Annotated in this window: 50 protein-coding genes and 1 tRNA gene (2 of these 51 cut by a window edge); 35 read left to right on the forward strand and 16 right to left on the reverse strand. The window is 64.4% G+C overall.

From position 1 onward, the window contains the following. A protein-coding gene (locus IAG25_RS24560; RefSeq protein ID WP_187607186.1) for a pirin family protein crosses the window boundary here: on the reverse strand, nucleotides 1–590 show its 5' portion. Its footprint begins 109 nt before the window's first position; the window shows 590 of its 699 coding nt (coding positions 1–590); the start codon lies at nucleotides 588–590; its stop codon lies off the left edge, out of view. Nucleotides 591–1,044: 454 nt separating this feature from the next. On the opposite strand from IAG25_RS24560, the gene IAG25_RS24565 reads away from it, so the two are divergent. The 5 genes from IAG25_RS24565 to IAG25_RS24585 all read left to right on the forward strand — a co-directional run bounded on the left by IAG25_RS24565 (nucleotide 1,045) and on the right by IAG25_RS24585 (nucleotide 6,522). Then, nucleotides 1,045–1,731 carry an ABC transporter permease gene (locus IAG25_RS24565; protein ID WP_187607187.1) on the forward strand — a complete coding sequence of 229 codons (687 nt, stop codon included), beginning with the start codon at nucleotides 1,045–1,047 and terminating at the stop codon, nucleotides 1,729–1,731. Between the two features lie 27 nt (nucleotides 1,732–1,758). After that, a complete protein-coding gene (locus tag IAG25_RS24570; RefSeq protein WP_187607188.1) occupies nucleotides 1,759–2,472 on the forward strand; it encodes an ABC transporter permease in 714 nt (237 codons plus the stop codon). 27 nt (nucleotides 2,473–2,499) lie between these two features. After that, nucleotides 2,500–3,279 carry an ABC transporter ATP-binding protein gene (locus IAG25_RS24575; RefSeq protein ID WP_187607189.1) on the forward strand — a complete coding sequence of 260 codons (780 nt, stop codon included), beginning with the start codon at nucleotides 2,500–2,502 and terminating at the stop codon, nucleotides 3,277–3,279. 556 nt (nucleotides 3,280–3,835) lie between these two features. Then, nucleotides 3,836–4,984 carry a porin gene (locus IAG25_RS24580; protein WP_187607379.1) on the forward strand — a complete coding sequence of 383 codons (1,149 nt, stop codon included), beginning with the start codon at nucleotides 3,836–3,838 and terminating at the stop codon, nucleotides 4,982–4,984. 410 nt (nucleotides 4,985–5,394) lie between these two features. Then, complete coding sequence (locus IAG25_RS24585; protein ID WP_187607380.1) at nucleotides 5,395–6,522, forward strand: porin; 1,128 nt, start codon at nucleotides 5,395–5,397, stop codon at nucleotides 6,520–6,522. Between the two features lie 95 nt (nucleotides 6,523–6,617). On the opposite strand, the gene IAG25_RS24590 is transcribed toward IAG25_RS24585, so the two are convergent. The 3 genes from IAG25_RS24590 to zwf form a co-directional block, all read right to left on the reverse strand. Beyond that, on the reverse strand, nucleotides 6,618–8,528 hold the full coding sequence (locus IAG25_RS24590) for a bifunctional transcriptional regulator/glucokinase (protein WP_035506193.1): 1,911 nt from the start codon (nucleotides 8,526–8,528) through the stop codon (nucleotides 6,618–6,620). Further along, entirely contained in the window at nucleotides 8,509–9,219 is a 711-nt protein-coding gene (gene pgl, locus IAG25_RS24595; RefSeq protein ID WP_187607190.1) for a 6-phosphogluconolactonase, read from the reverse strand. The genes IAG25_RS24590 and pgl overlap by 20 nt, the downstream gene beginning before the upstream one ends. A 129-nt stretch (nucleotides 9,220–9,348) precedes the next feature. Beyond that, nucleotides 9,349–10,809: a glucose-6-phosphate dehydrogenase gene (gene zwf / locus IAG25_RS24600; protein WP_187607191.1), complete on the reverse strand. Its 1,461-nt coding sequence runs from the start codon at nucleotides 10,807–10,809 to the stop codon at nucleotides 9,349–9,351. Between the two features lie 585 nt (nucleotides 10,810–11,394). Here zwf and IAG25_RS24605 point away from each other — a divergent pair. The 6 genes from IAG25_RS24605 to IAG25_RS24630 all read left to right on the forward strand — a co-directional run bounded on the left by IAG25_RS24605 (nucleotide 11,395) and on the right by IAG25_RS24630 (nucleotide 19,947). Next, nucleotides 11,395–12,648, forward strand: a complete 1,254-nt coding sequence (locus IAG25_RS24605) for an ABC transporter substrate-binding protein (protein ID WP_187607192.1) — start codon at nucleotides 11,395–11,397, stop codon at nucleotides 12,646–12,648. A gap of 181 nt (nucleotides 12,649–12,829) precedes the next feature. After that, the gene (locus IAG25_RS24610; protein ID WP_035506189.1) at nucleotides 12,830–13,768 is read left to right on the forward strand and encodes a carbohydrate ABC transporter permease; all 939 of its coding nucleotides are present in this window, start codon (nucleotides 12,830–12,832) and stop codon (nucleotides 13,766–13,768) included. Beyond that, nucleotides 13,758–14,615, forward strand: coding sequence for a carbohydrate ABC transporter permease (locus tag IAG25_RS24615; RefSeq protein WP_035506188.1), 858 nt, complete (start codon nucleotides 13,758–13,760; stop codon nucleotides 14,613–14,615). Before IAG25_RS24610 ends, IAG25_RS24615 begins: the two co-directional genes overlap by 11 nt. Before the next feature lie 34 nt (nucleotides 14,616–14,649). Continuing rightward, entirely contained in the window at nucleotides 14,650–15,768 is a 1,119-nt protein-coding gene (locus IAG25_RS24620) for an ABC transporter ATP-binding protein (protein ID WP_035506187.1), read from the forward strand. 700 nt (nucleotides 15,769–16,468) lie between these two features. Further along, nucleotides 16,469–17,614 carry an IS481 family transposase gene (locus tag IAG25_RS24625; RefSeq protein WP_187607193.1) on the forward strand — a complete coding sequence of 382 codons (1,146 nt, stop codon included), beginning with the start codon at nucleotides 16,469–16,471 and terminating at the stop codon, nucleotides 17,612–17,614. A 221-nt stretch (nucleotides 17,615–17,835) separates the two neighbouring features. Further along, nucleotides 17,836–19,947: a prolyl oligopeptidase family serine peptidase gene (locus IAG25_RS24630; protein WP_187607194.1), complete on the forward strand. Its 2,112-nt coding sequence runs from the start codon at nucleotides 17,836–17,838 to the stop codon at nucleotides 19,945–19,947. 1 nt (nucleotide 19,948) lies between these two features. Here the strand turns inward: IAG25_RS24630 and IAG25_RS24635 are convergent, their stop codons facing one another. After that, entirely contained in the window at nucleotides 19,949–21,160 is a 1,212-nt protein-coding gene (locus IAG25_RS24635; protein WP_035505442.1) for a Bcr/CflA family multidrug efflux MFS transporter, read from the reverse strand. Between the two features lie 151 nt (nucleotides 21,161–21,311). Here IAG25_RS24635 and IAG25_RS24640 point away from each other — a divergent pair, with 151 nt between their 5' ends. The 8 genes from IAG25_RS24640 to IAG25_RS24675 all read left to right on the forward strand — a co-directional run bounded on the left by IAG25_RS24640 (nucleotide 21,312) and on the right by IAG25_RS24675 (nucleotide 28,509). Then, nucleotides 21,312–21,800: a hypothetical protein gene (locus IAG25_RS24640; RefSeq protein ID WP_187607195.1), complete on the forward strand. Its 489-nt coding sequence runs from the start codon at nucleotides 21,312–21,314 to the stop codon at nucleotides 21,798–21,800. Between the two features lie 152 nt (nucleotides 21,801–21,952). Beyond that, on the forward strand, nucleotides 21,953–23,236 hold the full coding sequence (hemL, locus tag IAG25_RS24645) for a glutamate-1-semialdehyde 2,1-aminomutase (RefSeq protein ID WP_187607196.1): 1,284 nt from the start codon (nucleotides 21,953–21,955) through the stop codon (nucleotides 23,234–23,236). 18 nt (nucleotides 23,237–23,254) lie between these two features. Beyond that, nucleotides 23,255–24,367 carry a bifunctional diaminohydroxyphosphoribosylaminopyrimidine deaminase/5-amino-6-(5-phosphoribosylamino)uracil reductase RibD gene (gene ribD, locus IAG25_RS24650; protein ID WP_187607197.1) on the forward strand — a complete coding sequence of 371 codons (1,113 nt, stop codon included), beginning with the start codon at nucleotides 23,255–23,257 and terminating at the stop codon, nucleotides 24,365–24,367. 27 nt (nucleotides 24,368–24,394) lie between these two features. Continuing rightward, nucleotides 24,395–25,009 carry a riboflavin synthase gene (locus tag IAG25_RS24655; RefSeq protein WP_187607198.1) on the forward strand — a complete coding sequence of 205 codons (615 nt, stop codon included), beginning with the start codon at nucleotides 24,395–24,397 and terminating at the stop codon, nucleotides 25,007–25,009. 146 nt (nucleotides 25,010–25,155) lie between these two features. Then, nucleotides 25,156–26,319 (forward strand): bifunctional 3,4-dihydroxy-2-butanone-4-phosphate synthase/GTP cyclohydrolase II, encoded by a 1,164-nt coding sequence (gene ribBA, locus IAG25_RS24660; RefSeq protein ID WP_187607199.1) that lies wholly within the window; start codon nucleotides 25,156–25,158, stop codon nucleotides 26,317–26,319. 52 nt (nucleotides 26,320–26,371) lie between these two features. Next, entirely contained in the window at nucleotides 26,372–26,881 is a 510-nt protein-coding gene (ribH, locus tag IAG25_RS24665; RefSeq protein WP_035505424.1) for a 6,7-dimethyl-8-ribityllumazine synthase, read from the forward strand. Then, on the forward strand, nucleotides 26,878–27,315 hold the full coding sequence (gene nusB / locus IAG25_RS24670; RefSeq protein WP_061118886.1) for a transcription antitermination factor NusB: 438 nt from the start codon (nucleotides 26,878–26,880) through the stop codon (nucleotides 27,313–27,315). Before ribH ends, nusB begins: the two co-directional genes overlap by 4 nt. Further along, nucleotides 27,316–28,509, forward strand: coding sequence for a pyridoxal phosphate-dependent aminotransferase (locus tag IAG25_RS24675; protein WP_187607200.1), 1,194 nt, complete (start codon nucleotides 27,316–27,318; stop codon nucleotides 28,507–28,509). A gap of 69 nt (nucleotides 28,510–28,578) precedes the next feature. Here IAG25_RS24675 and IAG25_RS24680 read toward each other — a convergent pair whose 3' ends face one another. Beyond that, nucleotides 28,579–29,724: a transglycosylase SLT domain-containing protein gene (locus IAG25_RS24680; protein WP_035505414.1), complete on the reverse strand. Its 1,146-nt coding sequence runs from the start codon at nucleotides 29,722–29,724 to the stop codon at nucleotides 28,579–28,581. Beyond that, on the reverse strand, nucleotides 29,721–29,957 hold the full coding sequence (locus IAG25_RS24685) for a hypothetical protein (protein WP_187607201.1): 237 nt from the start codon (nucleotides 29,955–29,957) through the stop codon (nucleotides 29,721–29,723). Before IAG25_RS24685 ends, IAG25_RS24680 begins: the two co-directional genes overlap by 4 nt. A 355-nt stretch (nucleotides 29,958–30,312) precedes the next feature. Between IAG25_RS24685 and IAG25_RS24690 the strand changes: the two genes are divergently transcribed. From IAG25_RS24690 to IAG25_RS24700, 3 genes are read left to right on the forward strand one after another with little or no spacing between them, the layout of a single operon-like run. Further along, nucleotides 30,313–31,911 (forward strand): UbiD family decarboxylase, encoded by a 1,599-nt coding sequence (locus IAG25_RS24690; protein WP_187607202.1) that lies wholly within the window; start codon nucleotides 30,313–30,315, stop codon nucleotides 31,909–31,911. Continuing rightward, nucleotides 31,908–32,903 carry an asparaginase gene (locus IAG25_RS24695; RefSeq protein WP_187607203.1) on the forward strand — a complete coding sequence of 332 codons (996 nt, stop codon included), beginning with the start codon at nucleotides 31,908–31,910 and terminating at the stop codon, nucleotides 32,901–32,903. Before IAG25_RS24690 ends, IAG25_RS24695 begins: the two co-directional genes overlap by 4 nt. 4 nt (nucleotides 32,904–32,907) lie before the next feature. Beyond that, the gene (locus tag IAG25_RS24700; protein WP_187607204.1) at nucleotides 32,908–33,576 is read left to right on the forward strand and encodes a LysE family translocator; all 669 of its coding nucleotides are present in this window, start codon (nucleotides 32,908–32,910) and stop codon (nucleotides 33,574–33,576) included. A gap of 10 nt (nucleotides 33,577–33,586) precedes the next feature. On the opposite strand, the gene IAG25_RS24705 is transcribed toward IAG25_RS24700, so the two are convergent. The 3 genes from IAG25_RS24705 to IAG25_RS24715 form a co-directional block, all read right to left on the reverse strand. Next, nucleotides 33,587–34,552, reverse strand: coding sequence for a threo-3-hydroxy-L-aspartate ammonia-lyase (locus tag IAG25_RS24705; protein WP_187607205.1), 966 nt, complete (start codon nucleotides 34,550–34,552; stop codon nucleotides 33,587–33,589). Nucleotides 34,553–34,681: 129 nt separating this feature from the next. Beyond that, nucleotides 34,682–34,987 (reverse strand): hypothetical protein, encoded by a 306-nt coding sequence (locus tag IAG25_RS24710; RefSeq protein ID WP_035505397.1) that lies wholly within the window; start codon nucleotides 34,985–34,987, stop codon nucleotides 34,682–34,684. A 338-nt stretch (nucleotides 34,988–35,325) separates the two neighbouring features. Continuing rightward, nucleotides 35,326–35,487 (reverse strand): hypothetical protein, encoded by a 162-nt coding sequence (locus IAG25_RS24715; RefSeq protein ID WP_016344705.1) that lies wholly within the window; start codon nucleotides 35,485–35,487, stop codon nucleotides 35,326–35,328. 787 nt (nucleotides 35,488–36,274) lie between these two features. On the opposite strand from IAG25_RS24715, the gene IAG25_RS24720 reads away from it, so the two are divergent. The 3 genes from IAG25_RS24720 (at nucleotide 36,275) to trmB (ending at nucleotide 37,787) form a co-directional block, all read left to right on the forward strand. Next, nucleotides 36,275–36,835 carry a YggT family protein gene (locus IAG25_RS24720; protein WP_035505394.1) on the forward strand — a complete coding sequence of 187 codons (561 nt, stop codon included), beginning with the start codon at nucleotides 36,275–36,277 and terminating at the stop codon, nucleotides 36,833–36,835. A gap of 54 nt (nucleotides 36,836–36,889) precedes the next feature. After that, nucleotides 36,890–36,964: transfer RNA gene (locus tag IAG25_RS24725), tRNA-Gly, on the forward strand. A gap of 76 nt (nucleotides 36,965–37,040) precedes the next feature. Beyond that, on the forward strand, nucleotides 37,041–37,787 hold the full coding sequence (gene trmB, locus IAG25_RS24730) for a tRNA (guanosine(46)-N7)-methyltransferase TrmB (protein ID WP_187607206.1): 747 nt from the start codon (nucleotides 37,041–37,043) through the stop codon (nucleotides 37,785–37,787). A gap of 80 nt (nucleotides 37,788–37,867) precedes the next feature. Here trmB and IAG25_RS24735 read toward each other — a convergent pair whose 3' ends face one another. The 3 genes from IAG25_RS24735 to IAG25_RS24745 all read right to left on the reverse strand — a co-directional run bounded on the left by IAG25_RS24735 (nucleotide 37,868) and on the right by IAG25_RS24745 (nucleotide 39,715). Next, on the reverse strand, nucleotides 37,868–38,701 hold the full coding sequence (locus IAG25_RS24735) for an undecaprenyl-diphosphate phosphatase (protein WP_187607207.1): 834 nt from the start codon (nucleotides 38,699–38,701) through the stop codon (nucleotides 37,868–37,870). Nucleotides 38,702–38,764: 63 nt separating this feature from the next. Continuing rightward, the gene (locus IAG25_RS24740; protein WP_035505383.1) at nucleotides 38,765–39,358 is read right to left on the reverse strand and encodes a DUF1439 domain-containing protein; all 594 of its coding nucleotides are present in this window, start codon (nucleotides 39,356–39,358) and stop codon (nucleotides 38,765–38,767) included. 69 nt (nucleotides 39,359–39,427) lie between these two features. Next, complete coding sequence (locus IAG25_RS24745; protein WP_035505380.1) at nucleotides 39,428–39,715, reverse strand: YkgJ family cysteine cluster protein; 288 nt, start codon at nucleotides 39,713–39,715, stop codon at nucleotides 39,428–39,430. 137 nt (nucleotides 39,716–39,852) lie between these two features. Between IAG25_RS24745 and hemN the strand changes: the two genes are divergently transcribed. The 10 genes from hemN (at nucleotide 39,853) to IAG25_RS24795 (ending at nucleotide 52,986) form a co-directional block, all read left to right on the forward strand. Further along, complete coding sequence (gene hemN / locus IAG25_RS24750; protein WP_187607208.1) at nucleotides 39,853–41,235, forward strand: oxygen-independent coproporphyrinogen III oxidase; 1,383 nt, start codon at nucleotides 39,853–39,855, stop codon at nucleotides 41,233–41,235. 149 nt (nucleotides 41,236–41,384) lie between these two features. Further along, nucleotides 41,385–42,764, forward strand: a complete 1,380-nt coding sequence (locus IAG25_RS24755) for an amidase (protein WP_187607209.1) — start codon at nucleotides 41,385–41,387, stop codon at nucleotides 42,762–42,764. Nucleotides 42,765–42,907: 143 nt separating this feature from the next. After that, complete coding sequence (locus tag IAG25_RS24760; RefSeq protein ID WP_187607381.1) at nucleotides 42,908–43,426, forward strand: disulfide bond formation protein B; 519 nt, start codon at nucleotides 42,908–42,910, stop codon at nucleotides 43,424–43,426. Nucleotides 43,427–43,702: 276 nt separating this feature from the next. Then, entirely contained in the window at nucleotides 43,703–45,211 is a 1,509-nt protein-coding gene (xdhA, locus tag IAG25_RS24765; protein WP_187607210.1) for a xanthine dehydrogenase small subunit, read from the forward strand. Then, nucleotides 45,208–47,559 (forward strand): xanthine dehydrogenase molybdopterin binding subunit, encoded by a 2,352-nt coding sequence (gene xdhB, locus IAG25_RS24770; RefSeq protein ID WP_187607211.1) that lies wholly within the window; start codon nucleotides 45,208–45,210, stop codon nucleotides 47,557–47,559. The genes xdhA and xdhB overlap by 4 nt, the downstream gene beginning before the upstream one ends. A 41-nt stretch (nucleotides 47,560–47,600) precedes the next feature. Next, a complete protein-coding gene (gene xdhC / locus IAG25_RS24775) occupies nucleotides 47,601–48,617 on the forward strand; it encodes a xanthine dehydrogenase accessory protein XdhC (protein WP_187607212.1) in 1,017 nt (338 codons plus the stop codon). Nucleotides 48,618–48,657: 40 nt separating this feature from the next. Further along, a complete protein-coding gene (locus tag IAG25_RS24780; protein ID WP_187607213.1) occupies nucleotides 48,658–49,680 on the forward strand; it encodes an adenosine deaminase in 1,023 nt (340 codons plus the stop codon). Between the two features lie 5 nt (nucleotides 49,681–49,685). Beyond that, the gene (locus IAG25_RS24785) at nucleotides 49,686–51,059 is read left to right on the forward strand and encodes an NCS2 family permease (RefSeq protein WP_187607214.1); all 1,374 of its coding nucleotides are present in this window, start codon (nucleotides 49,686–49,688) and stop codon (nucleotides 51,057–51,059) included. A 24-nt stretch (nucleotides 51,060–51,083) separates the two neighbouring features. Further along, nucleotides 51,084–52,412: a guanine deaminase gene (gene guaD, locus IAG25_RS24790; protein WP_187607215.1), complete on the forward strand. Its 1,329-nt coding sequence runs from the start codon at nucleotides 51,084–51,086 to the stop codon at nucleotides 52,410–52,412. A 136-nt stretch (nucleotides 52,413–52,548) separates the two neighbouring features. Then, nucleotides 52,549–52,986, forward strand: a complete 438-nt coding sequence (locus IAG25_RS24795) for a hypothetical protein (protein WP_187607216.1) — start codon at nucleotides 52,549–52,551, stop codon at nucleotides 52,984–52,986. Here the strand turns inward: IAG25_RS24795 and IAG25_RS24800 are convergent, their stop codons facing one another. The 3 genes in view from IAG25_RS24800 to aepX are tightly spaced (each overlapping or abutting the next) and all read right to left on the reverse strand, a layout consistent with a single transcriptional unit that may run on beyond the window. Next, nucleotides 52,987–54,051, reverse strand: coding sequence for a 2-aminoethylphosphonate aminotransferase (locus IAG25_RS24800; RefSeq protein ID WP_187607217.1), 1,065 nt, complete (start codon nucleotides 54,049–54,051; stop codon nucleotides 52,987–52,989). It lies immediately after the preceding gene. After that, on the reverse strand, nucleotides 54,051–55,208 hold the full coding sequence (gene aepY, locus IAG25_RS24805) for a phosphonopyruvate decarboxylase (RefSeq protein ID WP_187607218.1): 1,158 nt from the start codon (nucleotides 55,206–55,208) through the stop codon (nucleotides 54,051–54,053). The genes IAG25_RS24800 and aepY overlap by 1 nt, the downstream gene beginning before the upstream one ends. After that, nucleotides 55,201–56,853: the 3' portion of a phosphoenolpyruvate mutase gene (gene aepX / locus IAG25_RS24810; RefSeq protein ID WP_187607219.1), read on the reverse strand. Its footprint extends 45 nt past the window's final position; 1,653 of the gene's 1,698 nt are visible here — the last part of the coding sequence; its start codon lies beyond the right edge, outside the window; it ends in the stop codon at nucleotides 55,201–55,203. Before aepX ends, aepY begins: the two co-directional genes overlap by 8 nt.

A 56,853-nucleotide genomic window follows, 5' to 3' on the forward strand; every position in this document is an offset into this window, starting at 1 on the left:
AGCGTCACCGCGCCGCGCGCCACGTGCACATACACGCGGCGGCCTGCCGGCACGTCGAAGTCCGCGCGTTCGTCGCCATTGAAGAAGCCCGCGAAGATCCGCGCGTCCGCGCCGATCCTGACCGATCCATCCGCACCTTCGGGCGATGCGATCACGCGCAGCCGGCCGCGCTTTTCATCGTCCGCGAAGCGCTTTTCCTCGTAGCCCGGCGCGCCGCCCGGCGCATCCGGAATGATCCAGATCTGCAGGAAATGCGCGGTGTCCGTCGGCGAGCCGTTGAACTCGCTATGACGCACGCCGGTGCCGGCGCTCATGCGCTGCACGTCGCCGGGACGGATCGTCGAGCCGTTGCCCATGCTGTCGCGGTGCGCGAGCGCGCCGTCGAGCACGTAGCTCACGATTTCCATATCGCGATGGCCATGCGCGCCGAAGCCCTGGCCGCCCGCGACGCGGTCTTCGTTGATCACGCGCAGCGCGCCGAAGTGCGTGTGCTCCGGATCGTAGTAATCGGCAAAGGAGAAGCTGTGATAAGAGTCGAGCCAGCCGTGGTTGGCGTGACCGCGTTCATTGCTGCGGCGAATCTCGAACATGATGTTTGCTCCCGCCCAAGGCGTTGTTTTGCGATGGAGAGAATGTAAGGGCGGCGGAGCTTCGAAACAACGCGCCCGCAGGCACTACATCGTTCCACCCATGCATGTAATCAGACTCGTCCGGCTTCGCCTCCGCGCGCGCTTCGGCTTCGGGTAAAATACCGCGCTTTTCGGGGCGGCGGCGGACGGTGACCGGCCGGGGCGCCGGGAATCCGGCAGCCGCGAGCCCGTCGGCGCGCAACAATTGCGCGTTGGCACGGTTCGCAATTACGGCACCCCGCAATTTTGACCACATAGAATACCGTCCGCTGGACGCAAAGCAGGAGCGCGCCGGAGAAGGACAGCCGAACGCGGGGAAGTACGCCGCCGGCTGGGAAAAGAGATGAATACATTCGTATCGCGCGCCGCGCCCGTCGCACTCCGTGCACGTTAGGCACCTCACTAAGGAATCACCATGTTGCAAGGCTACGGTCCGCTGATCCTCGCGGGCACCTGGCAGACCGTCAAGCTGGCGGTGCTGTCGCTCGTGTTCGCCTTTGTGATCGGCCTGATCGGCGCGGCGGCGAAGCTGTCGAAAAACCGCGTGGCGTCGGGATTCGGCACCGTCTACACGACGCTCATCCGCGGCGTGCCCGATCTCGTGCTGATGCTGCTGCTGTTCTACAGCATCCAGATCTGGCTGAACCTGTTCACGGACGCGATGGGCTGGGATCAGATCGACATCGATCCGTTCCTCGCCGGCATCCTGGTCCTCGGCTTCATCTACGGCGCGTACTTCACCGAAACCTTCCGCGGCGCCTTTCTCTCGGTGCCGCGCGGCCAGCTCGAAGCGGGCGCGGCTTACGGCATGACGCCGTGGCAGGCCTTCTCGCGCATCATGTTTCCGCAGATGATGCGTTTCGCGCTGCCGGGCATCGGCAATAACTGGCAGGTCATGGTCAAGGCGACGGCGCTCGTGTCGATCATCGGTCTCGCGGATGTCGTCAAGGCCTCGCAGGATGCCGGCAAGGGCACGCTGCGCTTCTTCTTCTTCACGCTACTCGCGGGCGCGGTGTACCTCGCGATCACCACGATCTCGAATCTCGTGCTGATCTGGCTGGAGCGGCGCTATTCCATCGGCGTGCGCAAGGCCGACCTCTAATCGGTCCATTCAAGGGCGGCAGGGATCATGATCCAAATCATCCAGGAATACTGGAAGAACTACCTCTTCACCGACGGCTACCGCATCACCGGTCTCGCGATCACGATGTGGCTGCTCGTCATCTCCATCGGCTTAGGCTTTTGTCTTTCGGTGCCGCTCGCGGTCGCGCGGGTGTCGAAGAACAAGCTGCTGTCGCGCTCGGTGTGGCTCTATACCTACGTCTTTCGCGGTACGCCGCTCTACGTTCAGTTGCTGCTCTGCTACACGGGTCTCTACAGCCTGCAGGTCGTGCGCGACCACATGCTGCTCGCCGAATTCTTCCGCAGCGGCATGAACTGCACGCTGCTCGCGTTCACGCTCAACACCTGCGCGTACACCACGGAGATTTTCGCGGGCGCGATCAAGGCGACGCCCTACGGCGAGATCGAAGCCGCGCGCGCCTACGGCATGTCGGGTTTCACGCTGTATCGACGGGTGATTCTGCCGTCCGCGTTGCGACGCGCGCTGCCGTATTACAGCAACGAAGTCATTCTGATGCTGCACGCGACCACCGTCGCATTCACCGCGACCGTGCCGGACATTCTCAAGATCGCGCGCGACGTCAATTCGGCGACGTATCAGTCGTTCGAGGCGTTCGGCATCGCCGCCCTGCTCTACCTCTGCATTTCGTTCGCGCTCGTGTGGCTGTTCCGCCGCGCCGAGTATCGCTGGCTCGCTTACCTGCGACCGCAAGGCAAATAAGACCATCGAGTCAGCCAAGGACCCTTCATGAATTCCCAGATGCACAAGCTTTTCGTCGACGATATTCACAAGCAGTACGGCAGCAACGAAGTCCTGAAGGGCGTCTCGCTCAAGGCGAAGGCCGGCGACGTGATCAGCATCATCGGCTCGTCGGGCTCGGGCAAGAGCACGATGCTGCGCTGTATCAATTTTCTGGAGCAGCCGAACCAGGGGCGCATCTTCGTCGACGGCACCGAAGTCCGCACGATGAAGGACAAGACCGGCGCGCTGAAGGCGGCGGACCAGAAACAATTGAGGCAAGTGCGCTCGAAGTTGTCGATGGTCTTCCAGCACTTCAACCTCTGGTCGCACATGAACGTGCTGGAGAACGTGACCGAAGCGCCCGTCAACGTGCTCGGGCTCTCGAAGAAGGAAGCCGAGGAGCGCGCGCGCACGTATCTGGAGAAGGTCGGGCTCGCGCCGCGCGTGGAGAAGCAGTATCCGTCGCATCTGTCGGGCGGACAGCAGCAGCGCGTTGCGATTGCGCGCGCGCTCGCGATGCATCCCGATGTCATGCTCTTCGACGAACCGACTTCCGCGCTCGACCCCGAACTCGTGGGCGAAGTGCTCAAGGTCATGCAGACGCTCGCCGAGGAAGGCCGCACGATGATCGTCGTGACGCACGAGATGGCGTTCGCGCGCAACGTGTCGAATCATGTCGTGTTTCTGCATCAGGGGCGCATCGAGGAGCAAGGCCATCCCGACGCGGTGTTCGGCAATACGAAGAGCGAGCGCCTGAAACAGTTCCTGTCGGGCAGCCTCAAGTAAGCACCCGGCACACGCCGGCTTCCGCAACCTTCCACTCCAGAAAAGGCGCCCAAGAGGCGCTTTTTTTGCGTCCGGGCGCAGTTGTATCGACCTCTTTCGCGCTCTTCTCCGACCTAGCGCCACGACGCCCGCGCGTCAATAGGCGACAAACCTGACTCTGAAACTTACATGCCGCTAAAGCCCTGATGGCATAAGGCTTTGCGGGGTGTTTCCCATCCTGTGGGTAGTGTGTCTACCACATGGGCATTGCATTTTTGACACAGACAGTCGCATAACGTCAAATTTCTTTGGCGCTTATACCGTATTTTGTTAAATTGGTAACCAAAGTACCAAAACGAAGTACCCAAAAAGTAGTTTTACTTCAAAAGTCCAAAAGAAACTGAGGAACGACACCGATCGACGGGTCGGCGTCAGGTTCGCGCCCACGACGCGCGAATCGCCTAGCACCACAGCCCGCGCGTGTCCTTCCTCTGAAAACAATTTTCGGTTGGGTGCGCTCGCATCGAACCACACAGCAGCACTTGGGTTCTATTTCTTGACAGGGTTGGAGGAGATGATGAAGAAAGCTTTGCTCGCGTCGGCAGCACTGCTGACGTTCAGCGCGGTCGCGCACGCTCAGAGCAGCGTGACGCTGTATGGCCGCCTGGACGCGGGGCTCGAATATATGAACGGTGTGCCGACCGGTCCGGCCGGCGCGCCTGCCACTGGCTCGTCGCACCGCTTCAAGGCGGAAAGCGGCGACTGGGGCACGAGCTTGTGGGGTTTGAAGGGCGTCGAAGATCTGGGCGGCGGCTACCGCGCCGTGTTCCAGTTGGAAGGCAGCTTCAACACCATGACGGGTCAAGGCCCGGGCGGCGGCGGTCTCTTCAATCGCTGGGCGACGGTCGGTATCGCGAACAACCAGTTCGGTACCCTGTTGCTGGGTCGTGAGCTCTTCATCGCGAACGGCGTGTGGGACTTCGATCCGTTCGGCCAGTCGAACTGGTCGTCGGCATCGCTGGTGCGTGGCCGCAACTGGCCGCAATCGAGCAACAACATTTCGTACCAGTCGCCGAAGTTCGCGGGCCTCGACTTCTACGGTCAGTACTCGCTCTCCAACGCAACGAACTGGAACGGTAACGGCACGACGCCGCAAGGCCGTGAAGCGGGCGCGTATGTCACCTACACGACGCCGCTCTTCCAGATCCGCGGTATGTACGACGAAATCCGCAACCCGGCAAACGGTACGCTGGGCGGCGTGTACAACCCGATCGACGGCGGCTCGGGCGGCAACGGCGCGTACGCATATTCGCGTGAATACACGGCGATGTTCAACGTGTTCCTCGGCCAGTTCAAGGTTCAGGGCGCTTACCAGGCAATCCGCAGCTCGGGCATGACGGGTCAGTTGCCCGGCCAGCCGACCGCGCTCGATCACGAATGGGGCGGCGTGACGTGGCAAGCGACGCCGGCGGCAGCGCTGATCGCCGCGGTCTACCACGTGAACGGCAACAACGGCGCGGGCAACGCGACCATCTACACGGTCGGCGGTTCGTACAACCTGTCCAAGCGCACCCTGCTCGATCTGCAGGTCGCGACGGTGCAGAACAGCAAGACCGCGAACTATGGCCTGAACGCCAACAACTACGGTTCGGCTGCTTCGACGGACAACCCGTTCCCCGGCCACAGCCAGACGGGCGTGTACGCAGGTATCCAGCACTCGTTCTAATCGGCGAGTCTGACCAAAGAGTCTTTTTTAGAAGGTTTTCACGCTGCTGCGAGAGGCGCGTATCGGTGCGGTGCCCGAAAGGGTATCGCACCGTTTTTTATTTGGGCGCGCGGCTGGCCGGGTGCGCCATGCTTAGCATGACGAACATCGATCCGGAAGCTCTTTTGGCCCCTGCACGACATTTGTCAAATCGACAACCTTAACTACAGAACCGCGCCTCATAAAACGTAGTTCTGCTTCAAAATCCCCCAAAAAACGAGGAATGCCCCCGATCATCGCGTCGTCGCGATGCTTCGTCGTGCGCACGTTCGGGCGTGCCTTTCCTCGATAACCATGTTCGGTTCGATGCACCCGCATCGGGCCAGACAGCAGCCATCGGTTCAATTTTTGACAGGGATTTGGAGGAGATGATGAAGAAGGTTTTGCTCGCTGCAGCGGCACTTCTGGCGTTCAGCGCAGCGGCGCACGCTCAGAGCGGCGTGACGCTATATGGCCGCCTGGACGCGGGACTCGAATACATGAACGGCGTGCCGACAGGCGCCGGTCCGAACGGCTCGGCCACCGGCACTTCGCATCGCTTCAGGGCGGAAAGCGGCGACTGGGGCACGAGCTTGTGGGGCATGAAGGGGAGCGAGGATCTGGGCGGCGGCAACCGCGCCGTGTTCCAGCTGGAGAACGGCTTCAACGCGATGAACGGCCAGTTGCAAGGCAACCTGTTCAATCGCTGGGCGACGGTCGGTATCGCGAACAACCAGTTCGGCACCGTGTTGCTGGGCCGTGAGCTCTTCATCGCGAACGGCGTGTGGGACTTCGATCCGTTCGGCCAGTCGAACTGGTCGTCGGCGTCGCTCGTGCGTGGCCGCAACTGGCCGCAGTCGAGCAACAACATTTCGTACCAGTCGCCGAAGTTCGCGGGCTTCGACTTCTACGGCCAGTACGCGCTCTCCAACGCGACCAACTGGAACGGTAACGGCACCACCGCGCAAGGCCGTCAGGCGGGCGCGCAGATCACGTACACGGCGCCGCTCTTCCAGGTGCGCGGTATCTACGACGAAATCCGCAATCCGGCGAACGGAACGCTCGGCGGCGACTACGCCACGGGCAACGGCGCCTACGCGTTTTCGCGCGAGTACACCGCGATGCTCAACGTGTTCCTCGGTCAGTTCAAGCTGCAAGGCGGCTATCAGGCGATCCGCACGTCGGGCATGACGGCTCAGTTGCCCGGCCAGCCGACCACGCTCGATCACGAATGGGGCGGTCTGACGTGGCAGATGACGCCGGCCGCGGCGCTGATCGGCGCGGTCTATCACGTCAACGGCAACAACGGCGCGGGCAACGCGACCATCTACACCGTCGGCGGCTCGTACAACCTGTCAAAGCGCACCCTGCTCGATCTGCAAGTCGCGACGGCGCGCAACAGCAAGACAGCGAACTACGGCCTGAACGCCAATGGTTTCGGCTCCTCGGTCGCGACGGATAACCCGCTCGCCGGCCACAGCCAGAGCGGCGTCTACGCAGGCATCCAGCATTCGTTCTGATCGATGAATCTGGGCGAGCCCTCGCCGCAGGGCCGCAATTGAAGAGGCCGCCGATGTCGACATCGGCGGCCTTTTGCGTTGACGCGATGAAACGGCTAGTCCCGCGCCATCCCCGACGCACCGTGGCTCAGCCAGTCGAGCACGGCGGCGGCGTCATCGTCGCCCGACTGACGCGCCTTCGCGACCGTCTCGCTGATCTTCGCGCCCGGCTTCGGCGCGGCACGGCGAATCGCCACGCCGACGGCGAGAATGTCGATGATCACGAGGTGCAGGATGCGCGAGATCATCGAAAGCTGCGACTCGCGGATTTCGATGTGATCCGTCTCCAGCGCCACCGTCGCGCGCTTGGCGAGCGGCGTGTTGCTCGACGTGATCGCGATGACCGTCGCGCCCTGCTGCATCGCCACTTCGAGCACGCGCAGCAGTTCCGGCGCCCTGCCCGACTTCGACACGGCCACGATCACATCGCCCTTGCCGAGCAGCGCGGCCGACGCCGCCTGCATGTACAGATCGCCGTAAGCAATGGTCGGAATGCCGAAGCGGAAGAACTTGTAATGCGCGTCCTGCGCGACGATGTTCGAATTCCCGAGCCCGTAGAACTCGATGCGCCGCGCGCCGTTGAGGATATCGATCGCGCGCTCGACGTTCTCGAAGTTCAGATGCTCGCGCAACTGAAGAATCGCGGATACCGTGTTGTCCAGCACCTTCGCGCCGAAATCGGTGGCCGTGTCGCCGAGATGCACCTGGCTGTGGCTCACCGGAATCGTGCCGGTCAGGCCGGTCGCGAGCTTCAGCTTGAAGTCGGACAGACCCTGGCAGCCGAGCGAGCGGCAAAAGCGGATTACGGTCGGCTGGCTCACGTCGGCCTTGCGCGCGATGTCGATGATCGGATCGTTGATGATCGAGCGCGGATGATTGAGCGCGAGATCGGCGACGCGCCGCTCGGCGGGCGTCAGCGCATCGCGCATCTGGCGAATCCGTTCGAACACCGCCGACGAACCGCTGTTCGCGCGGTTCGACAACTGTTCGGAGAGAATCGCAGAGACGCCGAGAAACGCCGGATATTCCGCCGTGATGATGTACGTGGGAATGCCCGACAGATATTGCTGAAAGCGCCCTTTCGCCTCGAAACGCTCGCGAAACGGCGACTTGTGGAACAGCTCGCCTAGCTTCAGCACGATGCCGCCGCCGATATAGATGCCACCCAGCGCGCCCAGCGTCACCGCGATGTTGCCCGCGAACGTGCCGAGGATCGCGCAGAAGCAATTCACGACTTCGAGCGCGAGCGCTTCGCCTTGCAGCGCGCGGTTCGTGACGTCGGCGGCGTTGAAGTCGTCGGCGACCGTCACGTTGTCGCGCTCGGCGAGCGCCCGATAGATCAGCTCGAGCCCCTGCCCCGCGCACACGCGCTCGAACGACACGTGCGGAAACTTGCGGCGCGCATAGCGCGTCACGAGGTCTTCGCGCTCGTCGAAGGGCGAGAACGTGGCGTGGCCGCCTTCGCTGCCGAGCGCGATCCAGCGGTCATCCGCCGGAATCAGACCCGACACGCCCAGTCCCGTGCCCGGTCCGAGCAGGCCGATCACGCTGTTCTGCCGGCGCGAGCCGCCGCCCACCTGCTCGCGCTGCGTGTCGGTCAGGCCGGGCAGCGCCATCGCGAGCGCGGTGAAGTCGTTCACGACGAGCAAGGTGTCGAAGCCGAGCGCGCGGCGCGTCGCCTCGATCGAGAAGCTCCAGTCGTGGTTGGTCATCTTCACGTGGTCGCCGTCGACCGGATTGGCGATCGCGATCGCCGCATGATTGACGCGTCCGACCTTCGTGTCCTTCAGATACTGCTGCATCACCTCCGCGATGCCGGGGTAATCGGCCCCCGGATACACGCGGATCTGCCCGATTTCGCCAGGCGCGGTCTCCAGCGCGAAACGCGCGTTCGTGCCGCCGATGTCGGCGAGAAGCCGCGGTCCGTCGGCGTGCTGAGCCGCTGCCTTATGCACACCAGTAGACATCGAGCTTCACTCCTTCAGCGTGGGCCAGCGTCGAGATGGCGTTCTTTTGCGGGGCGGCGAGCGCCGCGTTGAGTACGTCGAGTTTCTTCTGGCCGGCGATGAAGAGATACAACTGTCCGATCTGCTTTAACGCCGACATCGACAGGCTCACGCGCGCGTGCGGCGCCGCGCCCGGATGCACGGCGATGAAGCGCTCGGGCGTCGAGATCGCGACGTCCCATTCGGGGGCGTCGGCGAAGATCGAGGCGGTATGGCCGTCTTCGCCCATGCCGAGCACGGCGACATCCGGCAGGCGGCGGCGCGGATCGGCGTTCAGTTCGGCGATATGCGTTTCCAGCGGCTTGCCGGTATCGACGAGCGGCAGGAAGTACGCCGATGCGCCCGCGTTCTGCAGGAGCGTGTCGCGCACGAGCTGTGCGTTGCTCGCGGAATCGGTCTCGGGTACCCAGCGGTCATCGACGAGCGTCACGTCGATGTGCGCCCAGTCGAGCGGCTCGCGCGAGAGCGTCTGCAAGAACGGCTTCGGGCTCGTGCCGCCGGATACCGCGAGCGTGGCGTGAGCGGTTTGTCCCGTGGCGCCGGCCGATGCCGCGCCTCGCGCCGCGAGGGACGCCTTGAGCGCGTCGCTCACGGCTTTCGCCAGCGCGTCCGAGTGGGCGCGCGGATCGTCGAAAGTGCGAAGCTCGATCATTGCTCCTCCTGCTTGTTCTGGTTTATCGATCCGCTTGCTGCCCGCGCCGTCGCAACGACGGGCGAAGCGGTCTCTTGTATTCCCCATGTTCGCCGCGCACCTCTTCGGGGCCGCGTCGGCGTCACGCCATCAGTTTTCTTCTTCGAGCCAGCAGGTGCCCGCCTGAGCGAGCATCGCGCTCGACGCCGCCGGCCCCCACGTGCCCGCCGCGTAAGGCTTCGGCTTGTTGGTGCCCGATGCCCACGCGTTCAGGATCGGCTCGACCCAGCGCCACGCCGCTTCCTGCTCGTCGCGCCGCACGAAAAGCGCGAGGCGGCCGTGAATCACGTCCAGCAGCAGGCGCTGATATGCCTCCATCTGTCCTTCCTTGAAGAACTGATCGAACGCGAGATCCAGATGCACGCTCGCGAGATTCATGCCTTCGCCGGGCTGCTTCGCGAGGCAGTACAGACGGATGGACTCATTGGGCTGCAACCGGATCACGAGACGGTTCGAGCCCGCGCGCAAAGCGTTCGCGCCGAGCGCCGAATGCGGCACCGCGCGGAAGTTCACTACGATCTCCGCGACACGGTCCGCAAGCCGCTTGCCCGTGCGCAGGAAAAACGGCACGCCCGCCCAGCGCCAGTTCTCGATCTCCACCTTCAGCGCGACGAAGGTTTCCGTCGTGCTGTCGGGCCGCACGCCCGGTTCGGTCGCGTACGCGGGTACCGCCGTGCCCCGGACGACACCCGCATGATATTGCCCGCGCACCGCGACGCGGCTGATGTCGCGCTCGTCGATGGGCTTGAGCGCCCGCAGCACGCGCAATTTCTCGTCGCGCACGGAGTCGGAATCCATCGAGTGCGGCGGCTCCATCGTCACGATGGAGAGCAGTTGCAGCAAATGGTTCTGCACCATGTCGCGCAGCGCGCCCGTATTGTCGTAGAAGTCGCCGCGCGCTTCCACGCCCAGCTCTTCCGCGATCGTGATCTGGATGCTCTCGACCCATTCGCGGCGCCACAGCGGCTCGAACAGCGCGTTGCCGAAGCGCAGCGCGAGCAGGTTCTGCACCGGCTCCTTGCCGAGATAGTGATCGATCCGGTAGATCTGCTCTTCCTGGAAGATTTCGCCGACGGCGTCGTTGATCGCGTTCGACGATTTCAGATCGTAGCCGAGCGGCTTTTCGAGCACGATGCGCGAGTTCTGGTTCAGCCCGACAGCGGCGAGCGCGCGGCAGATCGGCACGAAAAGCTTCGGGCCGGTCGCGAGATAGAAGACGCGCGTGCCGTCGAACTGTGCGAGCACGTCGCGCAGCAGCACGAAATCTTCCGCGCGTCCGAGGTCGAGCCCGACGTACTCGAAGCGATCGACGAAGCTGCGCCATACGGCGTCGTCGAGACCGTCCTTCGATACGTGCGGCTTCACGTGATTCTCGACCCACGCGCGATATTCGGCTTGCTCCATGGCTTCGCGCGCGACCGAAACGATCCTGCCCGCCGGATTGAGCATGCCCGCGCGATGCGCCTCGAAGAGCGCAGGAAGAATCTTGCGCATGGAGAGATCGCCGGTGCCGCCGAAGAGTACGAAGGTGAAGTTCGAGTCGCTTTGCATGAGTCTGAACGAGGGTTCCAGAACTGGATGTGAGTCGAATCGGGGCGTGCCGCCCAATGAGACCACGAATGACGCCGTAGTCCGATAAAATTTTTTTTGACACTGAATTGTAGTTTAACTACAATCCAAATCAAGAGGAAATGTCATCGACGGAAAATAAGACATGTCAATCAGTCAAATCTGGTGACGGCTTTTTTCCGGTCAGACGTTCTGTGCGCATGTTAACGGAGCCCGCGGCTCGCCGCTTTTCACAGAAAAGCGTCCCTTGCGGCTCCCGTGCGCCCGGCCTCGCGCCTCGCCGTCGAGCGCGCCCTTCGGGGCAAGTTCGAACGGCCCGGCAAAAATCAAAAGAGGAGACAGCCGTTGCGATTGAACCCACTCATCTCTTGAGAGCCGTGCGGCCGTAAATCGGTCTGCCGGCCCGGCACGCTGCGTTCGTGGTGACCCGCGCTGCCGCTTCCCCGCCGACATCGCCGATTTCCGGCCATCCAGTTTTGCCGTTTTTTTGACAACGCTTCTTACCCATGCTTCTGGCGGCATCGGGAGCCAATCGTTTCTTGTTCTGGTGTCTGGAGGAGATAAACAATGAAAGTCCGTAAGCTCATGGGCGCGCTGTGCGCCGCAGGTCTTCTGTGCGGCGCGACGGCGTCGGCGGTTCAGGCTGCCGAGGCTGTTTCCGTGCTGCACTGGTGGACGTCCGGCGGCGAATCCAAGGCTGTCGGCGTGCTGAAGGACGACATGACGAAGCAGGGTTACACCTGGAAGGACTTCGCTGTCGCAGGCGGCGCGGGCGCGGCCGCGATGACCGCACTGAAGACGCAGGTGATCTCGGGCAACGCGCCGTCGGCGGCGCAGATCAAGGGTCCGCTGATCCAGGAATGGGCCGAGCAGGGCGTGCTCGTGCCGATCGATTCCGTCGCGGGCGACTGGAAGAAGAACCTGCCGCCTGAGATCGACAAGATCATCCACGCGGACGGCCACTACGTCGCGGCGCCCTTCTCCGTGCACCGCGTGAACTGGCTGTACATCAACAAGGCCGCGCTGGACAAGGCTGGCGGCAAGGTGCCGACCAACTGGAACGAGTTCTTCCAGGTCGCCGACAAGATGAAGGCCGCGGGCATCATGCCGATCGCGATGGGCGGCCAGCCGTGGCAGGACCTGACGCTGTGGGAAGACGTCGTGCTGTCGCAGGGCGCGGACTTCTACAAGAAGGCGATCGTCGATCTCGACCAGAAGACCCTGACCTCGGACAAGATGGTTCAGGTGTTCGACACGGTCCGCAAGATCCAGGGCTACTTCGACAGCGGCCGCACGGGCCGTGACTGGAACCTCGCCACCGCCATGGTCATCAACGGCAAGGCCGGCATGCAGTTCATGGGCGACTGGGCGAAGGGCGAATTCGCCGGCGCGAACAAGAAGGCGGGCACGGACTACATCTGCGCGCCGGTGCCGGGCACGGAAAAGGCCTACACGTTCAACGTCGACTCGTTCGTGTTCTTCCAGCAGAAGGGCCAGAAGGCCGCGACGCCGGGCCAGCTCGCGCTCGCGAAGACCATCATGACGCCGGAGTTCCAGGAGCAGTTCAGCCTGAACAAGGGCTCGATCCCGGTCCGTCTCGGCGTGCCGATGGACAAGTTCGACGACTGCGCGAAGAAGTCCTACTCTGATGAACAGACGGCGATCAAATCGGGCGGCTATGTTCCGTCGCTCGCGCACGGCATGGCTCAGGGCGATGCAGTCGCCGGCGCCATGACCGACGTCGTGACGAAGTTCATGAATTCGTCGCAGGATTCGAAGAGCGCGGTTGCCGCGCTCGCGAACGCCGCCAAGACGAAGTAAGGCAGTTTCCGCCCGGCGCGTGTGCCCATGCATGCGCCGGGCGGCGCAAGACGCAGCAGGACTGCATCTGTAACGTCGCATCTTTCAGCGCCAGCAGGCATTCGCCACAGAAGCGCCTTTCAGTGCACCTAAACGCACCTCAACGCACCCAAGCGCCGGCGCATCTTCCAGGAGTCGAGTCGTGACTGCCTCCATCACCGCGGACAAGAAGCCGCAAAATCCGCCCCGTCGCGTCTCACCGACGGCGGCGCTCGCCGATCGCCTGATTCCGAAGCTGGTGCTCGCTCCCAGCGTCGTGATCGCGCTCGTTTTCGTCTACGGCTTCATCGCCATCACCGGGTATCTGTCACTCTCCGAATCGCGGCTCATGCCGCGCTACGATTTCGCGGGCTTGGACCGCTATCGACAGCTCTTCGCCAACGACGTCTGGTGGACTTCCGCCGCCAATCTCGGCTGGTTCGGCATTCCTTTCATTGCGATTTGCGTGTTCCTCGGCCTTTTCCTTGCGATCCTTCTCGACCAGAAGATCCGCAACGAAGGCGCATTGCGCGCGATCTTCCTCTACCCGATGGCGCTCTCGTTCATCGTGACGGGCACCGCCTGGCAGTGGATTCTGAACCCGGGCCTCGGTCTGGAGAAAGTGTTCCACGACTGGGGCTGGACGAGCTTCTCGTTCAACTGGCTGGGCGACCCGGACAAGGCGATTTTTTGCGTCGTGATCGCGGCCGTCTGGCAATCGACAGGCTTCGTGATGGCGCTGTTTCTCGCCGGCCTGCGCGGCGTCGATAGTGAAATCTTCAAGGCGGCGCAGATGGACGGCGCGGGATTGCCGACCATCTATCGCAAGATCGTGATTCCGAGCATGCGGCCGGTGTTCTTCTCCGTGCTGCTGATTCTCTGCCACATCACGATCAAGACCTTCGACCTCGTCGTCGCGTTGACGGCGGGCGGGCCGGGCACGTCGTCGTCGTTGCCGGCGATCTTCATGTACACGTTCTCGTTCAACCGTGGCCAGCTCGGCGTGGGCGCCGCGTCGTCGATGATGATGCTCGCCACGGTCGTCGCGGTGCTTGTGCCGCTCATGTATCTCGAATCGAGGAGCACTCGCAATGCAGCCTAAGATGACCCTGAGCCGCGCCGTCATCTACGCGGTGCTCATACTTTTCGCGCTTTACTTCCTGTTCCCGATCTACGTGATGCTGTCGACGTCCTTCAAGGATCTCGACCAGCTTCGCACGGGCAACCTGCTCACGCCGCCCACGCACTTCACCTTCGATCCGTGGATCAAGGCGTGGTCGGGCGCGTGTACCGGCGTGCGTTGCGACGGCATGGAGCCGTTCTTCATGAACTCCGTGCGCATGGTGATTCCGGCCGTGCTGATCTCGTCGTTCATCGGCGCGTTCAATGGCTATGTGCTCACGCACTGGCGCTTTCGCGGCGCGGACGGCCTGTTCACGATGCTGCTCGTCGGCTGCTTCATCCCCTTCCAGGCGATTCTTCTTCCGATGGCGCGCCTGCAGGGTTTTCTCGGCCTGTCGAACACGACGACCGGCCTCGTGCTGGTTCACGTGATCTACGGCATCGCGTTCACGACGATGTTCTTCCGCAACTTCTACGTGAGCATTCCGGCCGAGCTCGTGAAGGCGGCGCGCATCGACGGCGCGGGCTTCTTCACGATCTTCACGAAGATCCTGCTGCCGGTGTCGCTGCCGATCTTCATGGTGTGCCTGATCTGGCAGTTCACGCAGATCTGGAACGACTTCCTGTTCGGTATCGTGTTTTCGGGCGTGGATTCCATGCCGATCACGGTCGCGCTGAACAACCTCGTGAACACGTCGACGGGCGTGAAGGAATACAACGTCGACATGGCGGGCGCGATCATCGCCGCATTGCCGACGATTCTCGTCTACATGATCGCGGGACGTTATTTCGTGCGCGGGCTGACGGCCGGCGCGGTGAAGGGTTAATCGACTTCGTTCGATAGAGATATAGAGGATTCACATGGCAAGCCTTTCCATCCGTGACGTGTACAAGACCTACCCGAACGGGGTGCCGGTTCTCAAGGGCGTCAACATCGACATCGAGGACGGTCAGTTCCTGATCCTCGTCGGCGGCTCGGGCTGCGGCAAATCGACCTTGCTCAACATGATCGCGGGTCTCGAGACCGTGACGCGCGGCGACATCATGATCGACGGCAAGACGGTCAACAATCTCTCGCCGAAGGATCGCGACATCGCGATGGTGTTCCAGTCCTACGCGCTCTACCCTTCGATGAGCGTGCGCGACAACATCTCGTTCGGCCTGAACATCCGCAAGGTGCCGAAGGACGAGCAGAAGAAGATCGTCGATCGCGTCTCGGAGACGCTGCAGATCGGTCATCTGCTCGATCGCAAGCCGGGGCAGTTGTCGGGCGGTCAGCGCCAGCGCGTCGCGATGGGCCGTGCGCTCGCGCGCGACCCCGTGATGTTCCTGTTCGACGAGCCGCTTTCGAACCTCGATGCGAAGCTGCGTATCGAGATGCGCTCCGAGATCAAGCTGCTGCATCAGCGTCTGGGCACGACGATCGTCTACGTGACGCACGACCAGATCGAAGCGATGACGCTCGGCGACCGCATCGCGGTGATGAAAGACGGCATCGTGCAGCAGTTCGGCGCGCCGCAGGAAATCTACGACTCGCCATCCAACTTGTTCGTCGCGGGCTTCATCGGCGCGCCGCCGATGAATTTCATCGCTGGCAAGCTCGTCGAATCGGGCTCGGGCGTCGGCTTGCAGCTCGATACGGGCGTCGCGCAGAAGGTGTTGAATCTGCCGTTCGACGCGGGCCGCCTGCGTGGCAAGGTCGGTCAGGACGTGATCCTCGGTCTGCGCCCCGAGCGCATCACCGATTCGCGCAGCGCGCACGATGTGTCGGATGCGAGCCTGCAACCGGTCGACGTGCGCGTCGATGTGATCGAGCCGACCGGCCCAGACACGCTCGTGTTCGCGCAGGTGAACGGCAAGCGCATCGTGTCGCGCGTGCACCCGGCGTCGAATCCGCAGCCGACGTCGAACATGACGTTGCTGTTCGATGTGTCGAAGGCCGTGTTGTTCGATCCGCAGACGGAAGAGCGGCTGGCTTGAAGTTGCTGTTCGATTGATGAGACGCCACGGTTAGCCGTGGCGTTTTTTATTGCGGAATTGGATTGATCTGGATCGGCTGGGTTTTCGCCGGATCCCGTTTGCGTGTCGGTCTATTAGCACTGCCCCTGTGCGGGGCGGCAGTCACTTTCTTTGCTGCTGCAAAGAAAGTAACCAAAGAAACAGCTATCCCCAGCCTAAGCACTTCACACCGGCCGCGGCACAGGCGATTGGCCTAATGGCCCGGCTGTAGCGAGTGCCCCCACAGCAGATAAGGGCTTGGACCGCGCACGGTCCGACACATCGCACCACGCAACAGACTGGTTCAGCACCAAAGAGCTCCGGCCCGCTTCGCGGCCGATGGGTCAATCGGGTTTGCGCGTGCCTATCGTCGGTTTCCTTCGCACACCCAACGGCAGCGCGTAGCGCTGTGCCGATGCTCTTTCGTGCTGAACCAGCGCGCTGAAACGTCTCGGGCGACAGACCGTGCGCGATCCAAGCCCGGTAAGTCATTTGAGGACGACACTTAGGCGAGTGCCGCCGCGGGCTGGCAAGCATGGCCAACGTGCGTGTGACCGCGGGCTTGAACGAGCTGCTTTCTTTGCCTACTTTCTTTGCAGCAGTGTATAGACCGGGGACATAGCTGACAGATCCGCGGGGACATGGTTGACACTTTTGGGCATCTCGATGCCTGGACCCGACCATGCCTTGGAACCCGCAGGACACCATGCAACTTCGCCTTGAATTCGTGACCCTGGCCCTGCAACAAGAGATTGCTTTCAGCGAGCTGTGCCAACGCTTTGGCATCAGCCGGCAGACCGGATACAAGTGGGTCAACCGCTATCAGGCCGGGGGCCGCGAGGCGCTGAGCGATCTCTCCCGACGTCCGCACAGCAGCCCGAATCGGACCTGCGACGAACTCGAAGTGCGGGTGCTCGAGGTGCGAAGCCAGCATCCGGCCTGGAGCGCGCACAAGATCAGCCGGCGCCTGAAGGATCAAGGCCTGCAAGGCGTGCCTTCGCACAGCACGGTCAATGTCATTTTGCAACGCCATGGATGCATCGGCGAGAAGGCGTCGGAGGCGGCCACCGCCTGGACCCGTTTCGAGCGCGCCGAGCCTAACGAGCTATGGCAAATCGATTTCAAGGGCCACTTCGGCATGCTCGATCAAAGGCGCTGCCACCCGCTCACCGTGATCGACGATCATTCGCGCTTCAACCTCGTGCTGCAGGCGTGCTGCAGCCAGGACACCGAGACCGTGTACACGCACCTGCGAAACGCTTTCGCCTGTTACGGGCTGCCGCAACAGATCAACGCCGATAACGGCGCGCCGTGGGGCACGCCGAGCAAGCCTGGCGAATTGACCGAGTTGGCCATCCGATGCATTCGGCTGGGTATTCGTATGAGCCATAGCCGTCCCTATCACCCGCAGACCAACGGCAAGGACGAGCGCTTTCATCGCTCGCTCAAGGCCGAGGTGCTGAACCACCGCAGCTTCACCGGGCCCGATCAGGTGCAGGCTGAATTCGACCGCTGGCGGCAAAGCTATAACTTTGAGCGCCCGCACGCGGGCATCGGCATGGCGACGCCGATCTCGCGCTATCGGCCCAGTGCGCGGACGATGCCCAGCCGCCTGCCGCCGCTCGAATACGGACCGGATGATCAGGTCCTGCTGGTGGGCTGGAACGGCAAGGTGACGTTTGGAAAGCACCGCTTGCGCGTATCCAGCGCCCTGCACGGACTGCACATCGCGGCGCGACCGAGCAGCACGATTGCCGATGCCTACGACCTCTATTTCGCGCATCACCGACTCATGACGTTTGACCCGAACCAGCCCGATACTCGATGATCAAAGTGTCAACTATGTCCCCGACGAAAGTGTCAACCATGTCCCCGGTCTATACACAGCAGCAAAGAAAGTAGGTGCCGCCCCGCACAGGGGCAACGCCAATAGACCGACACGAAATCAGGCCATCCATAGAAGCCCGACACATCCCAGACCGCCACGATACCCCCTTCGCCCCATTGCAGGCACAATCGTCGTTTTGCATTTCAGAGTGCCCGCGCCGCATGACTCTTCTCACTTCGCATCCCGACCTCGCCTGGACCCCGTCCGACGCACCCGATCCCTTCATCGGCCTCGAAGCGCTCGACGACGCCCGCGTGCAAGCCTGGGTCGATAGCCAGAACCGCCGCACCGAAACCGCGTTCGGCAACACGCCAGAAGCGCGCACGCTCGCCGCAAGGCTTGAAAAAGCCTACACATCGCAAGACCGCATCGTGTCGTGCTCGCGCTATGGCGACTGGGCCTACAACACCTGGCAGGACGACACGCATCCGCTCGGCATCGTGCGCCGCACGCCGTGGAGCGCGTGGCTCGCAGGCGCGCCCGTGTGGGAAACGATCCTCGACGTCGACGCCCTCGACCTCAACACGAACGATAACGACGACACCCGCTGGGCGCTCGCCGACTTCGACATGCGCTACCCTGACTACGATCGCGCGCTCGTGAGCCTGTCGCCGGGCGGCTCGGACGCGTGCATGGTGCGCGAGTTCGACATCCCTTCGAAAAGCTTCGTCGCGGATGGCTTCGTGCTGCCCGATGTCGGCAAGCACGATATCTCGTGGATCGATCGCGACACGGTCTACGTCGGCTGGGACGACAGCAAGACGAACCCGCGCCCCGCCCTCACGACGTCCGGCTTTCCACGCGAGGCGCGCCGCTGGAAGCGCGGCACGCCGCTCGCGGACGCGCCCGTCGTGTTCGACGGCAACCGGCGCGATGTATCGGCGGGCGTGGACTACGATCCCATCGAAAAGCTGCATCTCGCATCGCGCGCGGTGTCGTTTTATGACACGCTCAACTATTGGCTCGACGAGACATCGAACGAATGGCGTCAATACGACCTGCCGGCGCACGCGGAAATCGAGCACTGGAACGGCTGGCTGTTCGTGACGCCGCGCAAGTTCTGGAACGCGGGCGGCCGTCGCTACGCGCCCGGCACGCTGACCGTGATCCGGCGCGACGCGTTTCTCGATGGCTCGCGTCATTTCACCGCGTTGTTCACGCCATCCGATCGGCTCGTGCTTGCCGGCATCGACTTCACGAAGCACTGGCTGATCGTCTCGCAGATGGACGACGGCACGCCGCGCGTCACGCTGCTGCGCCCGCCCGCGACGCTCGAAGGCGAGTGGCAGGCGCGCGACTTCGCGCTGCCGGAAGCGAGCCAGTCCTGGGTCGATTCGATCGACAGCGAGCGCGACGACACCGTGCTCATCCACGTCGAGCACTTTCTGACGCCGCCGTCGCTGTATCACGCGGATCTCGCGAACGACGCGCCGTGGCAACTGCTCGCGCGCCTTCCCGCACAGTTCGATGCGACCGGCCTCTCGGCCGTGCGCCGCCACGCGGTCGCGCCGGACGGCGAGCGCATTCCCTACTGGCTGATCGGACGTGATGTCGAGACGCGCACGGACGCGCGCCCTTGCCTGCTCTACGGTTACGGCGGCTTCGAAGTCGCGCTTGATCCCGGTTACGACGCGACGACCGGCATCGCGTGGCTTGAGCGCGGCGGGCTTTACGCGGTCGCGAACATTCGCGGCGGCGGCGAATTTGGTCCGGCGTGGCATCAGGCGGCCTTGCGCGAGAATCGCCAGGTTTCCTTCGACGATTTCAACGCGGTGGCCGAGGCGCTCATCGATACGGGCGTCACCACGGCCAAGCAACTGGCGATCCGCGGCGGCAGCAACGGCGGCCTGCTCACGGGCGTCTGCATGGTCCAGCGGCCCGAGCTGTTCGGCGCGGTGCTGTCCGAAGTGCCGTTGCTCGACATGGCGCGCTTTCACTTGCTGCTGCAAGGCGCATCGTGGATCGACGAATACGGCGACCCCGACGACGCCGCCGATCTGCGTCATCTGCTGGCGTACTCGCCTTATCAGAACGTGAAGGCGGATGTCGCGTATCCGCCGGTGCTTTTCACGTCATCGACGAGCGACGATCGCGTGCATCCCGGCCACGCGCGCAAGATGGCCGCGAAGATGCAGGCGCAGGGTCACGCGAACGTCTGGTATCAGGAAACCGGCGACGGCGGACACGGCGCGGGCGTCGAGCCGGAAGCGATCGCGCAGGCGGAAGCGGCCGCGTTCACGTTCCTCGCATCGACGATCGGGCCGCTCGTCTGATTCAGACCTTTACCGGCACCGCATGCGAGCGCAGCACCAGCGTGCGCCCGGCGAAGGTCAGCACGCCGCATACGCCGATCACGATGCCCATGCCGTGCGGCGACACATCGTGAAAGAGCCCGACCGCGAGACTCGCGAGCGCGCCGAGCGCGAGTTGCATCGCGCCGAACACGGCGGCGGCCGCGCCCGCGTTGCGCGGATAGCGGTGCATCAGTTCGGTCGTGCAATTGGCCGACAGCAAACCGACCACGCCGACGACGAAAAACAGCGTCGCCACGATCGACCACAAGCCGCCCCAGCCCGTCAGCGACACGAGGGCGACCGCGAGCGCGGCCGCGACGCTCACGAACGACGCGGCCGAGATCATCTTCATCGCGCCGACACGCCCGACGAACTTCGTGTTGAGCACATTCCCCGCGATGATCCCGATGATGTTCAGCCCGAACAGCAGCCCGTAGTACTGCGGCTTCACGTGGAAGTAATCGATATAGACGAACGGCGTCGCGGTGATGTACGCGAACATCGACGCGAACGCCATGCCGCCGCACATCATGTGGCCCCAGGTGACGGGATCGGTCAGCAGATGCCCATACGCGGCGAACGACTTGCCGACCGCCGCGCTCGCGCGCTTCTCTTTCGGCCAGGTTTCGGGCACGCGCAGAAAGGCGGTCACCGCGCAGGTCAGGCCGAAGAGCGTCAGCGCGACGAACACGACCCGCCAGCCGCCGAGCAGCAGCAATTGCCCGCCGATCAGCGGCGCGAGCAATGGTCCGATCGACGTGACGATGGAAAGCATCGACAGCACGCGGGCGGCGTCGCCCGGTTCGTGGGCATCGCGGGCGATGGCGCGCGCGAGCACCGACGCCGCGCCCGCACCGAGCGCCTGCAGAAAGCGCACGAGGACGAGCGCATCGATCGAAAACGCCACCGCGCAGCCGATGCTCGCGAGCGCGTACAGCGCGATGCCGCCGAGCAGGACGGGCCGGCGGCCGTAGGCATCGGACATCGGTCCGTAGAGCAGCATGCCGAACGAGAAGCCGAACATGAAGCTCGTGAGCGTGCTTTGCGCGGCGGCCGGGCTCGTGCCGAACGAGGCGGCGAGCGAAGGCAGGCTCGGCAGATACATGTCGATCGACAGCGGGCCGCACGCGGCGAGCGCGCCGAGCAACAGGATCAGCCGGCCATCGGGCCGGCGACGGGTGGTGTCGGACATGGAGTTCGCAAGACGGGGATGAGTGGATGCGACACGGCCTCGTGCCGCGCAAGCGATCGATCATTGTACGCGACGCCCCGCCGTGATCCGGCCCTGATCGCCGCGTTGCGCTAAGCTCTTCTCTCGTTTTCCTTCCCGTTTCATTGACGCGATGACCGCCTTTCTGCTGATCTGGAGCCCCAAAAAGTGGCCGTGGCCCGAGTTGCCCGACATCGCGCGGCGCGTCGCCGTGGGCGATGCCGTCGCCGATGTGTGGGGCTGCGGAACCGCGCGCGGGCTCATGCCGGGCGATCGCGTGTTCGTGCATCGCGTGTCGCAGGAGCCGAAGGGCGTGTTCGCATCGGGCTGGGTGACGCGCGCGCCTTACGAAGTGCCCGACGCCGGAAGCAAACGCGGTTATCGGCTGTGCATCGACTTCGTGTACGACTGGCTCGTCGATGCGCACGAGGAAGTCGTCGTCACGCGCGACGAATTGCGGGCGCATCCGTTCTCCGTGCAGACGTGGGACGCGCAGATGTCCGGCACGCTCATCAAGCCGATTGCCGAGGGCGCGCTGGAAAAGCTCTGGACTGCGCGAACCGGCCGGCGCTCGCAGCCTCCCGCGCCGTCCGCGCCCGCGAAACGATCGCCGTCGTCATAGGCGCGACACCGCCCGTTCGCAACGACTCCGGTACAATTTCAGCATCGATTTTTCGCGCCGGACCGCGCGTCTCGCACGCCGCGCTCGTCGCCGCTCGAGCCCGGTCCGCCCTTCGCGACTCCCGCTTCCACTTTCAGCGCAGGCCTTCATCCATGTCCAAGAATCAAGTTCTCTTCGAACGCGCCCAGCGAACCATTCCCGGCGGCGTGAACTCGCCGGTGCGCGCGTTCCGCTCGGTCGGCGGCACGCCGCGCTTCATCGAGCGCGCAGAAGGCGCGTATTTCTGGGATGCGGACGGCAAGCGCTATATCGACTACATCGGCTCGTGGGGCCCGATGATCCTCGGTCACGTCCATCCCGAAGTGCTCGACGCCGTGCAGCGCGTGCTCGCGAACGGCTTCTCCTTCGGCGCGCCGACGGAAGCCGAAATCGAGATCGCCGAGGAAATCTGCAAGCTCGTGCCGTCGATCGAACAGGTGCGCATGGTCTCCTCCGGCACCGAAGCGACGATGAGCGCGCTGCGCCTCGCGCGCGGCTTCACGAACCGCAGCCGCATCATCAAGTTCGAGGGCTGCTATCACGGGCACGCGGACAGCCTCCTCGTGAAGGCCGGTTCCGGCCTGCTGACGTTCGGCAATCCGACTTCCGCGGGCGTGCCCGCCGATATCGCAAAGCACACGACCGTGCTCGAGTACAACAACGTCGAGCAACTCGACGAGGCGTTCAGGGCGTTCGGGTCGGAGATCGCGTCGGTGATCGTCGAGCCGGTCGCGGGCAACATGAATCTCGTGCGCGCGACGCCCGAGTTCCTCAACGCGCTGCGCGAGCGCTGCAGCGAGTACGGCGCGGTGCTGATCTTCGACGAAGTGATGTGCGGTTTTCGTGTCGCGCTCGGCGGCGCGCAAGAGGTCTACGGCATCAAGCCGGACCTTACGTGTCTCGGCAAGGTCATCGGCGGCGGCATGCCGGCGGCGGCGTTCGGCGGACGCCGCGACATCATGGCCCATCTCGCGCCTTTGGGCGGCGTGTATCAGGCAGGCACGCTGTCGGGCAATCCGATCGCCGTGGCCGCGGGCCTCAAGACGCTGCAACTGATTCAGCGCCGCGGTTTCTACGACGATCTCGCGAAGCAGACGCGCAAGCTGGTCGACGGCCTGACCGCTGCCGCCCGCGATGCGAAAGTGCCCTTTTCTGCGGATTCGATCGGCGGCATGTTCGGCCTGTATTTCATGGATTCGGTGCCGGGCAGCTTCGCGCAGATCCAGCAGGGCGACACCAAGCGCTTCAACGCGTTCTTCCATGCGATGCTCGATGCGGGCGTGTACTTCGCGCCGTCGGCGTTCGAAGCGGGTTTCGTGTCGAGCGCGCACGACGACGCCGTGATCGACGCGACCATCGACGCCGCGCGCGGCGCGTTCGCGTCGCTCGCCGCCTGACGCTCGCGGGCCGCGCCGATGTTCTCGCAAACCGACTTCACGCACATGGAGCGCGCGCTCGCGCTCGCCTCGAAGGGCATGTACACGACCACGCCGAATCCGCGTGTGGGCTGCGTGCTCGTCAAGAACGGCGAAGTGATCGGCATGGGCTACACGCAGCCGGCCGGCCAGGATCACGCCGAAGTGCAGGCGCTGAAAGACGCCCGCTCTCGCGGCAAGGATCCGCGCGGCGCGACGGCGTATGTGTCGCTCGAACCGTGCAGCCATTTCGGGCGCACGCCGCCGTGCGCGCACGCGCTCATCGATGCGCGCGTCGAGAAGGTGATCGCCGCGATGGAAGACCCGAATCCGTCGGTGTCCGGTCGCGGCCTCACGATGCTGCGCGATGCGGGCATCGACGTGCGCTGCGGGTTGCTCGCGAACGAGGCGCAGGAAATGAACATCGGCTTCGTGTCGCGCATGACGCGCCGCCGTCCGTGGGTGCGCATGAAAGTCGCGGCCACGCTCGACGGCCGCACCGGGCTGCCGACGGGCGAAAGCCAGTGGATCACCGGCGAGGATGCGCGCGCCGATGGCCACGCGTGGCGCGCCCGCGCCTGCGCGATCCTGACGGGCATCGGCACGGTGCGCGAGGACAATCCGCAACTGACCGTGCGCGCGGTGGACACACCGCGCCAGCCGCAACGCGTGCTGATCGACAGCCGTCTCGACGTGCCGAAGGAAGCGCGCATTCTCGAGGGCACGCCGCCGTGGATCTTCCATGCCGCCGACGCCGATCCGGCGCGCATCGACGCGCTGCGCGAGAAAGGCGCGGACCTGATCGAGCTGTCGAACGAGCACGGCAAGGTCGATCTGCCCGCGATGCTCACCGCGCTCGCCGATCGCGGCATCAACGAGCTGCACGTGGAAGCGGGTCACAAACTGAACGGCTCGCTGCTGCGCGAGGGCTGCGTCGACGAGTTGCTGGTGTATCTCGCACCGAGCCTGCTGGGCAACGCGCCCGGCATGTTCGACTTCGCGCCGCCCGCAACGCTCGATGCGCGGCCGCATCTGAAATTTCATCGCATCGACCGGCTCGGCGACGATCTGCGCATACTCGCGCGCTTCGTCGAGTCGATCGCTGCGAGCTGATTGCACACCGATTCAAGGAACGAAGCGATGTTTACAGGAATTGTCGCGGCGGTGGGCCGCATCGAGAAAGTCACGCCGCTCGGTTCGGAGCCGGAAGCGGGCGTTCGTCTGACGGTCGCCGCGGGCGATCTCGATCTCGCCGATGTCGAACTCGGCGACAGCATCGCGATCCAGGGCGCGTGCATGACCGTGATCCAAAAGTCGGCCGATGCGTTCGATGTCGACGTGTCGCGCGAGAGTCTCGACAAGACGGTCGGGCTCGGCGATGCGGGCATCGAAGTGAATCTGGAGAAGGCATTGCGCGCGCACGACCGGCTCGGCGGGCATCTCGTCTCCGGCCACGTCGATGGACTGGGCGTCGTGTCGAAATTCGAGCCTGTCGGCGAATCGCATGAATTGCGCATCGTCGCGCCGAAGGACATCGGCAAATATCTGGCCTACAAAGGTTCCGTGACGGTGAACGGCGTGAGTCTCACCGTGAACTCCGTCAGCGACCGCGCAGACGGCTGCGAGTTTTCCATCAACCTGATTCCGCATACCGTCGAAGTCACGACGCTCAAGGCGCTCGCCAAAGACGTGAAGGTCAATCTGGAAATCGATCTGATCGCGCGCTATGTCGAACGGATGATGAGCGCGCAGTGATCTGAGCCTCTTTTGCCGGGCGCCGGGCCTGCTCATTTTGCAACGAAGCCCTCCCGCCCGGCTGCCCGCCGATTTCAGCGACTGTCCATCGGCCGTGGCGTAAAATACGCGCTTTCCCCAAACCGGACCCCGCACGGGACGTCATCATGTCGCTCGCCTCCACTCCTGAGATCATCGCTGAACTGAAAGCCGGCCGGATGGTGATCCTCGTCGACGAAGAAGACCGCGAAAATGAAGGCGATCTCGTCGTCGCCGCCGAATTCGTCACGCCCGAAGCCATCAACTTCATGGCGAAGCACGGCCGCGGCCTCATCTGCCTCACGCTCACGCAGGAGCGTTGCAGGCAATTGAATCTGCCGCTCATGACGCACCGCAACGGGACGCAGTACGGCACGGCCTTCACGGTCAGCATCGAAGCGGCCGAAGGCGTGACGACCGGCATTTCCGCCTCGGACCGGGCGAAGACGATCGCCGCGGCGGTCGCGCACGACGCGCGCGCCGAGCATATCGTCCAGCCGGGCCACGTGTTCCCGATCATGGCGCAGCCGGGCGGCGTGCTCGTGCGCGCGGGCCACACGGAAGCCGGCTGCGACCTGACCGCGCTCGCGGGCCTCACGCCGGCCGCGGTCATCTGCGAAATCATCAAGGACGACGGCGAGATGGCGCGCCTGCCGGACCTCATCGAATTCGGCCAGCAACACGGCATCAAGATCGGCACGATCGCCGATCTGATCCATTACCGCAGCCGCACCGAATCGATCATCGAGAAAGTCTGCGAGCGCACGATGCAGACCGCGCACGGCCCGTTCCGCGCGGTGCTGTATCGCGACGAGCCGACGCACTCGCCGCACATCGCGCTCGTGCGCGGCACGCCGCATCCCGACCGCGACACGCCGGTGCGCGTGCACGAGCCGCTTTCGGTGCTCGATCTGCTCGAAATCGATTCGTCGACGCACTCGTGGACCATCGACGCCGCGATGAAGGAAATCGCCGCGCGCGATCTCGGCGCGATCGTCATGCTCAATTGCGGCGACACGAAGGAGCATCTCGTCGACGTGTTCCGCGCCTTCGACCAGAAGGACAAGGCGGCCGAACTCAAGCGCCGCCCGATCGACTTCAAGACCTACGGCATCGGCGCGCAGATTCTGCGCGATATCGGCGTCGGCAAGATGGAAGTGCTCGCGACGCCGCGCAAACTCGGCAGCATGTCGGGCTACGGGCTCGAAGTGACGGGCTTCGTGCCGATGCCCGGCTGCCCCGCCACCGCCGCGCCGACGGAAACCGCCATCACCCAGTTGCGCTCGGTCTGAGACCGCCGGCCGCACAACCCTATTCCACACAATTCCAAGGGAAGGACCATTCATGGAAATCGGACAATACCAGCCGAATATCGACGGCGACGGCCTGCGCATCGGCATCGTGCAGTCGCGCTTCAACGAACCGGTGTGCAACGGCCTCGCCGACGCGTGCATCGAGGAGCTGGAGCGCCTCGGCGTGATCGGCCAGGACGTGCTGCTCGTCACCGTGCCGGGCGCGCTCGAAATTCCGCTCGCGCTGCAGAAGCTCGCGGAATCCGGCCAGTTCGACGCGCTGATCGCGCTCGGCGCCGTCGTGCGCGGTGAGACGTATCACTTCGAGCTCGTGTCGAACGAGAGCGGCTCGGGCATCTCGCGCATCGCGCTCGATTTCGGCATTCCGGTGGCGAACGCCGTGCTGACGACCGAGAACGACGAGCAGGCCGTCGCCCGCATGACCGAAAAGGGCCGCGACGCCGCACGCGTGGCGGTCGAAATGGCGAATCTCTCCGTCGCGCTCGAACAGCTCGACGGCGACGATGAAGACGAAGACGAAGAAGACGAGGACCGCGCATGAAGAGCGCTCGACGCCGTTCGCGCGAACTCGCGACGCAAGGGCTTTATCAATGGTTGCTGTCGGGCGCGCCCGCCGGCGAAATCGACGCGCAACTGCGCAACGCGCAAGGCTTCGACAAGGCCGATCAGGCGCATCTCGATGCGATCCTGCATGGCGTGATCAAGGAATCCGCCGCGCTGTCCGAGCAGTTGCAGCCGTGCCTCGACCGCCCGATCGAGCAGTTGTCGCCGGTCGAGCGCGCGGTGCTGCTGGTGGCCGCGTTCGAGTTCAAGCACCACATCGACGTGCCGTATCGCGTCGTCATCAACGAGGCGGTCGAGCTGACGAAGACCTTCGGCGGCTCGGACGGCTACAAGTATGTGAACGGCGTGCTCGACAAGCTCGCCGTCGTGATGCGTCCCACCGAGGCGCAGGCGCGCGGACGCGGAGCATAAATGAACCAGGGTGCGGAACCGCTCGTCCGGCTTGCGTCGCGTGTCGATGCGATCGAGCCGTTCTACGTGATGGAGCTGATGAAAGAGGCTCAGGCGCTCGAGCGCGCGGGCCGCGACATCATCCACATGAGCATCGGCGAGCCGGACTTCACCGCGCCCGAGCCCGTGATCAACGCCGCCGCCGATGCATTGAAGCGCGGCGTCACGCAATACACCAACGCGCTCGGCATCACGCCGCTGCGCGAGGCGATCGCGCGGCATTATCGCGATACGTTCGGCCTCACGGTCGATCCGGAGCGGATCGTCGTGACGGCGGGCGCGTCGGCGGCGCTGCTGCTCGCGTGCATGGCGCTCGTCGATAACGGCGACGAAGTGCTGATGCCCGATCCGTGCTATCCGTGCAACCGGCATTTCGTGTCGGCGGCGGATGGCAAGCCGGTGCTCATCGCGAGCGGTCCGGCCGAGCGCTTTCAGCTGACGGCCGAGCATGTCGAGGAAAACTGGGGACCGGCCACGCGCGGCGTGCTGCTCGCGTCGCCGTCGAATCCGACGGGCACGTCGATCGAGCCGGACGAGCTCCGGCGCATCGTCGATAAGGTGCGTGCGCATGGCGGCTTCACGATCGTCGACGAGATCTATCAGGGCTTGAGCTACGACGCGAAGCCCGTGTCCGCCCTCTCCTTCGGCGACGATGTCGTCACCGTGAACAGCTTCTCCAAGTACTTCAACATGACCGGCTGGCGGCTCGGCTGGCTCGTCGTGCCGCCCGCGATGGTGAGCGCGGTCGAAAAGCTGTCGCAGAACCTGTTCATCTGCGCGTCGGCGCTAGCCCAGCACGCGGCGCTCGCCTGTTTCGAGCCGCAGACGATCGCGATCTACGAAGCGCGCCGCCTCGAATTCAAGCGGCGGCGCGATTACATCGTGCCGGCGCTGCGCTCGCTCGGCTTTGGCGTGCCAGTGGTGCCCGACGGCGCGTTCTACGTCTACGCCGATACGACGACGGTTCATCACCCCGCCGCCGGCAACAGCGACGCACTCACGCATTCGATGCTCCACGACGCGGGCGTCGTGCTCGTGCCGGGCGTGGATTTCGGCTTTCATGCGCCGGAGCGCTACATCCGTCTTTCGTATGCGACGGCGTACTCGAAGCTTGAGGAAGCGGTCGAGCGGCTGGGCACGCTATTCCGCCGATAAAACCGCATCGCAAGAACGAAAAAAGGGCACCGTGAAAGGTGCCCTTTTTCTTTGCGTCCGACGAAATGTTTAAGCGCCGAACTCCGCCGATGCGACGTGCTTCGTTTCCGCGTCGCCTTCGTCCTGCGAGACCGACTTCTTCGAATCGATGGTCACGTGAACGCGCTTGTCCGCAGCCGTCGAGGCCAGAACCTGCTTCGGCGCAGCCTGAACCGGCGCTTGCGGCGCGTTGATCGGCACGTTGCGGCCGCGTGCGACATCGCGCAGACGCGTACGCTCGGCCAGCACCTTCGCGCCGTAACCGCCGTCGTCCTGCGTCGAGGAGCCGACGTAGTAGCGCAGGCCACCCGCGACCGAACCGCCGCGCGCGATGCAATCCTTCAGCACGAGCGCGCCGACCTTGATATTCGCGAGCGGATCGAGCGCTGCGTGCGAGCCGCCGAAGTATTCGAACTTGTCGGAATGAACCTTCGACATCACCTGCATCAGGCCCTGAGCGCCGACGCCGCTTTCAGCGTACGGATTGAAGCCCGATTCAATCGCCATGACGGACAGCAGCAGCAGCGGGTCGAGCCCGACTTCACGGCCCGTGTCGAACGCGGCGCGCACGAGTTCTGCAACCGGCTCTTCGGCCACGCGATAACGCCGCGCGATGAAGTTCGAAACGAGCTTCTGCTCGCGCGTCGAAACGAGCACGCGGTCGTCGCGTGCGTCGGCGACGACACGTTGCGCGGGGATCATGCTCGCCAGCATGCCGACGGACGGCATGGTGCGCGGGTCGAGCCCGTTGGGCGACACGGCGAGGCTGATGCCGCCGGTGAGCTGATGCGTGCTTGCGTCGTCGCCGGCTGCGGCGCCGAGCGATGGCCCCGTCGACGGCGCCTTGCGGCTGTCCGACGGCGCGGTGTTCGCGGCGACGTTCACGGGCAGCGAGGCGTCTCCAGCCGGATGATGCACCGCCGAGAACGGCGGCAGCGGCTGGCCCGCGAGCAGGCGAGCCGGCCCCGCCTGTACGGCGGCCGACACGAAAGGCATGATCTTTGCGGCAAAGTTCGTGCGCCACGAAGGCAGCAACCACAGTGCGAGCGCGCTGACGACGGCGGCACAACCGACCATCGCGAAGACATGGTGACTCAAACGGCGTCCGCGACGTAGCGCGATGCGCATGATCTGCGCGGCGCGGGTGTCGGAACCCCACCAAACCGAAGTGTTCATCGATACTCCCAATGTTGCATGATTTGCGCAGATGAATACGAATAAAGCGCGTATTCGGAGCGCAAATCAGACACCACTCGCTCTCGGCAAGCGTAAGCGGCATCGGGGATACGGCATGCGCCGTCTGGAAAGCCGATCCGGCAAAAGACTGCCGGGTTGCGCGGCACGAACTGCGTGCCCTCAATGCGCGGGTGGCTTTCCACGCGAAAAACCGGCGCGAGAAACGCCGGCATGACAACCAAACACCATGAATCGCCGGGCAGGAGCGGCGCAGGCGACGCATGTTGCGTCAAGAAAGACCTGAGGCGAAGGTAAAAAGTTTCAAAACCTGCAAGAGATGCGAGCTGATTCTATCAGGGTTTAATTATCCGTCAATGCTAAAGACTTGTGTTTCAATTACTTACAGTTATATTGAACAGCGTTCAGCGCCCGAAAACCACGTCTCACGGGCGATTCCCAGCGGAATTTGCTGAATGTCCCCCAACGCACCGACGCTGTCGCAGGTAAAATCGACAATCGCTTTTCGCGCAGCCGTCCCGCCCGTCGAGTCTCGTGCTCCGGCGGCTTCGAGTCCAATTTCGACCATCGATGAAATACAAAGATCTGCGCGACTTCACTGCCCGCCTCGAGGCGATCGGTGAACTTCGCCGCATTCGGCAGCCCGTTTCCCCCGTTCTCGAAATCACCGAAGTCTCGGATCGCGTGTTGCGCGCGGGCGGGCCCGCTCTGCTTTTCGAAGCGCCCACGGGCCACACGATGCCCGTGCTCGCCAACCTCTTCGGCACGACGCGGCGCGTCGCGCTCGGCATGGGCATCGAAACCGAAGCGCAGAGCGGCGCCGATGTCAGCCTCGGCAGCGATGTCGCCGCGCTGAGTTCGCTGCGCGATGTCGGCAGGCTGCTTTCCGCGCTCAAGGAACCCGAGCCGCCGAGAGGCCTGAAGGACGCGGGCAAACTGCTCTCGCTCGCGAAGGCCGTGTGGGACATGGCGCCGAAGTCGGTCAGCGCGCCGCCCTGCCAGGAAGTCGTGTGGGAAGGCCAGGACGTCGATCTCAACCGGTTGCCGATCCAGACATGCTGGCCCGGCGACGCCGGACCGCTGCTCACCTGGGGCCTCACCGTCACGCGCGGACCGAACAAGCCGCGCCAGAATCTCGGCATCTATCGGCAGCAGCTCATCGGGCGCAACAAGCTCATCATGCGCTGGCTCGCGCATCGCGGCGGCGCGCTCGACTTCCGCGAATTCGCGCTCGCGAATCCCGGCAAGCCGTATCCGGTGGCGGTCGTGCTCGGCGCCGATCCCGCGACGATCCTCGGCGCCGTGACGCCCGTACCCGATTCGTTGTCCGAATATCAGTTCGCGGGCCTCTTGCGCGGCTCGCGCACCGAGCTTGCGAAGTGCCTGACGCCGGGCGTCGATACGCTTCAGGTGCCGGCGCGCGCCGAGATCGTGCTCGAAGGCTTCATCTATCCGCAGGACGGCACGCCGCCGCCCGCGCCCGAAGGCGCGCCGCCGCGTCCGTCGGCGTCCGCGGCGGCGAAATACGAGCATGCGCTAGAAGGGCCGTACGGCGATCACACCGGCTACTACAACGAACAGGAGTGGTTCCCGGTCTTCACCGTCGAAAAGATCACGATGCGTCGCGACGCGCTGTTCCATTCCACCTACACCGGCAAGCCGCCCGACGAGCCCGCGGTGCTGGGCGTCGCACTGAACGAAGTCTTCGTGCCGCTCCTGCAGAAGCAGTTCACCGAGATCACCGATTTCTATCTGCCGCCCGAAGGCTGCAGCTATCGGATGGCGATCGTGCAGATGAAGAAGAGCTACCCCGGCCACGCGAAGCGCGTGATGTTCGGCGTGTGGAGCTTCCTGAGGCAGTTCATGTATACGAAGTTCATCGTCGTGGTGGATGAAGACGTGAACGTGCGCGACTGGAAGGAAGTCATCTGGGCTATCACGACGCGGGTCGATCCGACGCGCGACACGGTGATGGTCGACAACACGCCGATCGACTATCTCGATTTCGCGTCGCCGGTGGCGGGCCTCGGCTCGAAGATGGGACTCGATGCGACCAACAAATGGCCCGGCGAAACGAATCGCGAATGGGGCCGCCCGATCGTCATGGATGAAGCAGTGAAGCGTCGCGTCGATGCGCTGTGGACTGAACTCGGACTGGATAAATCATGATCGCGGCCACGCTTTATCGAGGCGATGTCATCGAGAACACGCACGCGGCGCACGTTGCCGTCGTCGATGCGAACGGACGCCTCGTGCATTCCTTCGGCGATCCGCATCGCGTGACGCTGCCGCGCTCGGCGGCGAAGCCCGCGCAGGCGCTCGCGGTCATCGAAACGGGCGCGCTCGAGCGCTTCGGCTTCACCGACGAAGACCTCGCGCTGATGTGCGGATCGCATAGCAGCGAGCCGCGTCATATCGAGCGCGCGCTCGCGATGCTCGGCAAATCGAACGCGAGCGAAAGCGATCTGCGCTGCGGCGGCCATCCGCCGATTTCGGACGCAGTGTTCAAGGACTGGATCAGGCGCGACTTCACGCCGACCGCCGCGTGCAGCAACTGCTCCGGCAAGCACGCCGGCATGCTCGCGGGCGCGCGGGCGATGAACGCACCGCTCGCCGATTACCACTTGCCCGATCATCCGCTGCAGGCGCGCGTGAAGCAGACGGTCGCGCGCGCGGTCGATCTCGCCGACGACGACGTGCAATGGGCCATCGACGGCTGCAATCTGCCGACGCCCGCGTTCCCGCTCGAACGTCTCGCGCGGCTCTACGTGAAGATCGCCGCCGCACCCGAAGGCTCGCCGCTTGCGCGCATTCATCGCGCGATGACGTCGCATCCGGAACTTGTCGCGGGCGAAGGACGCTTTTGCACGCTGCTGATGCAGGCGTTCGGCGGCGCGCTCGTCGGCAAGACGGGCGCGGATGCGAGCTATGCGATCGGCGTGCGCCGCGATGATGGTCCGATCGGCATCGCGGTCAAGGTCGAGGACGGCAACACGTCGGTGCTCAACGCGGTCGTCGTCCATGTGCTCGATACGCTCGGCATCGGCACGCAACAGCAGCGCGACGCGCTCGCCGCCTTCCGCAATCCGCCAACACGCAACACGATGAACGTGCCGACCGGCCGTCTCGACGTGAGCTTCACGCTTCACAACCATCAATAAAAATATGCACTCGTGGTCGTTGCTGTCGGACGGTTTTTTTCTGTCGCTGTCGCTGTGTCTGGATATCGGGATCGCGAATGTCGCGATCATTTCGCTCGCGCTGTCGCACGGCTTCAAACCGGGGCTCGTGCTCGGCCTGGGAACGTGTTTCGGCGATCTCGTCTACGCGATGCTCGCGCTCGCGGGCATGTCGGCGCTGCTGCAGTTTTCCGCGGTGCGCTGGGTCGTGTGGATCGGCGGCGCGATCGTGCTGCTCTTCCTGACGTGGAAGATGGCGCGGGAAGCGCTCAATCCCGCGTCCGCGCCGCCCGTCGAAGGCGAAGCGGATCTCACCGTGCCGCGTCCGAGGCACTTGAAAAGCTTCTTGCGCGGATGCCTGCTCGCGGTGTCGTCGCCGAGCGCGATCCTGTGGTTTGCGGCCGTCGGCGGCGCGCTCATCGCCAAGTCCGGCGCGACGAGCCCCGTCTCCGCGTCGGTGTTTCTGATCGGTTTCTTCTGCGGCGGACTCGGCTGGACGATCTTCATCTGCACGCTCGCGAGCCACGGCAGGAAGCGCGCCGGAACCCGGCTCCTGCGCGCGTGCCACGTGATGTCCGCCGTGCTCTTCGCGTACTTCGCGTACAGCGTGATCGTCAACGGCTACCGCGATCTGATCGTCAACGCGACTTCATGACGATGCGGCGTCACGCGACGAACTGAGCCAGCTTCGCGAGATCGACGTTGCCGCCCGACACGATCACGCCCACCCGCTTGCCTTCGACCGGCACGACCTTCTGCAGCACGGCGGCCGCCGCGAGACAGCCGGTCGGCTCGACGACCATCTTCATGCGTTGCGCGAAGAAACGCAGCGTCTCGATCAACTGCGCGTCGCTGACGGTGACGATCCGGTCGACGTGACGCTGGATGATCGGGAAGTTGTATCCGCCGACATGCGTGGACGCGGCGCCATCGGCGATGGTGCGCGGCACGTCGATATGCACGATCTCGCCGCGCGCGAGCGATTGCTGCGCGTCGTTGCCCGCTTCCGGCTCGACGCCGATCACCTTGCAGTCCGGCGACAGCGCGGCCGCCGCGAGCGCGCATCCGCCGATGAGTCCGCCGCCGCCCAGGCACACGAATAGATAATCGAGCGGACCGGTTTCCTCGATCAGCTCCTTCGCCGACGTGCCCTGCCCCGCGATGACATGCGGATGATCGTAGGGCGGAATCAGCGTCATGCCGCGCTCCTCGGCGAGCTTGCGGCCGATTTCCTCGCGGTTCTGCGTGTAGCGGTCGTACGTGATCACTTCGCCGCCGTAGCCGCGCGTCGCTTCCATCTTCGCGGCGGGCGCGTCCTCGGGCATCACGATCGTCGCGCGGATGCCGGCGAGCTTCGCGGACAGCGCAATCGCCTGCGCATGATTGCCCGACGAATAGGTGATCACGCCCGCGGCGCGCTGCCGGTCGTCGAAATGCGAGAGCGCGTTGTACGCGCCGCGGAACTTGAACGCGCCCATGCGCTGGAAGTTTTCGCACTTGAAAAAGAGCGACGCGCCCGCGATGGCATCGGCGGTGCGGGAAGTCAGGACGGGCGTGCGATGGGCGACGCCCTCGATGCGCCGGGCGGCATCGGCGACGTCATCGAAAGTCGGGGCGGGAAGAGAGGACATTGGCGTGAGAGCGCGTCGTGAAGGGGACCACCATTCTCCCAGTTCCATCGGCGGAATTCAAAAGCGCCCTTCAAACAAAAAAGGCGATGCCAACTCGCATCGCCTTTTTGGATTCGTCGCTCGGACCGATCAGTAGCGCCAGCCCGGACCGTGACGGTAATAGCCGTGATGCCGGTAGTACGGACGGCCGTAGTAGCCATAGCCACCGCCGTAGCCACCCACGACCACGGCGGGCGGCGGCGCGTACACCACGGGCGGCGGCGGCGCGACATATACCGGCTGCGGCGGAGCCACATAGACAGGTGCAGGCGGCGCGGCATAGACCGGATAGGCCGGCACCCCGATGCCCACGCCAATTGAAACGTGCGCCTGCGCGGCACCGACGAAACCGGCACCGAGCGCACCAGCAACCAACAAACCACCGAGCTTTTTCACTTTCGTTCTCCTCGCCGCTTCGCGTGTTGGCCGATTCCCACGGCTCACGAGCGACGGTATGAACTCAATTTATCGAAAAACACGGTCGGTCGCAGGAGCCATTTGTTGCAAATTGCAAGTTCCTTAACGTCGACGCGGATTTGAAAGGACGGCGTCGCCCGCAAGTGCGTCCGGATCGGCCGTTCGGCGGAGGTCTGCGCCCTCTGCGCGACGTTGCGCTGTTCGAGCGCTTAAAACCGCGTAACTTATATTTACAAATGAACGAAAAAGCCCCGCCGGACAATGCATCCGGCGGGGCTCTTAATGTATTGCGCGAAAGTCTTAAAACGACGCGCGTTTCAGCCGACTTTCACATAAGCGAATTCACGCGTGACGTTTGGCGGAACATATGCCCCGCCGATCACGACCCGGGGCGTCAGGCGCTTTTTCTGGTCCCACCAGCGACGCCGCTGGGCCTGGCTCAAGAATCGCAGATGCTTTCGATAAGAGAAAATGCTCATGGCGACCTCCGAACGTAGCGAATGAAACCTGAAGGGAGAGCGCCGGCTCAGGCCGCGTGCCGCCTCCCGCTGAATCCGTGTTCTGTTTAGTATTGAGCGCCTGTCCGTTCCTCGATGTTCGCAAAGAAACCAATCTTTCACGTCGATGTGCGTCTAACCACACACAGCAGAAAATATGCCCTTTGGGGCCGGGGAAAAGCTGCCAATAGAAACAATAGCGCGCTGCGCGACGATTCGCTCTTTCGCTATCCGTATTTATATCCTGCCAGTTTTGCGTGAAATGCGCCTTTTCGCGATCGTCTCAAATTGGCAACACTAGGGTTTTCAGATGCTGGCGTCTGATCCCGAACCGGCTGCGCCAACGACTTTCACTTGCCTTTCATGTGATTGTCCGGAGAATCGCTCCCGCCACGTGCGACAACGTCCCCAAGCCGCATTAAAGCCATGTTATGGTGACGTCCGGCACCCCATCAGGCACGCCTGCTGGGCGGGGAATTCGAGTCGCCGCATGCAGTGAATCGCGAAGCTTCATCGAACGGCACGGGTGCATTCGCGCGGATCGCGCACGATGCGCCGCGCACCGCGTTGGCTTCGGCACGATATTCAAGTCCAGAGAACGAACAATGATCAAGGTCAGCATTCCCGATTCGCGCCGCACAGGCGGCCGCCGCTCCGAGACCACCATCAGGCGGATCTTCGCCCGCTAGCGCCTCCGCTTTCCTTCACTTTTCGTCAATACGACCCGGCGCAAGTCGCGACACTGCGCACGCATCCTAGAGGACCCGAGATGTTCGGCGATATCGCCCGTTTTCTGCTCAACACCCTGTTCACCCTGTTCGGCGCGGCGCTCCTGCTGCGCGCGTGGATTCAGGTCGTGCGCATGCCGCCCTATAACCCGGTTTCGAACGCCGTGATGCAGGCGACCAACTGGATCGTCCTGCCGCTGCGCAAGATCCTGCCCGGCGGAAAGATCGACTGGGCGAGCATCGTCGCGGCGTTCATCGCATCGGCTGTGTACGTGACGCTGATGGTCGTGCTCGCGGGCGTCGATCCGACGCTCATGGTGCCGATCCTCCTGCTCGTCGCGCTGCTGACCGTCGTCAAGTGGGCGCTGAATCTGATCATCTGGGTGACGATCCTGATGGCGCTGCTTTCATGGCTCAATCCGCAATCGCCGGCGATGCCGCTGCTCTATCAGATCACCGCGCCGTTCCTCGATCCGCTGCGGCGCATTCTGCCGCGGCTCGGCGGCATCGATCTTTCGCCGATCCTGCTGTTCGTGATCGTGCAGGTGCTGTTGATGGTCGTGACGCGCGTCGCCGTATCGATGACGCTGTTCGGGATCTGAGCCGGAAGCGCAATTGCGCCTCGCGGCGCGTTGCGCTTACAATAGCCGCCTCATGCGGGCGTCGTATAATGGCCATTACCGTAGCTTCCCAAGCTACAGACGTGGGTTCGATTCCCATCGCCCGCTCCAGAAATCCAGCGAAAGCCGCCCCGAGTCACGTTTGGGCGGCTTTTTAGTTTCGCGCATCTGTTTCCAGCATCGCCTCATGAACCACGATCCCCAGGACGACGCCGGCGCCGACGGCAACGATCAGCCCGACGTCAACATCGGTGAAAATGCCACGCTGCGCCATCGCCGCATCCGCAGTTTCGTCACGCGCGCTGGCCGTGTATCGCCGGGCCAGCAGCGCGCGATCGACGATCTCGGTCCGCGCTACGTCGTGCCCTACACGCCGCAGCCCGGCGACTGGGATGCACTCTTCGGCCGGCAGGCGCCGCGCGTGCTGGAGATCGGCTTCGGCATGGGCGCGACCACGGCGGAGATCGCGGCCGCGCGTCCCGGCGATGATTTCATCGGCGTGGAAGTGCATGAGCCTGGCGTCGGCGCGCTGCTCAAGCTGATCGGCGAGCAAGGGCTCGGCAATATCCGCATTCTTCAGCACGACGCCGTGGAAGTGCTCGAACACATGATCGCGCCCGACAGTCTCGACGGCGTGCACATCTATTTCCCCGATCCCTGGCACAAGGCGCGTCATCACAAGCGCCGCCTGATCCAGCCGAAGTTCGTCGCGCTGCTCGTGTCGCGCATGAAGCCGGGCGGCTATATCCATCTCGCGACCGACTGGCAGAACTATGCCGAGCAGATGCTCGAAGTCCTGTCCGCCGAGCCCGCGCTGGAAAACACCGCGGACGGCTACGCGCCGCGCCCCGAGTTCCGTCCGGTCACGAAGTTCGAGCGACGCGGCCTGCGGCTCGGACACGGCGTGTGGGACCTGATGTTCCGCCGCCGCTAAAGCGCCGCTAAAGCACTGCGCACAAACGACAACGCCACGGCAAGCCGTGGCGTTTTGCATGGTGCGCGGCGAAAGCGCGGTCAGTCGGCCCAGCTCAGGCCGCCGCTATATCCGACGATCAGGATCAGCAGGCCGAAGCCGATGCGATACCACGCGAACGCGGTGAAATCGTGCGACGCGACGTAGCGCAGCAGCCAGCGCACGCAGACGAACGCGCTGACGAAGGCCGCGACGAGACCGATCGCGAACAGCCCGAAATCGTCCACGGTCAGCGTGCGCCAGTACTTGGCCATTTCGTAGAGCGTCGCGCCGAAGATGATCGGAATGGCGAGGAAAAACGAAAACTCCGTGGCGACGCGTCGTTCGAGTCCGAACAGCATCCCACCGATGATCGTCGCGCCGGAACGCGAAGTGCCCGGAATCAGCGCGAAGCATTGCGCGAGACCGACCTTGAAGGCATCGGAGTAGGAAAGATCATCGACGGAATGTACGCGCGGGGCGACGGCGCGTTCGCGCTGGCGCGACTCCGCCCACAAAATCACGATGCCGCCGACGATCAGCGCGACCGACACCGGCACCGGCGAGAACAGCACCGACTTGATGCCCTTCTCGAAAAGCAGACCGAGGACGATGGCCGGAATCGTCGCGATGATCACGTTCAGCGTGAAGCGCCGCGCGTCGGCGCGCACGGGCAGGCCCGTGACCACGGAGCCGATCTTCGCGCGATATTCCCAGCAGATGGCGAGAATGGCGCCGAACTGGATGACGACGTCGAAGGTTTTCGATTGCGCGTCGGTGAAATTCAGCAAACTGCCCGCCACGATCAGATGCCCCGTGCTCGAAACCGGCAAAAATTCGGTCAAGCCCTCCACGACGCCCAGAATGAGCGCCTTCACCATCAATATCCAGTCCATCCGTTCAGCCCTTGTCGCCGTTATCGCCGTTGCTTGTGGAGCACATTGCGCAGAGATTTCGACTCACTTCTCAACAATCTGCACACGTATGCCGTTTGTAAGGACTGTGATTGTACCGGGTTCGTAAGACACGCCGGCGAACTGGAGTTCCTCGGGCTTGAACGTATGAATCGGATAGCGGTCGAGCAGCTGCGCCGCGAGTTGCGCGCCGACCGACGCAATCTGTTGGTTGTACTGCGCGGCGTCACCACTGAACTGCGCATTGTCAACGGATGGTGAAACGAGAATGACCGAACGGCTCGGCGCGTCGTAGGCGAGTTGCGTCGAGAGCGTGAACGCGCCGATCACCGGATTCGGCATGAACGGCGTGGACAGACGCGCATCGACCCGCACCGTCACGCGATTGCGATCCGGCGCCATGCCGACGACCGGATTGCTCAGGACGACATCGAATATCTGGGAAGCCGTGCGTTGCAGCGGGAACTTGCGCGCGACCGCGTCCTGCACCTGCTGCGTCGAAAATGTGTAGTGATCCGGAATGAAGGGGAATATCGAGTTCGAGGCGGATCGAGCCTCCGATGTGAATGCAAGCGCGGACAGGGACAACAGTCCTGCGAGCACGAACCGGCGCCGCAGCGGCGCGACGGGTTCCGTCATGCGTAATCCTCCAAAGCATTATTCAAGTCTGCGCCGCGTGGCGCGGTTCGGAACTTCGACTGCCGATCGTCAAGACAGTTGCGTGGGCCGCGTCTGCGCTTCCAGTCGTTCGATCCACGTCAACGCGTATTCGCGCGTCTCGCCGCACATCTCGCCGGACGGCTGCAAACCGGAACAACACGCCGGCCTGCGCGGATCGCCGAAAATCCTGCAGCGCAGATCGTCGCCCAGTTGAACGCAACGCTCGCCCGCGCGCTTGCCATGCGGCATCCCCGGAATCGGGCTCGAAATCGAAGGCGCGATGCAGCACGCACCGCACGCTTCCCGGCAGGCATGAGACGAAGAATCGATCGACATGGCGACACTGAACCGCGCAAAAGGAAACGATATTGTCCCACGCCTCATCTTTGCGCTTCGTCAAATCGCTGCGACCTTATCGCGCGAATGTTGCGCTCATCGGCCGACTACACTCGGACGATTCCCAGAGATCCGCCATGACTGCCGCCGCTCCGTTCTTTCGTCCCGATCTGCTCGCGCGCTACGACGCGCACGGCCCGCGCTACACGTCCTATCCGACCGCCGTCCAGTTCACCGACGCGTTCGACCCCGCGCATTATCGCGAAGCCGCGCGCAAGGCGAAAGCGAACGCCGATCTCTCGCTGTACTTCCACATCCCGTTCTGCGACACCGTCTGCTTCTACTGCGGCTGCAACAAGATCGCGACGAAAAATCGCGCGCACGCACGCCCCTATCTCGAACGGATGAAGCGCGAACTCGCACTGCAAGCCGCGCTCTTCGACACCTCGCGTCCGGTTACGCAGCTTCACTGGGGCGGCGGCACGCCGACCTTCCTCTCGCACGACGAGATGGCCGAACTGATGTCCGCGACGCGCGAGCATTTCAATCTCGTCGCCGACGAGCGCGCCGAATATTCGATCGAGGTCGATCCGCGCGAGGCATCGCCGGCGACCATCGCGTTGCTGCGCGAGCTCGGTTTCAATCGGCTGAGCCTCGGGGTGCAGGACTTCGACGAGCGCGTGCAGCGCGCCGTCAATCGCATCCAGCCGCGTGAAATGACGGAGATGGTGCTCGACGCCGCGCGCAACAACGGTTTCAAGTCCGTGAGCGTCGATCTGATCTACGGGCTGCCGCATCAGAGCGTCGAGAGCTTTTCGCGCACGCTCGACGCGATCATCGATCTGAAACCCGATCGCGTGTCCGTGTTCGGCTATGCGCACATGCCGTCGCTCTTCAAGATGCAGCGGCAGATCGACGAAAGCGCGCTGCCCTCGCCCGCCGTGCGCCTCGCGATTCTCGAACGCGTGATCGCGCGCATGTGCGATGCGGGTTATGTGTACATCGGCATGGATCATTTCGCGTTGCCCGGCGACGAGCTCGCGCGCGCGTTCGAAGCCGGCACGCTGCAGCGTAACTTTCAGGGCTACAGCACACGCGCGGATTGCGATCTGATCGGCATCGGCGCGTCGTCGATCGGCAAGATCGGCGATGTTTACGCGCAAAACGCGCGCGAACTCGCCGATTACACCGCCGCGATCGATGCGGGCGAACTCGCCATCACGCGCGGCGTGCGCCTTTGCGCCGACGACGAACTCCGCCGCGACGTCATCATGCGTCTCATGTGCGGCGGCGAGCTGCGTTTCGACGATGTCGCGGCGACGCACGGCATCGAATTCCCGTCAGCTTTCGCCGATGAACTCGCGCGCCTCGCGCCCATGGCGAACGACGGCCTCATCGACCTCTCGCACGACGCGATCCGCGTGCTGCCCGCCGGACGCATGCTGGTGCGCAACGTCGCGTCGGTATTCGACCGTTATCTGGGACAGGCGAGCCTGCGCCGTTTCTCGCGCACGATCTGAGCGGTGTTCGATCGGCGTCGGTGGCTTAGAATGACAGCCACCTTGGACGCCCCAGGTTTGCGACACGGCGCGCCCATCCACTCACTGCCGATGCGAAGCGCCGGGCGTGCCCGGCCTTCTCGCATGAAGCAACGCCACTGCCCGACGCCATGCCCACCACTTCGCCGCAGTTCGCCCCGCTTGCCCAACTCGCCGCCGATCTGAAAAGCGGCCGCACGACGAGCCGCGCGCTCGTCGACGCGGCGCTCGAACGCATCGCCGATCCTGCTGGCCAGGGCTCGACCGTCTTCCTCCATGTCGATGCCGAACACGCCCGCGCCGCCGCCGATGCCCACGACGCGCTGCGCCGCGCCGGCACCGTGCTTTCGCCGCTCGCGGGCATTCCGGTGTCGATCAAGGATCTCTTCGATATCGAAGGCGAAGTGACGCGCGCCGGCTCGAAAGCGCTGCGCGATGCGCCTCCCGCCAAGGCCGACGCCGTCGCTGTCGCGCGCCTGCGCCGCGCGGGCGCGGTGATCGTCGGGCGCACCAACATGAGCGAATTCGCCTTCTCCGGCCTTGGACTGAACCCGCATTACGGCACGCCGCGTTCCCCGTGGCATGCCGACGTTCCGGGCGACGCGCGTATCGCGGGCGGGTCGTCGTCGGGTGCGGCGGCGTCGGTGGCGGACGGCATGGCCGCCGTCGCGCTCGGCACCGACACCGGCGGCTCCATCCGCATTCCCGCCGCGCTGTGCGGCCTCACGGGCTTCAAGCCGACCGCGAGCCGCATTCCGAAGCAAGGCGGCGTGCCCCTCTCGAAGACGCTCGATTCGTTCGGGCCGATCGGCATGTCGGTCGCGTGCTGCGCGCTCGTCGACCGCATTCTCGCCGGACGCGACCCCGGCGTGCCCGCGACGCGCCCCCTCGACGGCGTGCGCCTCGGCGTGCTCACGAACTACGTGACCGATGGCGTCGAATCTCCCGTCGCGAGCGCGGTCGCCGCGGCGATCAATCATCTGGCCGCCGCGGGCGCGCTGGTGGAAGACGTGCGCTTCGCGCCGCTGGATCGACTGCCGGAAATCAGCCGCTATCCGCTCGTGGCAATCGAGGCGTATGCGTGGCACCGGAAGCTGATGGCCGAGCGCGGCGACGAATACGATCCGCGCGTGCTCGCGCGTCTGAAGCGCGCGGAAGCGGCGAGCGCGGCCGACTACATCGACTTGTGCGAAGCGCGCGACGCGATGATCGAGGCAGCCCGCACGACGCTCTGGCAGCGGTTCGACGCGATCGTCTGCCCGACGGTGCCGGTGCTGCCGCCGCGCATCGCCGATCTGGAAACCGACGACGACGCCTTCACGCGCACCAATGCGCTGATCCTGCGCAATCCGACCGCCTTCAATTTCCTCGATGCGTGCGCGCTGTCGCTGCCCTGCCATCCGCGCGGCGAGGCGCCCGTCGGGCTGATGCTCGCGGGCGCGCCGAACGCCGACGACACCCTGCTGTCGATCGGGCGCGCGGTCGAAGCCGTGCTGGCGACGACGCGCTGAGCGGCCCGAAAATCGTCTGAATATCGCGGCTGATTTTGCGCATCGGGCGTTCGCGCTAGAATTCACCGCGATACCCACGCAACTCAGGTGCTTCCTTCTCGAATCGTTGCGAAATAATGAACAACTCTTTGAATCACTTCACAATGCATCAGGACGACCGGGTGATGCGCCGCGAGCGCCGCCTGCTCGTATTACTTGGTTTCGTCAGTCTCGGTCTCGTCGGCGGCGCGCTGTATCTGCAATTCTTTCATGGCGAAGATCCCTGCCCGCTGTGCATCATTCAGCGCTATTTTTTCGTGCTGATCGCGATCTTCGCGTTCCTCGGGGCGGCGTTCCGTAACTGGCGCGGCATCGCGCTGCTGGAAACGCTCGTCGCGATTTCCGCGCTCGGCGGACTCGCCACCGCCGTGCGCCACGTGTACGTGCAATCGCATCCCGGCTTCAGTTGCGGTTTCGATGCCCTTCAGCCGATCGTCGACGGTCTGCCGCCCGCAAGCTGGCTGCCGCAGGTGTTTAAGGTCGCGGGTCTGTGCGAAACGCCGTATCCGCCAATCCTCGGTCTGTCGCTGCCGCAATGGTCGCTCATCGCGTTTGCGCTGATTTTCGTGCTGGTCGCGGCAAGCGTGCGCCTGAAGCGCAAACTGCGCACGACGGTCCGGTAAATTATTCCGGGCGGCGACCTCGGCGCGCCGCCCGTTTTCCCCGCTTCACCGCGCTCTACGCGCTCCCTCCTTTCCCGCATCAGCGCATCCGCATAATCTTGATACGTACCCGGCAATATTTTTGGGATATTGGGGTGTTAAGGTCGTGTCTGGATGGCGATCTACGTGCGCGCAGTCCGTTTCGCTCAAAGGCAGCCTGAGTTTTTTCTCACCGCAACCCATGAAGCGATCGGAAACCGCGTAACGCGCGCCCGGTCCGCAATGTCTTCCTGAATCATGACAACGCAAACCATCCGCTTCCTTCAACGCGGCGCCGTGCGCGAGATCGGCGACGCGCCCGCCACGCGCACGGTGCTTCAGCATCTGCGCGAGAACGCGCTTTGCACCGGCACGAAAGAAGGCTGCGCCGAAGGCGATTGCGGCGCATGCACCGTCGTGACCGGCGAACTCGACGCTTCCGGCGCGCTCGCGCTCAAAGCCGTCAACGCGTGCATCCAGTTTCTGCCCACGCTCGATTCCCGCGCCCTTTTCACCGTCGAAGATCTGCGCGGCGCGGATGGCGCGCTGCATCCGGTGCAGCAGGCGCTCGTCGACTGTCACGGCTCGCAATGCGGCTTTTGCACGCCGGGCTTCGTGATGTCGCTGTGGGCGCTCTATCACCAGCATCCTCGCGATGCAGGCCCGCCGTCGCGCGATGAAATCGCCACCGCGCTCTCGGGCAACCTGTGCCGCTGCACGGGTTATCGGCCGATCGTCGATGCCGCGCAGCGCATGTTCGAGTATCCGCGTCCGCCCTTCGATGCCGACGCCATCACGCAACAGTTGACCGCGCTGAAGCGCACGCAGACCTTCGAATACCGCGCGTCCGATTCTTCCGGCCCGCACACGTTCCACGCGCCCGTCACGCGCGCCGAATTCGCCCGATTGCGCGCCGCGCATCCGAACGCGCGCCTGCTCGCGGGCAGCACCGATGTCGGCCTGTGGGTCACGAAGCAGTTTCGCGATCTCGGCGATGTGCTGTATATCGGCAACGTCGACGAGCTGAAGACGATCGAACGCGACGCGCAAACGCTGACGATCGGCGCGGCGGCCTCGCTCGAAGATGCGTATGCCGCGCTCGCCGCCGACTATCCCGAGCTTGCCGAACTGTGGACGCGCTTCGCGTCGCGCCCGATCCGCAACGCGGGCACGCTCGGCGGCAATGTAGCGAACGGCTCGCCGATCGGCGATTCGATGCCGGCGCTCATCGCGCTGAATGCGGAACTCGTGCTGCAGAAGGCCGATAAAACCCGCACGATGCGACTCGACGCGTTCTATCTCGGCTATCAGAAGACCGCGCTCGGTGCCGGCGAATTCGTCGCGGCGATTCGCGTGCCGCGTCCGATCGCAGCGCTGCGCTTTCGGACCTACAAGATATCGAAGCGATACGACCAGGACATTTCGGCGGTGTGCGCGGCGTTCGCGATCAGGCTCGACGAAAGCCATCGCGTGACGGATGCGCGCATCGCGTTCGGCGGCATGGCGGCGACGCCCAAACGCGCGGCGCAGGCCGAAGCGGCGCTCATCGGCCACGAATGGAACGAAGCGACGGCACGCACCGCGATGGCCGCGCTCGACGCCGATTTCCAGCCGCTCACCGACATGCGCGCATCGAGCGCCTATCGCGCGAAAGTCGCGCGCAACGTGCTTTGGCGGTTCTATCTGGAAACGCGCCCGGACGCTCCGCTCGCGCTTGCCGAGGTGAACGCCTTCGCGTACGGCGCGCATGTGGAGGAAGCGCCATGAACCGACTGACCGAACCGATGGTCCTCGACGCCGCCGGGGCCGCGCTGCCGCACGAATCGGCGGCGCTGCACGTGAGCGGCGAAGCGATCTATACCGACGACATCCCCGAGTCGCGCGGCACGCTGCACGCGGCGCTCGGTCTGTCGAGGCACGCGCATGCGCGCATCGTGTCGCTCGATCTGGATGCGGTGCGCGCCGCGCCCGGCGTCGTCGCGGTGCTGACGGCCGCGGATATCCCCGGCGAGAACAATTGCGGTCCGGTGCTGCACGACGATCCGATTCTCGCCACCGACGAAGTGCAGTACCTCGGTCAGCCGGTATTCGCCGTCATCGCCGAGAGTCACGATCTGGCGCGCCGCGCCGCCGCGCTCGCAAAAAGCGAGGATGTGGTGCGCTACGAGCCGCTCGAAGCCGTGCTCACGCCGCGCGAAGCGAAGGCGCGCAACCAGTTCGTGCTGCCGCCGCTGCATCTGCGCCGCGGCGACCCGGACGGACGCATCGCAGCGGCGAAACATCGGCTCGTAGGCGAGTTCGAAGTGGGCGGCCAGGAGCAGTTCTATCTCGAAGGACAGGTCGCCTACGCGCTGCCGAAGGAGCAGGACGGCATGCTCGTCCATAGCTCGACGCAGCATCCGAGCGAGATGCAGCAGGTCGTCGCGCACATGCTTGGCTGGCCGACCCACGCCGTGCTCTGCGAATGCCGGCGCATGGGCGGCGGCTTCGGCGGCAAGGAATCGCAGTCGGCGCTGTTCGCGTGCGTGGCGTCGCTCGCGGCGCATCTGCTGAAGCGTCCCGTGAAGCTGCGCGCCGATCGCGACGACGACTTCATGATCACCGGCAAGCGTCACGACGCGGTCTACGAATACGAATGCGGCTTCGATGACGACGGGCGCATCGTCGGCGCGCGCGTCGAGATCGCGTTGCGGGCGGGCTATTCGGCGGATTTGTCGGGCGCGGTCGCCACGCGCGCCGTGTGCCATTTCGACAACGCGTACTACCTGAGCGATGTCGACATCCGAGCGCTGTGCTGCAAGACCAACACGCAGTCGAACACCGCGTTTCGCGGCTTCGGCGGCCCGCAAGGCGCGCTCGTGATGGAAGTGATGCTCGACGAGATCGCGCATCGGCTGAAACGCGATCCGCTCGACGTGCGGCGCGCGAACTATTACGGCATCGGCGATCGCGATGTGACGCCTTACGGTCAGCCGGTCGAGGACAACGTGATCGCGGCATTGACCGACGAACTCATTGCGTCGAGCGAGTATCAGACGCGCCGCGCCGACATCGCCGCGTTCAACGCGAAAGGCGGCGTGCTCCGGCGCGGCATCGCGTTCACGCCGGTCAAGTTCGGCATTTCGTTCAACGTGCCGTTCCTGAACCAGGCGGGCGCGCTCGTGCACGTGTACAAGGACGGCTCCGTGCTCGTCAATCACGGCGGCACGGAAATGGGTCAGGGGCTGAACACGAAAGTCGCGCAGGTCGTCGCGAGCGTGCTCGGCATCGGCTTGCAGCGCGTGCGCGTCACGGCGACCGATACATCGAAGGTCGCGAATACATCGGCGACGGCGGCATCGACGGGCAGCGACCTGAACGGCAAGGCCGCCGAAGCCGCGGCGCTCACGATCCGCGCGCGTCTCGCCGAACTCGTCGTGAAGCAGCTCGGCGGCAACGCAGCCGATGTGCGTTTTCATGGCGGCGTCGTGGACGTGAACGGCGGGCAGATGCCGTTCGATCAGCTCGTCGCGGCCGCGTATCTCGCGCGCGTGCAGTTGTGGTCGGACGGTTTCTATTCGACGCCGAAGGTCCATTGGGACGCGAAGACGCTGCAAGGCCATCCGTTTTACTACTTCGCGTATGGGGCGGCGGTATCGGAAGTTGTCGTCGATACGCTCACCGGCGAGTGGAAGCTCCTGCGCGCCGATCTGCTGCACGACGCGGGACGCTCGATCAATCCGGCGATCGACATCGGCCAGGTGGAAGGCGGCTACATCCAGGGCATGGGCTGGCTCACGACCGAAGAACTGTGGTGGAACCGCGACGGCCGCCTGATGACGCACGCGCCGTCGACCTACAAGATTCCGGCCGTCAACGATGCGCCCGCGATCTTCAACGTCGCCCTGTTTCGCAACGCCGGCAACGACAACGCCGAGCCGACCGTCTTCCGCTCGAAAGCGGTGGGCGAGCCGCCGCTGTTGCTGGCGTTTTCGGTGCTGCTGGCGATTCGCGCGGCGATCGCATCGGTGACGCCCGATTCGACCGACGCGCCGAAACTGCGCGCACCGGCGACGCCCGAGGCAATTCTTGACGCGCTGACTGTCGGGGCCGAAGAAGCCGCACCGGTAAACTAGCGCCTGCGACGACGCACAACGACATTTTTGGAGCTCACTCGATGCAAGTTTGGCTGAACGACCTGCAACACCTGCTCGCGCACGGCGACGCCGTCGTGCTCGTGACGGTTGCGCGTGTCGAAGGCTCCGCGCCGCGCGAGCCGGGCACGAAGATGATCGTCACGCGCGAGGAAGCGCGCTATACGATCGGCGGCGGCCATCTGGAATGGAAGGCCATCGAGACCGCACGGCAAGTGCTGAAGGACGGCATGCGCAGCCCGCGCATGCGGCGGCTGGAGCGTTTCGCTCTCGGCCCGAGCCTCGGCCAGTGCTGCGGCGGCGCGGTCGTGCTCGCGTTCGAGCGGCTCGACGTGGCCGATCTGAACTGGGTGACGACGCTTTCGAAACGCACCGCGCAGGGTTTGTCGACCGTGCGCAGCGTCTCGTTCGCGCCGATGCCCGACGCCGTCATGCTCTCCGATCCCGAACCGGGCGCGACCGACGCCGACTGCCTCCTGTGGGACGGCGCCGGTTTCGACGAGAGCGGCGCGCTGCTGACCGAAACCATCGCGCCGCGCGACTTTCAGGTCGTGCTGTTCGGCGCGGGTCATGTGGGCGCAGCGCTCGTGCGCGTGCTCGCGACGCTGCCCTGCCACGTGACCTGGGTCGACGAGCGCGACGCGGCGTTCCCCGCGCCGCAGTTCGTGCCGGACAACGTGACGATCGAGCCGAACGATGCGCCCGACGAAGCCGTGGACCGCGCGCCGCCCCACACGTACTACATCGTGATGACGCACAACCACACGGTGGATCTCGCGCTGGCGGAATGCATCCTGAGACGCGGCGACTTCGCGTTCTTCGGCATGATCGGCTCGTTCACGAAGAAGAAGCAGTTCGAGCACCGGCTGGCGGCGCGCGGCATCGACCCGGCGCTCATCGCGCGGATGGTGTGTCCGATCGGCATCGACGGCATCGTCGACAAGGCGCCCGAAGTGATCGCCGTTGCAGCGGCAGCCCAACTGCTGCAGGCGGTCGAAGCCAACGCTTCGAGCCACGCGTCGTCGCAACAGACCGCCTGACCCACAGGCGCAACCGTAGCCCCAACACAACAAAGCCCACATGAATCCCACACTCGCCGACAAGATTGCGCGCGCGCCAAAAGCCGAGCTGCATATCCATATCGAAGGGTCGCTCGAACCGGAGCTGATTTTCGCGCTCGCGAAACGCAACAACGTGAAGCTCGCGTACGACTCGATCGATGCGCTGCGCGCCGCTTACGCGTTCACCGACCTGCAATCGTTCCTCGACATCTACTACGCGGGCGCGAGCGTGCTGCTCACCGAGCAGGACTTCTACGACATGACGATGGCCTACGTCGAGCGCGCGCTTGCGGACCACGTCGCGCACACGGAAATCTTCTTCGATCCGCAGACGCATACGGAACGCGGCGTATCGATCGAAACGGTCGTCGCGGGCATCGATGCCGCGCTCGCCGAAGGTGAGAAGCGCGGTCTTTCGAGCAGGCTGATTCTCTGCTTCCTGCGCCATCTTTCCGAAGAAGACGCGCTCGCGACGTACGAAAGCGCATTGCCGCTCTTCGACAAGTACGCGCATCGGCTGATCGGTGTCGGGCTGGATTCGTCGGAGCGCGGCCATCCGCCGTCGAAGTTCGAGCGCGTGTTCACGAAGGCGCGCGAGCGCGGTCTGAAGCTCGTCGCGCATGCGGGCGAGGAAGGCCCGCCGTCGTATGTGTATGAAGCGCTCGACCTGCTGAAGGTGGATCGCGTCGATCACGGCGTGCGCAGCATCGAGGACGCGGCGCTCGTCGCGCGTCTCGCGGATGCGCGCATCGCGCTGACCGTGTGCCCGCTCTCGAACCTCAAGCTCTGCGTGTTCGACGACATGACCAAGCACACGCTGAAAGACCTGCTCGATCAGGGCGTCGCGGTGATGATCAACTCCGACGATCCCGCATACTTCGGCGGCTACGTCAACGCGAATTACTTCGCGATCGTCGATGCGCTGAAGCTCACGGATCACGAGGTCTACACGTTGTTGAAGAACAGCCTGGAAGCCTCGTTCGTCACCGAAGAAGAACGCGACGCAATGGTCGCGCGCCTGGATCAGCACTGGAAGCAGTAAAGCGCATGGAAACCACAGCAACAACACCACAACAGGACTCGACCGCGCTCGAGCGCTTCTTCGGCATTCGTGCGGCGGGCTCGCGCACGAAGACGGAAATCGTCGCAGGCATCACGACGTTCCTCACGGCGATGTACATCATCGTCGTCAATCCGGGCATTCTTTCGCAAGCGGGCGTGCCGTTCCCGGCCGCGCTGACGGCGACCGTCATCGTCAGCTTTCTCGGCAGTTGCGCGATGGGCCTTTACGCGCGCAATCCGGTGCTCGTCGCGCCGGGCATGGGCATGAACGCGCTCTTCGCGTTCGTCATGGTTCACGGCGGCAAGATGCCGTGGCAGACCGCGCTCGGCTGCGTGTTCTGGTCCGGCGTGATCTTCGCGGTGCTGGCGGCGTTCAACGCGCGCAAGCTCGTCGTCGATGCGATTCCCGCGAATCTGCGGCACGCGGTGTCGTGCGGCATCGGCTTGTTCATCAGCCTGATCGGCCTCGTGAACGCGAAGTTCGTCGTCGGCGATCCGGTGACGATCGTGCATTCGGCTTCGTTGAATCCCGTCGTCATCACGTTCCTGATCGGCCTCGCCGTCACGACGATCCTCGTCGCGCGCAAGGTCACCGGCGCGCTGATGCTCGGCATCGTGTTCACGACGATCATCGCGATTCCGATCGGCCGCTTCTGGGGCGACGGCACCGCGTACTGGCCCGCCGCGATCGCCACCAAGACGCTCGTGAACTGGAACGGCCTCGTCTCCGCGCCGGACTTTTCGGCGGTCGGACAGCTCGATCTCGTCGGCTCGCTGAAGGTCATTTACTGGCCGTTCATCTTCGTGATGCTGTTCACATCGTTCTTCGACGCGCTCTCCACGTTCATGGCGATTTCCGAAGCCGGCAAGCTCTATGACAAGGACGGCAATCCGCGCAACATCCGCCAGTCGATGATGGTCGATTCCTTCTCCGCGCTCATCTCCGCGCCGCTCGGCACGAGCCCGGCGAACGCGTATATCGAATCCGCGGCGGGCATTTCGGCGGGCGGGCGCACGGGACTCGTCGCCGTGGTCGCGGGCCTGTGCTTCCTGCCCTTCCTGTTTCTTTCGCCGCTTCTTTCGCTCGTTCCGGCGATCGCGACCGCGCCCGCGCTCGTGCTCGTCGGCGTGTTCATGATGGAAGCGATCACGCAGATCGAATGGCATCGCTTCGATGAAGCCATTCCCGCCTTCCTCGCGATGATTCTGATCCCGCTGACCTACTCGATCACCGATGGCGTCGCGTACGGCTTTCTCGCGTTCGTCGTGCTGAAATCGGCGACGGGGCGCGCGAAGGAAATCAAGCCGGCGATGTGGATCATCGCCGCCTTCTCACTCGTGCTGCTTTCACAGCTTTAAACCCAGAAACGGAGACGTTGCATCATGACTCAAACCGCCTACCGCGCCCAGTTGCTGACCTTCCGGGAAGATCCCGCGCATGCCGCTGACGGCGCGGTCTACGAGGCCGACGGCCTTCTGCTCGTCGAGGACGGCAAGGTGGTCGCGGCAGGCGCGTATGCGTCGCTGCGCGACAAGATCGCCGCCGACGCGACCGTCCACACCATGCGCGACAAGCTGATCGTGCCGGGTTTCATCGACTCGCACATTCACTATCCGCAGACGGACATGATCGCGTCGCCCGCGCCGGGCCTGCTGCCGTGGCTCAACACCTACACGTTCCCGACCGAGCGCGGCTTCGAGAATCCGGCGGTCGCGCGCGAAACGGCGAGCTTTTTCATCGACGAGCTGCTCGCCTGCGGCACGACGACCGCGTTCGTGTACTGCACGGTGCACAAGCAATCCGCCGATGCGTTCTTCACCGAAAGCGAGGCGCGCAATCTGCGCATGGTCGCGGGCAAGGTGCTGATGGACCGCAACTGCCCCGAGTTTCTGCGCGACACGGCGCAATCCGGCTACGACGACAGCGCGGAACTCATCGCGCGCTGGCACGGCCGCGGACGTCAGCATTACGCGCTGACGCCGCGATTCGCGCCGACATCGACGGAAGCGCAGCTCGAAGCGTGCGGCGCGCTCGCGCAAAAGCATCAGGACGTGTTCATCCAGAGTCACGTCGCGGAGAACACGGACGAGATCAAGTGGGTCGAGAGCCTCTTTCCGGGGCATCGCAGCTATCTCGATATTTACGATCACTACGGTCTGCTGCGTCGCCGCGCGGTGTACGGCCACTGCATTTATCTCGATGAGCGCGACCGCGAGCGCATGGCGGAAACCGGCGCGGTGGCGTCGCACTGCCCGACTTCGAATCTGTTCCTCGGCAGCGGCCTGTTCGACTTCGAGAAGGCGGGCGAGTCGAACATGCCCGTGGCGCTCGCGACGGACGTCGGCGGCGGCACGTCGTTTTCCATGCTTCAGACGATGAACGAGGCGCACAAGATCGCGCGCCTGACCGGGCATCATCTGACCGCGACGCGCATGTTCTGGCTCGCCACCACGGGCGCCGCGCAGGTGCTCGAACTCGACGACAAGATCGGCACACTCAGCCCCGGCAGCGAAGCGGACTTCGTCGTGCTCGATCCGAACGCGACGCCGCTGCTCGCGCGCCGCACTTCGCGCACGGAATCGCTGGAGGAACTGCTGTTCGCGTTCGCGCTGCTCGGCGACGATCGCGCGGTGTTCGAAACCTACGCGGCGGGCAAGCGCGTGCATTCGCGCGACAAGCGCAACACGGCGAGGCTGGAACTGGCGGCCTGAAGCCGTTGTAGACGATTCATCCGACGAGCGGCCCGCGGGCCGCTTTTTTGTTGGCTCGGCCACGCGCCCCGCGACGATTCGTGCAGATTCCTTGCAATCTCGCTAAAGTGCAAGCTGTCCTGAACATCGCGTCAACATGAAGCACGTCGCCCGATCCTGTCGAATCGCCCTGGCCGTGACGCTCGCGTCACTCGGCGCGCTCGCGCATGCGAAGTCGATCGATGCGCAACTCGACTGCAAATCGACCGCGCACGATTTCGTCGCGCCGTTGCAGCAGGACGGACTGCTCGAAACGAAGCCGATGCGCGTGGAGCCGAACTCCGTCAACGCGTTCAAGCCGGTGAAAGGCGCGACGCTGACGGCTTACGGCTTCAAGGTCTATGTGGTCGTCGCGTACCAGAAGGATGACCCGATCTTCAAACTCGGCAAGGGCGAGCCGATCGCCGATTCCGCTTACGGCGTGGTCGTGTGGGGCGGCGATAAGGAGGTCGAACAGCAGGTGCGCGGCGCGGGCAGCGACGCGGATGTGCACCACGTCGCGCCCTTCATTACGGCGATTTTTTGCAAGCAGTGATCAGCGCAACAACGCCACGAACGACGAAATCAACCGATCCATATCGTTCGCATCGAGCGCGCCCATCGTCGAAATGCGGAACAGCTCCTTCGACAACCCGCCCTGCCCCGCGTAAATCACGAAGCCCTTCGCCTTGAGCGAGTCGTGCAGCGTTTCATACGTGACGCCCGCAGGCAGCCGATACGCCCGCAACACCACCGACGACTCCTCCGGCGACAACGCGCTCTCGATGCCAAGCGCCGCCAACCCCGCGCGCACCTGCTCCGCGAGCTTCGCGTAACGCGCGTGACGCGCGCGCCAGCCGCCCTCCTCTTCGAACTCGCGCAGCGCTTCGACGAGCGCGTAGTACGCGTGCACGGACGGCGTGAACGGCGTGTTGCGCTCGTCCTGCAACTTCGCGAGTCGCGCGATGCCGAGGTAGTAATTGCGGCTCGCCGCCTTCGCCAGCGCATCGCGGCGCGCGATGACGAACGCCGCGCCCGGCACGCCGTGCAGGCATTTGTTCGCGGTCGCGGCGATCGCGGCGATGCCGCCGCCGTCGAAATCGATCGCCTCGGCGCCGAAGCTGCTCACCGCATCGAGCAGCAGGCCGATGCCGCGCTCCTTGCACGCGCGGGACAACTGATCGATCGTGTTCAGGCGGCCCGTCGTCGTTTCGTGATGGATGATCGCGACATTCGTGAACTTCTTGCTGTCGAGCAGCGCGATGATCGCGTCGATGTCCGGCGCCTGCATCCACTCGTATTTGGCGACTTCGTACTCGATGCCATATTGCTTCGCGATCTGCGCGATGCGATCGCCATACACGCCGTTCTCCACGACGAGCAGGCGCCCGCCTTCGGGCACGAGACCGGCGATCATGCTTTCGACCGCGGCGGTGCCCGAGCCCGTCATCAGCACGGCGCTCCACACGGCCGGATCGAGTTCGTAAGCGGCGACGAGACGCTTGCGCGCCTCATCCTGCAAATCGAAGAACTCCGGCTCGCGATGGCACAAGTCGGTTTGCAGCAGGCTCTTGCGCACGCGTTCGCTCAGCGTGACAGGACCCGGATTGAGCAGCAGCATCAACGGCCTCCAATGTGTTGTTGCAAACGCGCGCGCACGTCCTCGGGTGTGATCTTCGGGCGCGGCAGGTCGCCCGGCGTGCCGGTCCTGATCGACAAACGCGCGAAACGTGCGCCGTTCACGTCTTTCGCCGCGAAGAGACGATCGATCACGCCGATATCGTCGCCGTCGAGCGCGAGCGCGTAACCGCACGCCGATGCGATCGACGCGAAATCGACTTCCCGCGACACCGTCGCCTGGCCGCCCGTCGATTCGTGCGCGCCGTTATCGAGCAGCAAGTGAATCAGATTCGACGGTCCGTACGCGCCGAGCGTCGCGAAGACGCCCATGCGCATGAGCGCCGCGCCGTCGCCGTCGAGCGCGACGACGCGCAGGTCGGGACGCGAGAGCGCAAGGCCGAGCGCCATCGGCGTCACGCAGCCCATCGAGCCGACGAGATAGAGCTGGTTCTCGCGGTCATCGATCGCGTAAAGCTCACGGCCGCAGAAACCGGTCGACGCGAGCACGACAGTCGTGTCCTTCGGCGTGCTGGCGATGACTTTTTGCAGCGCGTCGTGACGCGTCACGCGCTCGCCTTCGAAGCGCTCAACGGTCGCGGGATGCGCATTGGCGCGCACGCCCGACAGCCCCGTCTTCTTCAACTCGTAGGGCGCGACGCTGCCCTTCTGCATGACGAGCGCATACGGACGGCCGGTGCTGTCCATGTACTCCGTCGCGCGATCGAGCGCCGGGCCGATCTGGTCGGCTTCCGTCGGGAACAGCTCCCACGGAATCTCCATCGTTTCGAGCATCTGCGGCGTGATCGGACCCATCAGCGCGTGCTGCGGCTCGTCGTGAACGCCCGGCTGGCCGCGCCAGGTGACGATCAGCAACTGCGGCAGACGGAACGTCCATGTCAGCGACGTCAGCGGGCTCACCGCGTTGCCGAGACCGGAGTTCTGCATCATCGCGATGCCGCGGCGCTTGCGACCCGCGCCGAGTTCGACTCCAGCGATCAGCGCGACCGCATCGCCCTCGTTCGCCGCCGACACGTAATGCAGCGATTCGTCCTGCAACACGTAATTGATGAATGGCGTGAGAAACGAGCAAGGCACGCCCGCGTACCAGTCGAAACCACGCTCGCGCGCGGCCTCGACGAACTCGGCGGCCTCAATCACGCGCGTTCTCCGTCCCTTCGGAACCGATGGGCGTCTGGCCGTGCGCGAAATCGCCCGCGCGACGGAAATCGTCGAGATCGTTCACGCCGCGCCAGTGGCCGTGCACGTACTGCACTTCGATCTTCTGCCCCGCGGCGATCAGCGCGTTGAGCAGCGCGGCCATGTCGAGCTTGTCGAAATCGCCGCGCTGTTGCAGCGTGTCGAGCGTCGCGAGCAGGCGTTCGCGCGCACCGGCGCGCACCTTGATGAGGCCCATCCAGCGGCCTTGCGGCGCGCGTCCTTCCGTCAGCGCCTGGCCCGCACCGACCACGCTGTCGAGCCACACTTTCTGGCCGAACAGCGCGCGATCGTCGGCGGTCGAGCAGTACGCGAAATCGGTCGCCGCAGCGCCTGCTTCCGGCGCCTGCGACGAATCGACGACCACGCAGAAGTCGCTGTCCGACTCGGTGAGATCGCGCAGGATGTAGCTGCGGAACAGCAAGTCGCCGTAGGAAATAACGGTATCGCCGTTCATGTGCTTGACCGCGCAGGCGAGCGACGCAAGCTCGCCCGTGGTGTCGTGCCGCTCGTTGACGACGAGACGGATGCCGCCCTTCTCGATCGCATCGGCGCGGTATCCGCCGACCACGGTGATGTCGTTGATGCTTTCCTTCTTGAACGCCTCGACCAGATGACGCAGAAGCGGCTTGCCCGCGACCGGCAGCATGACCTTCGGACGTTCTTCGGTCAGCGCTTCGAGGCCCGCGCCACGGCTCGCCGCCAGCACGATCGCGCTGCGCTTCTCATTGGCCGCGCTCAGATAGATGTTTTCGGCAGCCGAGTACTCGTCCGCGTCCTGCAGACGGAAGATCTCGTTCACCGACGCGATACGGTCTTCCACGTTCACGAGCGTCTCGCTGTCGTGGATTTCCTTCGCGATGGCCTGCATCGCGGACACGGCGCCGCGAATCAGATGGTTCGCCCAGATCACACAGCTGATGCCGGCCTGACGGAACGCGTCGGTCGGCGTGCTGTAGTACTTCGTCGGCACGATGACGAGCGGACCGCGGCCGGCCCACTCGCGCGCGAACGTCAGGATCTCGTCGGGCTTCGACAATTTGCTGTGGATCAGGATCGCGTCCGCGCCTGCCTGGCGATACGCCTCGGCGCGCTTGAGTGCTTCTTCCATGCCCCAGCCGGCGATCAGCGCTTCCACGCGCGCGACGATCGAAAAGTTCGGATCGCTCTGCGAATCCTTGCCCGCCTTGATCTTGCCGCAGAATTCGTCGATGTCGGCGAGCGGCTGCGCTTCGCCGTTGATGAAGCTGTTGGTCTTCGGAAACTGCTTGTCCTCGATACACACGCCCGCGATGCCGCGCTGCTCCAGCTTCTTCACGAGACGGCGCACGTTGTTGAAGTTGCCGTAGCCGGTGTCGCCGTCGAGCAGGATCGGCAGATCGCTCGCGTCGGCCATGAATTCGAGGTTGTCGACAACCTGCGTCCAGCTCGCCTCGTTGTTGTCGCGCACGCCGAATTGCGCGGAGATCGACAGGCCCGAGCCCCAGATCGCCTTGAAGCCCGCTTCCCGCGCGATGCGCGCCGAAATGCCGTTGTGAGCTTCCATCAGGAATTCGAGGCGATTACTTTGCAGCATCTCGCGCAGGCG

Source organism: Caballeronia sp. EK (assembly GCF_014384845.1).
GTDB classification, from domain to species: Bacteria; Pseudomonadota; Gammaproteobacteria; order Burkholderiales; family Burkholderiaceae; genus Caballeronia; species Caballeronia jiangsuensis.

Excerpts from the sequence above, each read along its gene's own strand:
- nusB (WP_061118886.1), top strand. The coding sequence starts at position 26,878 with ATGAAGAGCGCTCGACGCCGTTCGCGCGAACTCGCGACGCAAGGGCTT.
- pgl (WP_187607190.1), bottom strand. The coding sequence starts at position 9,219 with ATGATCGAGCTTCGCACTTTCGACGATCCGCGCGCCCACTCGGACGCG.
- IAG25_RS24780 (WP_187607213.1), top strand. The coding sequence starts at position 48,658 with ATGAATCCCACACTCGCCGACAAGATTGCGCGCGCGCCAAAAGCCGAG.
- IAG25_RS24800 (WP_187607217.1), bottom strand. The coding sequence starts at position 54,051 with ATGCTGCTGCTCAATCCGGGTCCTGTCACGCTGAGCGAACGCGTGCGC.
- hemL (WP_187607196.1), top strand. The coding sequence starts at position 21,953 with ATGTCCAAGAATCAAGTTCTCTTCGAACGCGCCCAGCGAACCATTCCC.
- IAG25_RS24755 (WP_187607209.1), top strand. The coding sequence starts at position 41,385 with ATGCCCACCACTTCGCCGCAGTTCGCCCCGCTTGCCCAACTCGCCGCC.
- guaD (WP_187607215.1), top strand. The coding sequence starts at position 51,084 with ATGACTCAAACCGCCTACCGCGCCCAGTTGCTGACCTTCCGGGAAGAT.
- IAG25_RS24680 (WP_035505414.1), bottom strand. The coding sequence starts at position 29,724 with ATGAACACTTCGGTTTGGTGGGGTTCCGACACCCGCGCCGCGCAGATC.
- IAG25_RS24695 (WP_187607203.1), top strand. The coding sequence starts at position 31,908 with ATGATCGCGGCCACGCTTTATCGAGGCGATGTCATCGAGAACACGCAC.
- IAG25_RS24795 (WP_187607216.1), top strand. The coding sequence starts at position 52,549 with ATGAAGCACGTCGCCCGATCCTGTCGAATCGCCCTGGCCGTGACGCTC.
- IAG25_RS24635 (WP_035505442.1), bottom strand. The coding sequence starts at position 21,160 with ATGTCCGACACCACCCGTCGCCGGCCCGATGGCCGGCTGATCCTGTTG.
- IAG25_RS24675 (WP_187607200.1), top strand. The coding sequence starts at position 27,316 with ATGAACCAGGGTGCGGAACCGCTCGTCCGGCTTGCGTCGCGTGTCGAT.
- IAG25_RS24630 (WP_187607194.1), top strand. The coding sequence starts at position 17,836 with ATGACTCTTCTCACTTCGCATCCCGACCTCGCCTGGACCCCGTCCGAC.
- IAG25_RS24570 (WP_187607188.1), top strand. The coding sequence starts at position 1,759 with ATGATCCAAATCATCCAGGAATACTGGAAGAACTACCTCTTCACCGAC.
- xdhB (WP_187607211.1), top strand. The coding sequence starts at position 45,208 with ATGAACCGACTGACCGAACCGATGGTCCTCGACGCCGCCGGGGCCGCG.
- xdhC (WP_187607212.1), top strand. The coding sequence starts at position 47,601 with ATGCAAGTTTGGCTGAACGACCTGCAACACCTGCTCGCGCACGGCGAC.
- IAG25_RS24575 (WP_187607189.1), top strand. The coding sequence starts at position 2,500 with ATGAATTCCCAGATGCACAAGCTTTTCGTCGACGATATTCACAAGCAG.
- ribH (WP_035505424.1), top strand. The coding sequence starts at position 26,372 with ATGGAAATCGGACAATACCAGCCGAATATCGACGGCGACGGCCTGCGC.
- IAG25_RS24625 (WP_187607193.1), top strand. The coding sequence starts at position 16,469 with ATGCCTTGGAACCCGCAGGACACCATGCAACTTCGCCTTGAATTCGTG.
- IAG25_RS24690 (WP_187607202.1), top strand. The coding sequence starts at position 30,313 with ATGAAATACAAAGATCTGCGCGACTTCACTGCCCGCCTCGAGGCGATC.
- IAG25_RS24735 (WP_187607207.1), bottom strand. The coding sequence starts at position 38,701 with ATGGACTGGATATTGATGGTGAAGGCGCTCATTCTGGGCGTCGTGGAG.
- IAG25_RS24745 (WP_035505380.1), bottom strand. The coding sequence starts at position 39,715 with ATGTCGATCGATTCTTCGTCTCATGCCTGCCGGGAAGCGTGCGGTGCG.
- zwf (WP_187607191.1), bottom strand. The coding sequence starts at position 10,809 with ATGCAAAGCGACTCGAACTTCACCTTCGTACTCTTCGGCGGCACCGGC.
- IAG25_RS24615 (WP_035506188.1), top strand. The coding sequence starts at position 13,758 with ATGCAGCCTAAGATGACCCTGAGCCGCGCCGTCATCTACGCGGTGCTC.
- IAG25_RS24760 (WP_187607381.1), top strand. The coding sequence starts at position 42,908 with ATGCATCAGGACGACCGGGTGATGCGCCGCGAGCGCCGCCTGCTCGTA.
- IAG25_RS24580 (WP_187607379.1), top strand. The coding sequence starts at position 3,836 with ATGAAGAAAGCTTTGCTCGCGTCGGCAGCACTGCTGACGTTCAGCGCG.
- IAG25_RS24720 (WP_035505394.1), top strand. The coding sequence starts at position 36,275 with ATGTTCGGCGATATCGCCCGTTTTCTGCTCAACACCCTGTTCACCCTG.
- IAG25_RS24785 (WP_187607214.1), top strand. The coding sequence starts at position 49,686 with ATGGAAACCACAGCAACAACACCACAACAGGACTCGACCGCGCTCGAG.
- IAG25_RS24565 (WP_187607187.1), top strand. The coding sequence starts at position 1,045 with ATGTTGCAAGGCTACGGTCCGCTGATCCTCGCGGGCACCTGGCAGACC.
- IAG25_RS24740 (WP_035505383.1), bottom strand. The coding sequence starts at position 39,358 with ATGACGGAACCCGTCGCGCCGCTGCGGCGCCGGTTCGTGCTCGCAGGA.
- IAG25_RS24585 (WP_187607380.1), top strand. The coding sequence starts at position 5,395 with ATGAAGAAGGTTTTGCTCGCTGCAGCGGCACTTCTGGCGTTCAGCGCA.
- IAG25_RS24605 (WP_187607192.1), top strand. The coding sequence starts at position 11,395 with ATGAAAGTCCGTAAGCTCATGGGCGCGCTGTGCGCCGCAGGTCTTCTG.
- IAG25_RS24700 (WP_187607204.1), top strand. The coding sequence starts at position 32,908 with ATGCACTCGTGGTCGTTGCTGTCGGACGGTTTTTTTCTGTCGCTGTCG.
- IAG25_RS24620 (WP_035506187.1), top strand. The coding sequence starts at position 14,650 with ATGGCAAGCCTTTCCATCCGTGACGTGTACAAGACCTACCCGAACGGG.
- IAG25_RS24655 (WP_187607198.1), top strand. The coding sequence starts at position 24,395 with ATGTTTACAGGAATTGTCGCGGCGGTGGGCCGCATCGAGAAAGTCACG.
- IAG25_RS24640 (WP_187607195.1), top strand. The coding sequence starts at position 21,312 with ATGACCGCCTTTCTGCTGATCTGGAGCCCCAAAAAGTGGCCGTGGCCC.
- ribD (WP_187607197.1), top strand. The coding sequence starts at position 23,255 with ATGTTCTCGCAAACCGACTTCACGCACATGGAGCGCGCGCTCGCGCTC.
- xdhA (WP_187607210.1), top strand. The coding sequence starts at position 43,703 with ATGACAACGCAAACCATCCGCTTCCTTCAACGCGGCGCCGTGCGCGAG.
- ribBA (WP_187607199.1), top strand. The coding sequence starts at position 25,156 with ATGTCGCTCGCCTCCACTCCTGAGATCATCGCTGAACTGAAAGCCGGC.
- trmB (WP_187607206.1), top strand. The coding sequence starts at position 37,041 with ATGAACCACGATCCCCAGGACGACGCCGGCGCCGACGGCAACGATCAG.
- IAG25_RS24715 (WP_016344705.1), bottom strand. The coding sequence starts at position 35,487 with ATGAGCATTTTCTCTTATCGAAAGCATCTGCGATTCTTGAGCCAGGCC.
- IAG25_RS24685 (WP_187607201.1), bottom strand. The coding sequence starts at position 29,957 with ATGCCGGCGTTTCTCGCGCCGGTTTTTCGCGTGGAAAGCCACCCGCGC.
- hemN (WP_187607208.1), top strand. The coding sequence starts at position 39,853 with ATGACTGCCGCCGCTCCGTTCTTTCGTCCCGATCTGCTCGCGCGCTAC.
- IAG25_RS24705 (WP_187607205.1), bottom strand. The coding sequence starts at position 34,552 with ATGTCCTCTCTTCCCGCCCCGACTTTCGATGACGTCGCCGATGCCGCC.
- IAG25_RS24590 (WP_035506193.1), bottom strand. The coding sequence starts at position 8,528 with ATGTCTACTGGTGTGCATAAGGCAGCGGCTCAGCACGCCGACGGACCG.